36 protein-coding genes and 1 pseudogene are annotated in these 41,277 nt (G+C 70.6%); 22 read left to right on the forward strand and 15 right to left on the reverse strand.

The annotated features are described in order from the left end of the window. Positions 1-452: 452 nt before the first annotated feature. On the reverse strand, positions 453-1,688 hold the full coding sequence (locus AB0J69_RS52610; protein WP_364134694.1) for a glycosyltransferase: 1,236 nt from the start codon (positions 1,686-1,688) through the stop codon (positions 453-455). 96 nt (positions 1,689-1,784) lie between these two features. Between AB0J69_RS52610 and AB0J69_RS52615 the strand changes: the two genes are divergently transcribed. Further along, positions 1,785-2,375 carry a TetR/AcrR family transcriptional regulator gene (locus AB0J69_RS52615; protein ID WP_364134696.1) on the forward strand — a complete coding sequence of 197 codons (591 nt, stop codon included), beginning with the start codon at positions 1,785-1,787 and terminating at the stop codon, positions 2,373-2,375. 111 nt (positions 2,376-2,486) lie between these two features. Continuing rightward, entirely contained in the window at positions 2,487-3,320 is an 834-nt protein-coding gene (locus tag AB0J69_RS52620; protein ID WP_364134699.1) for an alpha/beta hydrolase, read from the forward strand. A 655-nt stretch (positions 3,321-3,975) separates the two neighbouring features. Here AB0J69_RS52620 and AB0J69_RS52625 read toward each other — a convergent pair. From AB0J69_RS52625 to AB0J69_RS52635, 3 genes are all read right to left on the reverse strand, one after another. Continuing rightward, on the reverse strand, positions 3,976-4,557 hold the full coding sequence (locus AB0J69_RS52625) for a dihydrofolate reductase family protein (RefSeq protein ID WP_364134701.1): 582 nt from the start codon (positions 4,555-4,557) through the stop codon (positions 3,976-3,978). A 66-nt stretch (positions 4,558-4,623) separates the two neighbouring features. Then, positions 4,624-5,463 (reverse strand): helix-turn-helix domain-containing protein, encoded by an 840-nt coding sequence (locus AB0J69_RS52630; RefSeq protein ID WP_364134704.1) that lies wholly within the window; start codon positions 5,461-5,463, stop codon positions 4,624-4,626. A gap of 615 nt (positions 5,464-6,078) precedes the next feature. Continuing rightward, positions 6,079-6,924: a helix-turn-helix transcriptional regulator gene (locus tag AB0J69_RS52635; RefSeq protein WP_364134707.1), complete on the reverse strand. Its 846-nt coding sequence runs from the start codon at positions 6,922-6,924 to the stop codon at positions 6,079-6,081. Positions 6,925-7,027: 103 nt separating this feature from the next. Here AB0J69_RS52635 and AB0J69_RS52640 point away from each other — a divergent pair, with 103 nt between their 5' ends. Continuing rightward, positions 7,028-7,966, forward strand: coding sequence for an SDR family NAD(P)-dependent oxidoreductase (locus AB0J69_RS52640; protein WP_364134709.1), 939 nt, complete (start codon positions 7,028-7,030; stop codon positions 7,964-7,966). Between the two features lie 517 nt (positions 7,967-8,483). Then, positions 8,484-9,005: a peptide-methionine (S)-S-oxide reductase MsrA gene (gene msrA / locus AB0J69_RS52645; RefSeq protein WP_364134711.1), complete on the forward strand. Its 522-nt coding sequence runs from the start codon at positions 8,484-8,486 to the stop codon at positions 9,003-9,005. A 76-nt stretch (positions 9,006-9,081) separates the two neighbouring features. Here the strand turns inward: msrA and AB0J69_RS52650 are convergent, their stop codons facing one another. Then, positions 9,082-9,225, reverse strand: a complete 144-nt coding sequence (locus AB0J69_RS52650; RefSeq protein WP_364134713.1) for a hypothetical protein — start codon at positions 9,223-9,225, stop codon at positions 9,082-9,084. 375 nt (positions 9,226-9,600) lie between these two features. Then, the gene (locus AB0J69_RS52655) at positions 9,601-10,002 is read right to left on the reverse strand and encodes a helix-turn-helix domain-containing protein (protein ID WP_364134715.1); all 402 of its coding nucleotides are present in this window, start codon (positions 10,000-10,002) and stop codon (positions 9,601-9,603) included. A 105-nt stretch (positions 10,003-10,107) separates the two neighbouring features. On the opposite strand from AB0J69_RS52655, the gene AB0J69_RS52660 reads away from it, so the two are divergent. Beyond that, entirely contained in the window at positions 10,108-10,632 is a 525-nt protein-coding gene (locus AB0J69_RS52660; RefSeq protein WP_364134717.1) for a DsbA family protein, read from the forward strand. A 99-nt stretch (positions 10,633-10,731) separates the two neighbouring features. Beyond that, positions 10,732-11,406, forward strand: coding sequence for an SDR family oxidoreductase (locus AB0J69_RS52665; RefSeq protein ID WP_364134719.1), 675 nt, complete (start codon positions 10,732-10,734; stop codon positions 11,404-11,406). A 216-nt stretch (positions 11,407-11,622) separates the two neighbouring features. On the opposite strand, the gene AB0J69_RS52670 is transcribed toward AB0J69_RS52665, so the two are convergent. Continuing rightward, positions 11,623-15,411 carry a helix-turn-helix domain-containing protein gene (locus tag AB0J69_RS52670; protein WP_364134722.1) on the reverse strand — a complete coding sequence of 1,263 codons (3,789 nt, stop codon included), beginning with the start codon at positions 15,409-15,411 and terminating at the stop codon, positions 11,623-11,625. 124 nt (positions 15,412-15,535) lie between these two features. Between AB0J69_RS52670 and AB0J69_RS52675 the strand changes: the two genes are divergently transcribed. The 7 genes from AB0J69_RS52675 to AB0J69_RS52705 all read left to right on the forward strand — a co-directional run bounded on the left by AB0J69_RS52675 (position 15,536) and on the right by AB0J69_RS52705 (position 20,248). After that, positions 15,536-15,874: a peptidase inhibitor family I36 protein gene (locus AB0J69_RS52675; RefSeq protein ID WP_364134725.1), complete on the forward strand. Its 339-nt coding sequence runs from the start codon at positions 15,536-15,538 to the stop codon at positions 15,872-15,874. 55 nt (positions 15,875-15,929) lie between these two features. Then, complete coding sequence (locus AB0J69_RS52680) at positions 15,930-16,898, forward strand: hypothetical protein (RefSeq protein ID WP_364134728.1); 969 nt, start codon at positions 15,930-15,932, stop codon at positions 16,896-16,898. A 46-nt stretch (positions 16,899-16,944) separates the two neighbouring features. Continuing rightward, positions 16,945-17,511 (forward strand): hypothetical protein, encoded by a 567-nt coding sequence (locus AB0J69_RS52685; RefSeq protein ID WP_364134731.1) that lies wholly within the window; start codon positions 16,945-16,947, stop codon positions 17,509-17,511. 217 nt (positions 17,512-17,728) lie between these two features. Further along, positions 17,729-19,081 (forward strand): leucine-rich repeat domain-containing protein, encoded by a 1,353-nt coding sequence (locus tag AB0J69_RS52690; protein ID WP_364134734.1) that lies wholly within the window; start codon positions 17,729-17,731, stop codon positions 19,079-19,081. A 159-nt stretch (positions 19,082-19,240) separates the two neighbouring features. Continuing rightward, positions 19,241-19,567 (forward strand): PadR family transcriptional regulator, encoded by a 327-nt coding sequence (locus AB0J69_RS52695; RefSeq protein WP_364134737.1) that lies wholly within the window; start codon positions 19,241-19,243, stop codon positions 19,565-19,567. Further along, positions 19,564-19,920: a DUF1048 domain-containing protein gene (locus AB0J69_RS52700; RefSeq protein WP_364134740.1), complete on the forward strand. Its 357-nt coding sequence runs from the start codon at positions 19,564-19,566 to the stop codon at positions 19,918-19,920. The genes AB0J69_RS52695 and AB0J69_RS52700 overlap by 4 nt, the downstream gene beginning before the upstream one ends. A 1-nt stretch (position 19,921) precedes the next feature. Next, positions 19,922-20,248, forward strand: a complete 327-nt coding sequence (locus AB0J69_RS52705; protein WP_364134743.1) for a DUF1048 domain-containing protein — start codon at positions 19,922-19,924, stop codon at positions 20,246-20,248. Between the two features lie 308 nt (positions 20,249-20,556). Here the strand turns inward: AB0J69_RS52705 and AB0J69_RS52710 are convergent, their stop codons facing one another. From AB0J69_RS52710 to AB0J69_RS52725, 4 genes are all read right to left on the reverse strand, one after another. Then, the gene (locus AB0J69_RS52710; protein WP_364134745.1) at positions 20,557-21,075 is read right to left on the reverse strand and encodes a hypothetical protein; all 519 of its coding nucleotides are present in this window, start codon (positions 21,073-21,075) and stop codon (positions 20,557-20,559) included. Positions 21,076-21,394: 319 nt separating this feature from the next. Continuing rightward, on the reverse strand, positions 21,395-21,610 hold the full coding sequence (locus AB0J69_RS52715) for a hypothetical protein (RefSeq protein ID WP_364134747.1): 216 nt from the start codon (positions 21,608-21,610) through the stop codon (positions 21,395-21,397). A gap of 82 nt (positions 21,611-21,692) precedes the next feature. Next, a complete protein-coding gene (locus tag AB0J69_RS52720) occupies positions 21,693-22,175 on the reverse strand; it encodes a hypothetical protein (protein ID WP_364134750.1) in 483 nt (160 codons plus the stop codon). A 401-nt stretch (positions 22,176-22,576) separates the two neighbouring features. Further along, positions 22,577-23,050, reverse strand: a complete 474-nt coding sequence (locus AB0J69_RS52725; RefSeq protein WP_364134753.1) for a MarR family transcriptional regulator — start codon at positions 23,048-23,050, stop codon at positions 22,577-22,579. 91 nt (positions 23,051-23,141) lie between these two features. Between AB0J69_RS52725 and AB0J69_RS52730 the strand changes: the two genes are divergently transcribed. The 3 genes from AB0J69_RS52730 (at position 23,142) to AB0J69_RS52740 (ending at position 25,482) form a co-directional block, all read left to right on the forward strand. After that, positions 23,142-24,110 carry an NmrA/HSCARG family protein gene (locus AB0J69_RS52730; protein WP_364134756.1) on the forward strand — a complete coding sequence of 323 codons (969 nt, stop codon included), beginning with the start codon at positions 23,142-23,144 and terminating at the stop codon, positions 24,108-24,110. Between the two features lie 364 nt (positions 24,111-24,474). After that, positions 24,475-24,897, forward strand: a complete 423-nt coding sequence (locus AB0J69_RS52735; RefSeq protein ID WP_364134758.1) for a hypothetical protein — start codon at positions 24,475-24,477, stop codon at positions 24,895-24,897. Positions 24,898-25,164: 267 nt separating this feature from the next. Next, entirely contained in the window at positions 25,165-25,482 is a 318-nt protein-coding gene (locus AB0J69_RS52740) for a hypothetical protein (RefSeq protein ID WP_364134761.1), read from the forward strand. Positions 25,483-25,619: 137 nt separating this feature from the next. Here AB0J69_RS52740 and AB0J69_RS52745 read toward each other — a convergent pair whose 3' ends face one another. Next, entirely contained in the window at positions 25,620-26,492 is an 873-nt protein-coding gene (locus tag AB0J69_RS52745; protein WP_364134764.1) for a patatin-like phospholipase family protein, read from the reverse strand. A 386-nt stretch (positions 26,493-26,878) separates the two neighbouring features. On the opposite strand from AB0J69_RS52745, the gene AB0J69_RS52750 reads away from it, so the two are divergent. Together AB0J69_RS52750 and AB0J69_RS52755 are read left to right on the forward strand one after the other, a co-directional pair. Then, complete coding sequence (locus tag AB0J69_RS52750; protein WP_364134767.1) at positions 26,879-29,533, forward strand: hypothetical protein; 2,655 nt, start codon at positions 26,879-26,881, stop codon at positions 29,531-29,533. A gap of 1,033 nt (positions 29,534-30,566) precedes the next feature. Continuing rightward, positions 30,567-31,889, forward strand: a complete 1,323-nt coding sequence (locus AB0J69_RS52755) for a tetratricopeptide repeat protein (protein WP_364134770.1) — start codon at positions 30,567-30,569, stop codon at positions 31,887-31,889. A 485-nt stretch (positions 31,890-32,374) separates the two neighbouring features. Here the strand turns inward: AB0J69_RS52755 and AB0J69_RS52760 are convergent, their stop codons facing one another. Continuing rightward, on the reverse strand, positions 32,375-32,839 hold the full coding sequence (locus tag AB0J69_RS52760; protein ID WP_364134773.1) for a MarR family transcriptional regulator: 465 nt from the start codon (positions 32,837-32,839) through the stop codon (positions 32,375-32,377). A 59-nt stretch (positions 32,840-32,898) separates the two neighbouring features. Between AB0J69_RS52760 and AB0J69_RS52765 the strand changes: the two genes are divergently transcribed. Beyond that, positions 32,899-33,465 (forward strand): GNAT family N-acetyltransferase, encoded by a 567-nt coding sequence (locus tag AB0J69_RS52765; RefSeq protein WP_364134776.1) that lies wholly within the window; start codon positions 32,899-32,901, stop codon positions 33,463-33,465. Positions 33,466-33,800: 335 nt separating this feature from the next. Here AB0J69_RS52765 and AB0J69_RS52770 read toward each other — a convergent pair whose 3' ends face one another. Then, a complete protein-coding gene (locus AB0J69_RS52770) occupies positions 33,801-36,929 on the reverse strand; it encodes a BTAD domain-containing putative transcriptional regulator (protein WP_364134778.1) in 3,129 nt (1,042 codons plus the stop codon). Between the two features lie 123 nt (positions 36,930-37,052). Here AB0J69_RS52770 and AB0J69_RS52775 point away from each other — a divergent pair, with 123 nt between their 5' ends. From AB0J69_RS52775 to AB0J69_RS52785, 3 genes are all read left to right on the forward strand, one after another. Further along, positions 37,053-38,201 (forward strand): serine hydrolase domain-containing protein, encoded by a 1,149-nt coding sequence (locus AB0J69_RS52775; RefSeq protein ID WP_364134781.1) that lies wholly within the window; start codon positions 37,053-37,055, stop codon positions 38,199-38,201. Between the two features lie 258 nt (positions 38,202-38,459). Beyond that, a complete protein-coding gene (locus AB0J69_RS52780; protein ID WP_364134783.1) occupies positions 38,460-40,106 on the forward strand; it encodes a serine hydrolase domain-containing protein in 1,647 nt (548 codons plus the stop codon). A gap of 130 nt (positions 40,107-40,236) precedes the next feature. Then, positions 40,237-41,019: a MerR family transcriptional regulator gene (locus AB0J69_RS52785; protein ID WP_364134786.1), complete on the forward strand. Its 783-nt coding sequence runs from the start codon at positions 40,237-40,239 to the stop codon at positions 41,017-41,019. 192 nt (positions 41,020-41,211) lie between these two features. Here the strand turns inward: AB0J69_RS52785 and AB0J69_RS52790 are convergent. After that, a pseudogene (locus tag AB0J69_RS52790) lies at positions 41,212-41,277 on the reverse strand (TetR/AcrR family transcriptional regulator); the annotation flags it as partial.

The following is a 41,277-nucleotide window of genomic DNA, read 5'->3' on the forward strand; positions in this document are numbered from 1 at the left end:
CAGGCCGTCACCGCGGCCCCGACCGCGACGGCCACGGCCGCCATCACTCCGGCACGACGGCGGCCGGTGGATCCTTGGGGGAACGGGGAGCCAGGGGAGGGGTTCGTCGGTTGCATGGTCCGTAGGCAATCAGGCGAATCCGGCGGTCAGCCGCGTTGTCATCGTTCCATCACACAATGAGGGATCAGCCGTCACAGAGCTTCGCTGCCCCCGAACGGGCGCGGGCATCACGCCGATCGTGCACAACACCGAGAAGACCTGCACGGGCCGGATCGCCTTGCGTACTGCCTGGGGTACGGCGTGGACCGGTCGAGCCCGGCGCGGGCCGCCGACGGTGGTCACGCGCAGTCCATCCGCACGTTCCGCCTGCGGGGTTCGATGCGGGTGCGGAGAGCCGGCACCGGACGGTGATGGTCCGGAAGGACGGCAAGACGCGCCTCCCGTCCGACCTGTCACCTTGGCCGGCGGCCGGGCCCTCGGGCTGCCTGGAGCTGGTTCACCGCCTCGACGACGGGTGCCGCGCCGTCCTCTACCATGACCTGGACCGACAGGGCCTGGGCCCGCTGCCGGTAGGCCGGGTCGGTGACCGCTGTGGTGAGCGCGGCGGCCAGCCGTGCGGGCGTCAGGCGGCGGAACGGGATCGCGGCCGGAGCCACGCCGAGTGCCACCAGCCTGGACGCCCAGAACGGCTGGTCGTTCATCACCGGCACGGCCACGGCAGGCACCCCCGCCCGCACCCCGCCCCCAGTGGTGCCGCCGCCGCAGTGGTGGGCGACGGCGGCCATCCGGGGGAACAGCCAGTCGTGCGGCACGTCGCCGACCGCCAGCACATCGTCCGAGAGGCGTCCCCGCAGACCGGTCTGCAACACGCCGCGCAACCCGGCCCGCCGCAGCGCGTGCACGGCCAGCTCCGTGTACTGCTCGGCCCGCGGGCCCGCCAGGCTGCCGAAGCCGACGAAGACCGGTGCGGGCCCGGACGTGAGGAAGTCGCACAGCACCGGATCCGGCTGCCAGCCCCGCGGCCGGAGCGGCCACCAGTAGCCCGTGATCTCCAGCCCCGGCCGCCAGTCGGACGGACGCGGCAGCACCACCGGGCTGACCCCGTGGAAGACCGGCCAGCGCGTGCTCTCCCGGTGCCGGTACAGGGCGCGCGGGGTCATCGGGGGCAGCCCCAGCCGGGCCCGCATCTTGGTGCTCAACCCGGCGAGCAGCGGGCCGGCGGCGGGCGACTCGAACGCGAGCCGGGCCGCCTTGCGGTTCCCCCACCGCCCGAGCGACCGGTGGAACAGGCTCATGACCGGCGGAAAGTCCCCCGTGGGGTCGACCGGCTGCAGGTGCACCCCCATGCTCGGCACGCCCATCGCCTCGGCGACGTGATAGCCCGACGCGCCCGCCAAGCCGAGCAGGAGCAGGTCCGCCTTCTGCTCGGCGATCGCGGCCATGCCTTCCATGAGTTGCTCGCTGTATTCCTTGAAAGCGCTGATGCGTACGGACAAACGGCCGGTCAGCGCAGGGAGCGGGTCTCCGGGAAGCGGTAGATGGTCCAGGCCGGCGTCGGTCACCAGCGCCGCGTACGGCTCGTGCGCGGCGATCGCCACCTCGTGCCCGGCCTCCCGTAACCGCACCCCCAGCCCCGTGTACGGCGCCACGTCCCCGCGCGTGCCGACTCCGATGATCAGAATCCGCATGCAGATTCACCCCCATCACTCCCGTTTGTCATACAGTCGCATGATAAACGGGGGCGATGGTTTTTACCATGCACTCGCATGATAAAGTGGCGGGATATGCCGAAGATCGTCGACCACGAGGCCCGGCGGCGGCACATCGCCGAGGCCGTGCACCGCGTCATCCACGACAAGGGCATGGAGAGCGTCAGCCTGAGGGTGGTCGCTGCCGAGGCCGGGATGTCCATGGGGGCGGTGCAGTACTACGTCACGACGAAGGACCAGATGCTGCTGCTGGCGCTGGAGCGCATCGGGATCTGGATCGGGGAACGGGTGGCCGCCGTGGCCGCGCACCAGTCCACGCCGCTCGACGTGCTGCGGGCGACCGTGCTGGAGCTGTTGCCACTGGACGACGAGCGCAGCTACCTGAACCGCATCGGGCTGGCGTTCCAGGCGAGCTCGGTGGTGTCCGAGCACCAGGCGGTCGCGATGCGGCTCGGGTTGCCGCTCCTGCTGTCCTTCTTCGCCGAGCAGATCAGGGCCGCCCAGGCCGCCGGGCAACTCGCCGCCCACCTGGATGCCGGCAAGGAGGCGAGCATCCTGTACGCCTTCGCACAGGGCGTCGTGAACGCCACCCTGGTCGGACACTACACACCCGAGGACGTCGCGGCGCTGCTCGACTACCACTTGGCGCGGCTCTGCACGGGGTGATGGTCGTAACGGCCTGAACCGGCTCGGGGCCGAACGGCGTACATCTGGGGCCTCCGCCGCTCAGAGGCATGCACGCGGCCGCCTCTGATGACAACGGACACTACATCGCGTATGAAAAAGATCGGGAGCAACACGGTCAGAGATGGTTGTGCCAGCATGACGGGTATGGCGATCTTTGTCCAAGAAGTGGGTGCCGTAGAGGCGCCGGCGGTGGTGCTCCTGCACGGCGTGGGTACCAGCGGCTGGATGTGGACCAAGCAGGTCTCTGCGCTGGCCGGCGACATGCACGTCCTGGTTCCCGATCTGCCCGGGCACGGGCAGAGCAACATGCACCCGTGGATCTCGATCGCCGATACCGCCCAGCTGGTAGCCGAGGTGATCAGCGCACGGGCGCCGGGGGGCAGGGCGCATGTCGTCGGCCTGTCCCTGGGCGGCTATGTGGCGGCGCACCTGGCCGCGACCGCTCCCGAGGTGGTGATCGGCGCGATCGTGAGTGGGGTGAACGTGCTGCCGTTCCCCAACCCGGGCAGGCTGCGGCTCCTGGGCACGCTCATGGCCCCGGTCATGAAATGGGGACCGGTGCTGCGGGCCAATGCCCGCGCGCTCAACGTCCCGGCAGCCGACATCGACGGTTACCAGAGCGCCGCGCGGGCTACCAGCCGGCAGGCGTTCCGCAGGGTCAGCGACGAAGCCCTCGGCTTTCGGCTGGCGGCCCAGGCCGCGGACTCCCCATGCCCGGTTCTGGCAGTAGCTGGTGAGAACGAGCACGATCTCACCAGGCGCTCCTTGGCCGACATCGCCGCTGCCTTCCCCCACGGCGAGGCGTGCCTGGCACCCGGAGTGGGCCACGCATGGAACGGCGAGAAGCCCGGACTGTTCACAGACATGATCCGTGCCAGGGTCACGGGCGACCGGCTGCCCCAGGAACTCGTCTCCGTGAGATGACCCCGAACCGCACGTCTCGCCCGGCCGGCCGGGAATCGGGGTGTCGGCAAGCCTCGTGCGGCCAGGTACGCGCGATTGAGTTCGCCCAGTTCAGCGGTGGCCCTACTGGTCGGTGGGGAGGTGGCTGACGGCGTCTTCGAGGTCGGCGTGGGTGGGCAGGGTGTGGCGGCGGGTGGTGTCGAGGATGCGGCGTCGGTGGCGAGTCCGTTCATGAGCTGGTCGACCGCCCGGGTCGGCAGACGCCCGCCGCGCGGTGATTGAGGAACAGCGCCGGGGTGTGGGCGCCGGGCCCGGAGCGCGGTCGGTGCGCCACTCGGTGATGGAGGTCCGCGTGGTGCCGTCCAGGAGCGGGATCTCGCGGGAGGTCTCGCCCTTGCCGGAGCGGACGATGACCTTGTGATGGGGAGGGCGGCGTCGGCGCGTTGATCGGGCTCAAAGTCCCGAGGCCACGCTCAGGCCAAGTCCGTTCGGGGGTCGGCCAAGATGCGACGGAAACCGGCAACCAGTGATCTTGAGTTGAGCTTGCCGCAGGTGAGGCGCTGGGGCGGATCGGCGTCGGCTGCCCGACCAGGGACAGCGATGCGCAAACGCAGCCGGAGGCCCGATCTTGTGTCACCGTTCGCAGTGGACTTCTTCGCGTACCCGCTCATATCGGTCAACGGCGCACCCGATAGCGGAGGTGAAGCACCCGGTTGCCCTGAATCACCACGTCAGGATCCTCCAACAGGTGCTGCGCGTGGACCGACCCGAAGTAGCGCTTGCCGGACCCGAACACGACGGGTACGACGTCCATGCGCACCTCGTCGACCAGGCCCGCGGCAAGCACCTGGCCGCCGACGTCGCCAGCGGCGACCTCGACCAAGCGGTCACCCGCAAGCTCCTGCGCCTTGGCCACGGCTGCCTCGACACCGTCGACGAAGTGAAACGGCGCCTCGGGGTCCCAGCCCTCGGGCTCCGGCCGGTGCGTCACGACGACCACGTGGTCGACCCCGCTCGGAGGCTTCCCGTCCCAGCCGTCCGTCAGGTCGAAGACGTGGCGGCCGGCGATTGTCACCCCGATCTGGTCCCAGTACGCCCGGGTGTAGTCGTAGGAGGTCTGCGACACCTTCAGCTCGCCGCTCTCGTCCAACGGGACGTCACCGCTGGTCAACCAGTCGAACAGCGGTCCGGGCTGGTCATTCTCGTCCGCGACGAAGCCGTCCACCGACACCGAGCTGTACATGACCACCTTGCCCACGGGGCTCTCCTCTGCTTTGGGGTGCCCCCAAATTAGCGTGTCGTGAGCTGTCGCTCTTGTAAGAAATCAATCGGCCGGCAGCGGCCAGCCGTCTATCGCGTGGCCGGGATGTTCGCGCAGGAACCGGCGCCGGACTTCGACGTACCGGGTCGGCGTGAGCCCGGTGAACGCCCGGAACTCGTGGCCGAAGTGGGCCTGGTCGAAGTAGCCTGCGCCACCGGCGAGGTCGCCCCAGTCGATCGGTCCGGCGGGGTTGATCGCGAACACGGTGGCGGTGAAGCGGTAGGTGCGGGCCAGCCGCTTCGGCGTGACGCCGATGAGCTCCTTGAACCGTTGCGCCAGATGAGTGCTGCTGACACCGGCTGCCACGCTCAGGTCGCCGATCGCCACCGCCCCGCTGGTCGCCGCGAGGACGCTGCTCGTATGGCGGACCAGCCCCAGACCGGCGGTCTCGCACAGCCGTCGCATCAGCTCCTCCTCGAGCAGCGTCAGCATCTCGTACGGCCCGGCCGCCGTGGCCAGCCGGTCCCGCAGCTCAGCAACGGCGGGCCGGCCCCAAACCTGCTCTACCGTCACCGGCCGGTCACACAGCTCGGCCGCGGGCATCGGCAGGAACGGCGCCAGCCCCCACGGCTTGACGTGCACGCCGACTGACCGGGTCTCCGGCGGATAGCCGAACTCGTAGGCGCGGGTGGGCATGGTGACCACGCAGCCGTCGGCGTACTCGGCCGTCTCGATGTCGGTGCCGGCGCGGATGCGGAACGGCGCCCCGAGGTTGACGATGAGCAACGCCGACGGACTCGGCGGGAGCGTCAGCCGGGCGTACGGCGGCGCACCCTCCAGGTAGTAAAGGTCGTCGATCAGCCCGTCCAGCGGCGGTCGCGGCACTCTGGACACGTACTCCACGCCCACAGTATCGCCGACGCCCAGCCTGGCATCGCGCGCCGGGATGGTCCAGCCGCGCTGCCGCCGGCATCGAGCCGGCGCCGATTCCGGACGAGCGCCCGGCCGCCCGGGAGCGAGTACATCTGGGCCGGCTATCTGGCCTCGCCGGCATGATCGCTTCCACCCACGGTGCGCGTCCTCGGCGCCACGGTCTCTGGCGGCGATCTTCACCCGGTGGTGGGGGAGTGGCGTGGCGGGATTGCGACCGTCGCGGGGGAGATCTGGATGGGCTCCTGCGCAACCCAGAAGTCGCTGGACGGGCTTTCGCAACCTTATACGGCTTATGGGCTGGCCCAACTGCCGCTGCTCTCCCCTTAAGAAATCTACAATGTAAAGGCGCTCGCTTTAGGGTTTTCAATTTTTCCAAACCACAGAGGCACGGGCTTCGCCCGTACGCCACCAGGAAACGCCCAGCTCGGAGTGGCCGACCTCCAGGTGGATGAGCATGAGCCGGTGAGGGCGGCGACGGCCCCGCCGTCCGGACTGGCCACGGCGCACTGGGCTGCGCTCTCGCAGGCCGATCAGGTACAGGTATCGACGTGCTGCTCGCGGACCGACACGCCGAAACGTTCGTGGTCAACGCTCCAGCGACTGGGTGCCCAGGACGATGGCGAGGGCCAGGCGGTCGGCGTCCTCGGTGCCGGGGTCGGCGGTGTAGACGGTGATGCGCAGGTCGTCCAGGGCGACGAGCAGCGTGTCGCAGTCGAGGGTGATCGGGCCTACCGCCGGGTGGTTGATGGTCTTGTGTCTGGACGGATCGGTCAGGGGTGGTGGGGTGTCGGCGTCCCAGAGTTCGGCGAAGCGGGGGCTGCCGGAGGTCAGGTCGGTGATCAGGCGTCGCAGGGTGCGGTCGGCGGGGTAGCGCGAGGCCGTCAGGCGTAGGTCGGTCACGAGCCGGGCTTCGTGCTGGGACTGCTCCTGCGGGGTGTGCGCGACCCGGGAGGGCAGGCGGGTGACGTTGCGCCAGACGGCGTTGCGTTCCAGGCCGTGCCAGGTGGTCGTGTCGCCCATGAGCGCGTCGTAGGGCGGGTTGGCCAGCACGAGTGTCCAGCTGGCGTCGTACACGATCACGGGGGTGTGGGACAGCCGGTCGAGCAGGCGTTGCACGCTCGGGGGGATCCGCGACGGTACGACGTCCGGGCCGGGCGCGGCGTGTCCGGCCAGGCGGTGGAGCAGGTCGCGTTCGGTGTCGGGCAGGCGCAGCGCTCGGGCCAGTGACTCCACCACCTGCGCTGATGGCGCGGTCGCGCGTCCCTGTTCGAGGCGGGTCAGGTAGTCGGCCGAGATGCCGGCGAGCGCGGCCAGTTCTTCGCGGCGCAAGCCGCTGGCCCGGCGTCGGCGGCCTACCGGTACGCCGGCGGTCTCGGGTGCCACCCGGTCGCGCCAGCGGCGTACCGTCCGGCCGAACTCCCATGTTTCCACGCGTTCCAGTCTGCGGGAGCCCGCACCGGGTTGTCCTGGCCCTGGCAGTCCTACGAAAACCGGACGACTGCCTGTGGCCCGGCCGATCTCGCAGGCTGGGGCTATGACCGAACCCGGAACTGTTCTGATCACCGGCCCGACCCGCAACCTGGGCCGCCATGCTGTGCTGGCCATGGCCGACCGCCGGGACGGGCAGCGCCCCGATCTGCTGCTGGTGGGCCGCGCCGGGCGGGATCTGACCGCGGTCGCCGACGAGGCCCGCGCGCGCGGCGCGCGGGTTTGTGAGGTCGGCTGCGATCTGTCGCGCCTGGCCGACGTGCGTGCGGCCGCGGTCGCGGTGCGCGATCTGCTCGCTGCCGGTACGGTAGGGCCGCTGCGGGCGTTGATCGCCAACGCCGGTGTCATCTCGACCGACACCCGGCTGGCCTCGTCCGATGGCTACGAGTTGACTTTCGCCGTCAACTACCTTGCCCACGCTCAGCTCGTCGGTGACCTGCTTGGCTCGTTCACCGCCCCGGCGCGGGTCGTGCTGCTGGGCTCGAACACGTATCACGCGAATTTCTGGCGCAGGCTGCTGGGGGTGGCCGAGGCCAAGTGGGCCGATCCTGTTGAGCTGGCCCGCCCGGCCGCCGGTGGGCAGGCTCCGGGTATGACTGTCTCCGGTGTCGCGTATTCCAACGCCAAGCTGGCGATCCTGTACTACGCCCATGAGCTGCAGCGTCGTGTCGGCGCCGGGATCAACGTGTCGGTGTTCGAGCCGGGCTGGATGCCCGGCACCGCGCTGGGTCGTGGCGCTCCCGCGGCGTTTCGGGTGATGAGTCGCGCCTTGGGTCGGGTTCCTGGCGTGTCGACGCCGCAGCGTTCGGGGCCGCTGCTGGCTGCGATGGCTCTTGACGACAAGTGGGCGCGTTTGCGCGGGGGTGCGTTCGTGGTGAAGTCCAAGCTGACCGAGGTGCAGCCGGTCGCTCATGACCGGGATCGGGAGCGGCGTTTGTGGGAGGCGACTGCGGAGCTGTTGGAACGTGCAGGTGCGTCGCGTTAGTGCGTACCGCCCGGGCCGTGCCGCGGCTGCCCCGGGTGGTCGCCGGTTCGTGCGACCTGGCCCGGGAAGTCTTCCGGGGCCTTGCTTCGTCTCCTCTGTGTGCGCCGCAAGAGCCGAACGGCGCGTTTGAGGCTCGCCGTGGCCAGCCCAGGGGGTCAGCGGCAATTCGCTTGACGCATCGGGAGGTCGCGAGTGGGTATGTCGCCGTGGCCTCTCCTTCGTCGATCTTCGTCGCCGGCACCGGTCGGGGACATCGCAGCTCGCGAACATTCTCGGCGAACACCCGCAGATCCACAGGATTCCGATCGAGGTAAAGAGTCGGTGACCTGCGTATCCGCGGAAATTCATCCGGATACGCAGGTCAGAGGCTCCCTTATGAGTCTTCGAGCGCGAGCTGGGAGGTGGATCGCCGGCGTGTGTACCAGTTGTTTCCTGCGCCGTTACTACCGGGACCGCAAGCTGGAAGAGTGAAGGGGTGGCGCAACGCTGTTCGAGTACTGGGGTGGAGGGCGAAGCGATGAGCGAATCGAGCGAGAGAGCGGTCCTTGCGGGAGGCTGCTTCTGGGGGATGCAAGACCTCATCCGCAAACGCGACGGGGTACATGCCACGAGGGTCGGGTACACGGGCGGGGACATACCGAACGCGACCTACCGGAACCACGGATCTCATGCTGAGGCGATCGAGATCATCTTCGATCCGGAGAAGATCTCGTACCGGGACCTTCTCGAGTTCTTCTTCCAGATCCACGACCCGAGCACAAAGAACCGCCAAGGTAACGACGTCGGAGTCAGCTACCGGTCGGCCCTCTTCTACACCAGTGATGAGCAGCGGCGGGTCGCGGAGGACACGATTGCCGATGTGGATGCCTCCGGCCTCTGGCCGGACAAGGTGGTCACCGAGGTCGAGCCGGCCGGGCCGTTCTGGGAAGCGGAACCCGAGCACCAGGACTACCTGGAACGTTATCCGAGTGGTTACACCTGTCATTACGTTCGGCCGGACTGGCGGCTTCCGCGCCGCGACGACAAGGCCGGTCGATGAGCAACGCCGTAGCAGAACGGAAGGGAGCAGGGTGCCGGCGCATGCCTGTCGGCTCCTGAATCGCCATTGAACGAGTTCACCTGCATCGACGCTGGCAGGGCCAGGGCCTGAACGCGACCACGGCCGCGAAGGTCGACCAGTACGTGACGGCGGTGGAGGCGTTCGCGGCGAGCGACACGGTCATCCTGGCGCTGGCCCATGAGCTGGCCGCGGGCGCCATCGAGGCGATGTTGGCCAAGTCGGATCTGGAGCTGGGTGTGGCGGGGCGCTGGCCCGGCAGGCGAACCCGTTCCCGGACGCGTCGCCGGTGCGGGTCCGCCACCCGCTCACGGCCGACGACACCGATGAGACGTCGTGGCCGTGGCTGACGGGGCTGGTGGTGGCATGGTCCCCCCGGGCGAGTGGGGGATCTTGGTGACGGATGACCGCCTGGTGGAGGGGCTGGACGCCGGCGGGAATCCGGTCTATTCGGTTTGCCGCCGTGTGCGGCCGAGGCGATCCGCGGCGGCGCCGCCGATGGCCTTGCTGCGGGCGCGGGCGGATTCGTGGCCTTCCAGGGTGCGGTCGCGGATGTAACAGCGGCCATTCGCGGCTGTCAGGACCCGGCTGCGGCGCGGTCGCGGTGGGCGCGGATCTCGTCGTGGTGGTCGGAGGCCCAGCCGATCAGCTGTTTGACGATGTCGAGCAGGCCGCGGCTGAGGGGGGTGAGGGTGTATTCGACGCGCGGCGGGACCTCCGCGTAGGCCGTGCGGGTGATCAGCCCGTCCTGCTGAAGCTGGCGCAGGGTGTGACTGAGCATGCGCTGGGAGATGCCGGGGACATCGCGTTGCAGGTCGGTGTAGCGCAGGGCGCCGTCCTCCAGGATCGCGATGATCAGCATGCTCCACTTGTCGCCGACCCGGTCCAGGATCTGGCGGATGAAGGCCATCTGGTCGGCCGGGATCGCCGCGCAGGGTCCCCGGCTCGCGGCGGCCGCCGATCCTCCTGCGTGCTCCATGACGCACATTCCCCTCCGTGACGCACAGTGATGTGCCTTTTGTAAGCCTCTCCATGCTGTCCTATCTTGACGTTACGCACAAATAGTAGGAATCGAGGGGATGCTGTGACGGTCGAGATCTGGTCCGAGATGACCTGCCCTTGGTGCGGGCTGGGCAGTCATCGCCTGGAGCGAGCCGTCGAGCGGTTCGAGCACGGCGCGCATGTAGAGGTGGTTCACCGGTCCTTCCCGCCCGGCAGCGGCTTCCCCGAGGGCACCGTCCGTGACGCTCTGCAGGGTCGGTACGGCATGGGCAGCGGTCAGGCCGAGACCTCGACCCGGCGGGTCGAAGCGCCGGCCGAGAGCGAGGGCCTGAGCCCGTACCGAGTACTGGACAACACGGTCGGCAACACCGACCTGGCGCACGAGTTCCTCGCGCACGCCTCCGCCGAGGGGAAGAACCGGGCGGCGTGGGAGGCGATCTTTCGCGCCTACTTCGGCCGGGCCGAGCCCGTCTTCTCGCTGGAGGACCTGCTGACGCTCGCCGGTGAGCTCGTCCTGGACCGTGAGCGGACTCGCCGGCCGGTACGTGGTCGCCGGCGCGCAGGACTGCGACAGCCTGCGGCAGCTCCTGCGCAAAGCCTGGGATGAGACCCACCCGGTCACCTTCGCCCCGGCCTGCGGCTCCGACGGCTGCGCCGTCCCCTCCGCAACCTCCTGACCCCATACCTAATGGAAAGTGAGCTGATCATGCCTACTCTCGCCATCGTCGGCGCCGGCCCCGGCATGGGCCTCGCCATCGCCCGCACCTTCGGCTCCCAGGGCTACGATGTCGCTCTCATCGCCCGTAACCGAGCCAAGCTCGACGACCTCGTCGGCCAGCTCACCGCAGAGGGCATCACCGCCGCCGCGTTCCCGGCGGATGTGCTCGACCACGACGCGCTGGCCCAGGCTCTCAAGGACGCCGCCACTCTCTTCGGCGGCATCGATGTCCTGGAGCACTCCCCGGCCCCGAGCATCGGCTCCTTGGCCCTCGCCTCCCCGTCCCAGACCAACCCGTCCGATGTGCAGGGGCTGATCGACTTGCTGCTCTACAGCGCCATCACCGCCACCCAGGCGGTCCTCCCCGCGATGCGTGAGGCCGGCGCGGGCACCCTGCTCTACACCAACGGAGGCGGCTCGGTCGACCCTCACCCGATGCTCGGCAACGTCAACGCCGCCCAGGCAGCGCTGCGCAACTGGGTGCTCAACCTGCACAAGGAGCTGGCCGGCACCGGTATCCAGGCCGCGCACGTCGCGATCGGCGTGTGGATCGGCGCGGGCGGCCCTCCCGGAGCCCCGACCGCGGAGGCCGAGGAGATCGCCCCTCTCTACTGGGACCTGCACACCCAACGCGACGAAGTCGAGCGCGTCTTCACCGTCTGACAGCTCCCGGCTCTCCCCATTGAATCCTGATCCGCACAATCCCCATCCGCCGCGGCGTCCGTGAGGTGCGACCGGCTCGGCTGGACCGTCGAACTCGTGCTCCACACCGGCCGCGGCAACGGTGACCGTCTTCCCTCCACAGACGATGCCTGATCGTGGACGAGGCCGACCGGCCCGTCAATCCTCGCCGAGTTCCTGGCTCTCTGGGTGCGCTGGTCATGGGCACGGTGGTCGGTAGGGCAGGCCGGGGAAGTGCCGGGTCCACTCCTGCCGGCCGATGCGCGGGTGGGCCAGCCGGCACAGCCGGGTGGCGACTCGTTCGGCGTCGGTCTCCCACAGCAGTGCCGCGCGGTCGTAGCCGCCGGTCGCCACGGTGTGCCGGTCGGGGCTGAAGGCGACCGAGGAGACGCGGTCGGTGTGGGCCTCGAGGGAGGTCTGCTGCTGGGGACGTTGCGGGTCGGTGAGGTCCCATAGCCGGGCGGCGCCGTCGTTGCCCGCGGTGGCGAGCAGGCGTCCGTCCGGGCTGAAGGCCACCATGTTGACGCTGTCGGTGTGGCTGATCGGGGCGGCCAGGGCCGTGGGCCGCCGGGGGTCGGCGAAGTTCCACAGCCGGGCGGTGTCGTCGTAGCTGGCGGTGGCCAAGGTGCGGCCGTCGGGGCTGAAGGCGAGTGCGTTGATCCCGTCGGCGTGCCCGGAGAGTTCCGACACCGGGACCGGGTTGCGCCGGTCGGTCACCTGCCATAGCCGGGCCGTGCGGTTCCAGCCGGCGGTGGCGAGGAGGTGTCCGTCGGGGCTGAAGGCGACCGCGTTCACGCCTTCCTCGTCGGCCTCGAAGCGAGCCGCTTGCACCGGCCGCCGAGGGTCGGTGACGTCCAGGAGACGCACGGTGTGATCGAGGCTCGCGGTGGCGAGCGTGCGGCCGTCGGGGCTGAAGGCGACTGCGTTGACGTTGTCGGTGTGGCCGCGGATGGTGGCCAGGGGGCGGGCGCTGCCGGGGGCGGAGACGTCCCACAGCCTGGCGGTGCGATCGTTGCCCGCGGTGGCGAGCGTGCGGCCGTCGGGGCTGAAGGCCACGCTCCAGACCGCGTCGGTGTGACCGGTGAGCGTGGCCAGCAGGCGGGGGCGCTGAGGGTCCGCGGTGTCCCAGAGTCGTACGGCCCGGTCCTCGCCGACGGTGGCCAGCGTGTGTCCGTCCGGGCTGAAGGCCAGCCAGCAGATGCTGGAGGCGTGCCCGGTGAGCGCCGGGCCGGGAAGGTCCCACAGGCGGGCGGTGTAGTCGTCGCTGCCGGTGGCCAGTGTCCGGCCGTCGGGTGTGAACACGACCGAGACGACGTTGCCGGTGTGGCCCGTGAACGTGGCGAGCGGCAGGGGACGGCGGGGGTCGGCGATGTCGGCCAGGCGGACGGTGTCGTCCAGGCCGGCGGTGGCGATCCGGCGTCCGTCCGGGCTGAAGGCGACTGAGCGCACGATGTCCTGGTGGCCGTCGATCGTGGCCAGGCGGCGGACCCGGCCGGAGCCGGAGACGTCCCACAGCCCGGCGGTGTGGTCGTTGCTCGCGGTGGCCAGCGTGCGCCCGTCCGGGCTGAACGCCAGCCAGGCCACCGGGGCGGTGTGGCCGGTCAGCTTGCGGGGCTCGCCGGGACGGCCGGGGTCGGTGACGTCCCAGAGTGCCGCGGTGTTGTCGAAGCTGGCCGTGGCCAGGGTGCGGCCGTCCGGGCTGAACGCGACCGACACCAGCCCGTCGCCGTGGCCGGTCAGCGTCGCGCGGAGCCGGTGGTCGCCTACGTTCCACAGCCGGGCCGTCTTGTCGGAGCTGGCGGTGGCCAGGGTGTGGCCGTCCGGGCTGAACGCGACCGCGTTGACGCCCATGGAATGGGGGAGTACGGCCAGCGGGCGGGGCCGGGCGGGAGTGGTGATGTCCCACAGCCGGGCGGTGTTGTCCCAGGCTGCGGTGGCGACGGTGTGGCCGTCCGGGCTGAAGGCGGCCGCGTTGACGTTGTCGCCGTGACCGGTGAGGGTGAGCAGGTGGCGCGGGCGGTGGGGGTCGCCGACGTCCCAGATCCTGGCGGTCCGGTCGCGGCTGGCGGTGACCAGCAGACGTCCGTCGGCGCTCACGGCGACGGCGTTGACCCGGCTGATGTGTCCGGTGAGCCGGGTGGCGTAGGGGACGGCGAAGGTCCGCAGCAGGCTGTCGCGGGCGTCGACGGTGGGGGACAGGCGGTAGGCGGCCAGGCTGAGCTGCGCGGACAGGGCCGGGTTGGCCTCGCGCAGGTCGGCGGCCTCGGCGGCGGCCTTCTGCGACAGGGCGATGTCGCGTTGCTGCGTGGCGGTCTGTTGGGCGCGGAAGGCGTGCACGGTCGTGGTGGCGGTCAGGACGAGCAGGACGGCGAGCAGCGCCGCGAGCTGCCGCAACCGGCGGGTACGTCGGCGGGTGGCCTCCTGCTGCCGGGCTTCGGCCGCGAGGCCGGTCTCGAGGAAGCGCCGTTCGCCCGGTGACAGGAGGGACGGGTTCCCGGCGGCCCAGTCGTTCGCGACGGTGAGCCGTGTGCCGCGGTAGAGTGCGCCCTCGTCGCGGTCCTCCGCCTCCCATGCCTGCGCCGCTTCGGTGAGCCGGCGGTGGATGCGCAGCCCTTCGCGGTCTTCGGTGAGCCAGTCGCGCAGGCGCGGCCAGGACCGGATCACCGCCTCGTGCGCGATCTCCACGATGTCGCCGTCGAGGGTGACGAGCCGGGCTGCGGCCAGCGCGTCCAGGACGGCGGCGGTCTCGGGGTGGTCGATCTCGCCGCGGGTGATGCGGCGTTTGGTGTCCTCGGTGCCTTCGCCGAGGGCGGTGAGCCGCAGGAAGATCTGCCGGGCCAGGGCCTGCCGCTCGGGGCCGAGCGCGGTGTAGACCTCCTCGCTGGTGCGGGCGACGGCGCGTTCGATGCCGCCGGTGGCCTCGTACCCGGCCAGGGTGATGGTGTTCCCGCGGCGGCGTCCCCACGCCTCCAGCAGCGCGTGCGACACCAGCGGCAGCACGCCCGGCCGGCCGGCGGCGTCGGCGATGAGGCGGGACACCAGGGCGGACTCGACGCGGTAGCCCATGTCGACGGCGGGCTGGGTGATGGCCCGGCGCAGTTCCTCGGTGGTCATGGGGCCGACGAGCACCTGCGAGTCCTGCAGGACCTCGGCGAGGTCGGGGTGCCGCGCGCAGTGGGTGTAGAAGTCGGTCCGTACGCCGAGAACCACCCGGGTCCGACTGTCGGGGTCGCGGGCCGCTGCGACCAGCGCGGCGATGAAGGCGGTGCGTTCCGTGGTGTCGGCGCAGAGGGTGAAGGTCTCCTCGAACTGGTCCACGACGAAGACCACGTCGCCGGCCGAGGCGTGCTTGGCCAGGAGCTGGCGGGTGGCCAGGCCCAGGGTGCGGGGATCGTCGGTGAGCTCGGCGAGCAGGCCGCCGGGGGTGACGCCGAGCCTCGCCGCCAGGTGCACCGCGCACTCGTGCAGCGGGTGCGTGCCTGGAGTGATCAGCAGTACCGGGTGGGAGCCGAGCGTGGGGAGCAGGCCGGCGCGCAGCAGTGAGGACTTCCCGGATCCCGATGCGCCGAGTACGGCGATGAGGCGGTGCCGGCGCATCGTGGCAGCGACTTTGTCCGTCAGCCGCTCGCGGCCGAAGAACCGGCTCGCGTCCTGCGGCCCGAAGCTTCTCAGGCCGACGTACGGCGCTGCCTCGCCCGGTGCGGCGGCGGTGTCGGGCCGGTTGAACTCCTCGGCCAACGCCCGCCAGCGGGCCTCCCACTCGGCCGGGTCGCCTCCGCAGGCCTTCGCGTAGGCCATGGTGACGGCCATGCTGGGAAGCTTGCGCCCCCCGGCCGCCTCGGAAAGGGTGCCGGCGGAGTAGTGGGCCCGCGTGGCGAGTTCCCGGTAGGACGGGCTGCCCGCCCGCTCGCGTAATCGGCGCAGGTCGGCCGCGAACCGGAGCAACCGGTCGTCACCGTCGTCAAGTGGCCGTTCCTGACGCGGCATGTCCGTCCCCCGATCTGCGGGCCCCATTGTTCAAGCGTTGTTGTTCGGCGTGCGGCGCGTGACACCGAACAACCCTCCTCCCCTATACCGGACACCGGCGGATCAATCGAGAGAGAGGACGAGAATGCTCAAGCGAAGGATCGCGGTCGCGGCGGCCGGGGTGGCGCTGGCCCTGAGCGTCCCGTTGTCCGCACCGGCCCAGTCCGCGTCATGGGACTGCCAGCCGGCGTCGGGGTTCTGCTGGTGGAACGCGCTCAACTTCCCGGGCCACCCGTGGTATTCGGCTCCGGTCCCGTCGGGGCAGTGCGTGAGGATCGCCGGCGTCGCCTGGTCGGTCTACAACCGCTCACCCCAGGAGCAGCGGGTGTGGGAATTCGACAACTGCACCGGAAGGAACGTCCTGGTGGGGATCGGGCAGGCGTTCAACCTGCCGTTCGGCGCCCACGGGCGGGGCGGCTACTGAGATGGGACGTCGTTCCACCGCGCTCCCATCGCCGTCGACCGGCACGCGGCGTCTGATGGCCGCCGCCGTCGGTCTCCTGATGGTCACGGGCTGCTCGGCCGGGGGAGGGGGCACCGCGGGCGCCGCCCCCCGGGCCGGGCCCGCAGACCTGCCGCCGCAGGTGACCGCAGGCGAGGCCCGCGTGCTGTGGGACGCCGAACAGTTGCTCGTACGCGACTGCATGGCGCGGCACGGGTTCCAGTACTGGGTCGTACCGCGGGACTCGATCCCCGAGAACCGCGACTTCCCCTACGTGGTGGACGACCTCGGCTGGGCCCGCCGGCATGGCTACGGCGGTGACATCCTCGAACGGATCGACCGGCTGAGGGATCAGAATCCGAATCGCCGGTATCTCGAAGGCCTGCCCGCGCAGCGCCGGAGAGCCGCCTTCGCCGCCCTGTACGGCGAGGGGCCGCAGTCCTGGGCGGCGACCCGCCGCCCCGATCAGCTGGAGGCCCGGCTGCCCACGGGGGGCGTCGTCCGTAGGAACGCGGCGAGCTGCACCTCGGAGGCGCCAGGGCGGTTGTACGGCGACCTGGCGACGTGGTTCCGGGCCACCCGGGTGGTGCAGAACCTGGCCGATCTCCGCAGGGCCCGAGTCGTGCAGGACCCGCGCTTCACCGCCGCGGTGGGGGCGTGGTCGAGGTGCATGCGAGGGCGCGGCCATCCGTACGCTCACCCGCGCCTGACGCGCGCGGAGTCCGTCGCGGGTGGGCCGGCGGGACCGGCCGCACGGAAGGCGCGTGAGAAGCAGATCGCCACCGCGGTCGCGGAGGCGATCTGCGCCGGCGAAAGCGGCCTGTCGGCCGTGGCTCGCGAGCTGGACGAGAAGTACGCACGGGAGCTCGTGGCCCGCTACCGGCCGGACGTGATCGCCGAGCGGCGCATGCGACGGGACGCGCTCCCGATGGCCCTCAGGATCACCGCCGCCGGTCGAGGTCACGCACCGTCCTCCACGCCCGGCATCGTCCGAGCCACCCCTTGAGCCACCTTCCGTAGTCAATTCGGCGACCAACACGAAGGGGAAAGTCATGAAGAGAACCACCGGAGCCTTGGCGGGCCTGGCCGGCGCGATCCTGATCCTGGCGGCTACGCCGGGGGCGGCCTCCGCGGTGCCGCCCGGCCCCGATTCGTCCGGCACGGCGACGCCCGTCCCGAGCGATGCCGCGCGCAAGCCCGTGCCCCCTGGCACGACCGACACGGCCGAGAAGGCCGGGGTGCTGGCCGACGGTTACATCAACGTCTGGGAACACGCCATGTGGGACACCGAAGGCGGTCTGTGGTGCAAGTGGCTGGGCAATCACCGGTTCTGGGAGGACGCATCGGGAGATACCTGGGAAGGCTCGACACCAGGCATCTGCAAGTCCGATAGCCACTCGTTCGACAACGTGGCCACGTCGATGTACAACACCGGTTTCCCGGGCGAGTTCGACGACGTGCGGTTCTTCAAGCACGCTCATTACGCTCAGCCGTCGATGTGCCTGGGCAACGGCGACCACTGGGGCAATCTCGCGCTCGGCTGGGAGATCTTCAACGACGGGTCCTACGCCAACGACGAGATCTCCTCCCATCGATGGGTGGACAGCTGCTCGTTCTGACGGCCCCGCGGGGCGTGCCCGCCGGCGCAGGTGCGCAAGTCCGCGATGCCCATCGGTGTCCGGATCGTCGCCCCGCCCGGCGGGCCGCACCTGCTGGGGTCTCGCCGCCCGGCTCCAGGAGGCCCGCCCGCCGCTCGGACTGCCGGGCTGCTCCTGAAACGTCCTTCATGGTCGCTTCCCCGGAAATCGTCGCCTCCACCCTCTAGGGTCTCGTGGCATGATCCAGCCCACAGACCTGACCGACCTGCGCGCCAAGCTGGCGACCGTGTCCTCGGCGAACGCGTGGAAGGCCGTCCGGCGGCTCGCGCTGGGCAGCCGGGATGGTGACGCGCTCGCCCTGGCCGCCGACTATGCCGAGGTCGCCAAGCCGTCCACGGACAATCTGCTCAGGCTCTGGCCGCAGGCGCTCGACCCCGACGGCTTCGCCGGGCACGTGCTGGCCCCGGCCTTCGACGCCGAGGGGCGTACCGAGCTGGTGCTGCGCCGGCAGGGCTCGCTCGCGGGGCTGCGTCACCTGACGATGCTGGAGAGCCTGACCCTCGACCACTGCAAGACACTGACGGACCTGTCCGAGGTGGCCCCGCTGACCGGGCTGCGCGCGCTGGAGCTGGACGGCTGCGCGGCCGTCAGCGATCTCCGGCCGCTGTCCGGGCTCACCGGCCTGACGAGCCTGCTGCTCCGCAACTGCCGCCAGGTGGCCGACCTGTCCCCGCTGCTCGGCCTGCGCCACCTACGCCGGCTCGACCTGCGGGGCACCGCGGTGGCGAGTGTCGCGGGGGTCGGTGACGCGTTCCCCGATCTCGAAGTGCTCGATCTGAGCGGCTGCCGGTTCGTCGACGACGTACGCGGCCTGTCGGGGCTGAGCCGCCTGAGAGAGCTGGACCTGAGCCGCACCAAGATCACCTCCCTGGAGGGGTTGCGCGACCTCGGCTCGGTCACCGAGCTGAGCCTGCACAGCACCCGCCTGACCGGCCTCGACGGCATCGGCGTCATGACGGAGCTGGAGACGCTCTGGCTCGGCGGCAGCACGAAGGTGAAGAGCCTCGACGGCCTCGGCCACCACCCCCGGCTCACGGCCCTTGGCCTGCCGCCCGCCCCGCTCCCCGACCTGCGCCCGCTGTCGCGGCTGCCCGCGCTGGAGCGGCTGACCATCGACCGGGACCAGCGGCTCACCTCGCTCGACGGGCTCGAAGGGCACCCGTCGATCGAGGAGCTGCACCTGGCCTACGCGGAGGACCTGCGCGACTTCTCGGCACTGGCCCGCATGCCCGCCCTGCGGACGCTGACGCTGCAGGGCCTCGAACAGCTCGCCGACCTCACCCCGTTCTCGGGGCTGCTCCACCTGGAGGAGCTCCACGTGGCCTACACCGACGAGCTGCGCACCTTCGGCGACGTCGAGCGCCTGCCCTGTCTGCGCAGGCTCGACCTCGACTCCTGCTCCAGGCTGAGCGACCTTGGTGCGATCACCGGCTTCCCGTCGCTCAAGGAGGTAAGGGTGTCCGGCTGCCGGGCGCTGCCGTCCGACCTCATCGACGACCTGAGAGCCCGCGGCCTGCTCCTGGCGGATTGACGCCCCCGCCGGCCGGCACCCTCCAGGCGCGGCGCCCATGATTGCCATCGCTTCCGTGGTCGGTGCTCGCCGCTTGCCGGGCATGGAACAGCTACTTTGTGATACCGTATAGCGGTACTCGTTGGTGCAGAGTACCAGGAGGATCGAAGAGGACCCACGATGGACGACCTGACGGAGATGCTGAAGGGCACGCTTGAGGGCTGCGTGCTGGAAATCATCGGCAGCGAGGAGACCTACGGGTACGCCATCACGCGTCGGCTGAACGAGCTCGGCTTCGCCGACGTCGTCGAGGGGACGGTTTACACCATCCTGCTGCGACTGGAGAAGAACGGGCTCGTCCAGGTGACGAAACGACCGTCCGAGCTGGGCCCGCCGCGCAAGTTCTATGCGCTCAACGACGCGGGGCGCGAACGACTCGCGACGTTCTGGGCGAAATGGGAGTACATCACATCACGGATCGACAAGCTGAAGGAGGGTGGGGGATGAACTTCTGGGAGGCCATGACCGGCAGCGATCTCACCAGGGATTGGAAGGCGTTCGAAGTCCGGGCCGAGGCATTGCCGGCCGACTACCGGGCGGCGTGGGAACAGATCAAGGGTCATCTTTTTCTCTACGGGGACTTCACCGGCCGCAACCTGATGCCGATCTTCGACGGTGCTCTGGGGCTGCTCGAGGAGACAGCGGCGGACGGGCAGAGCATTCACGAGGTGCTGGGTGACGACATCGGAGGCTTCTGCGCGGCGCTGGCCGGCGGAGAAGGGGCCCGGACCTTTCGCGACCGGTGGCGCGAGCAGCTGAACAGGAACGTCGCCAGGAAATTGGGCCGGCTAGGAGGCTGACGTGGGCATCCAGGACATCATCGAGGGCAAGAAGCAGTGGCGGGCGCACATGGCGCGGGTCAAGGCGCTCCCGCCGGACTACCAGATCGTCTACAAGGAGATGCAGAGGTACCTCTTCAAGGTCGGGCCGGTCGAGCTGACCGACGGGTCCCTGCTCTCGGGGATCGTCGATTTCTTCGAGGAGGGCGTCGCGGCCGGCAAGGGAGTCCTGGAACTCATCGGCAACGACGTCGCCGCCTTCGCCGACGACCTCATCAAGGACTCGCGCACCTACGCGGAGATCTATCAGGAGTCCCTCAGCGGGAAACCCGGCACGGCCGAGAAGTAACACCCGGTGGGCGCTGGGCCGTGCAGGACAAATGATGTGCCGAAGCTCCCCGCTCGCGTAAGTGGCTGCGTCACCTTTCGCCGATGAACATGAGCGGCTGCGTTGGTGAGGGAAGCCGCGACGAGAATGCTCACAAGCCATCACCTTGAGATGGCCGCCGGATCGGTCACACCCTCATGGCGGTCGCTTGCTCGCGATCGGAGTCGGAGCGGGACGCCGGAACTCGGGCGTCCCGCTCCGGACGGATTCACCCCCCGGCGGCGTCCACTATCGGTGAAGCCGCTGCACCGGAACGCACTCGAGCGGCCTCACGGGGTCTGCTCGTCGATCTCGCACCTGGTGAAGACCCATGTGTGGCCGCCGCTGTTCTTCAGCGACCAGTACGTCCACGCCGTGGCGGTCAGGTCGACGCTGACGGTGAAGTCGAGCGTGATCGCGCCTCCGGCGACGTTCGCGGTCTGCGTGCCGCCGCCGTTCGGGGTGATGAGCTGGTACTGCGTGCTGGCGGCGTTGGTGGTGTTGAGGTGGAAGCGCAGCCGGTAGGTGTGCGGGTTGCCGTCGGGCACCCGTACGTACGGCACCACCAGCTGGCCCACCGAGGCCGGGATCACGTCCGGGTTGAAGGCGACGTTGTTCGGGGTGAAGACGTGCACCCCGTACAGCAGGAGCTGGGTGTCGGCCGAGGTGACGTGCTGGGGGTCCACGGTGCCGACCGGCGTCCAGCCGAATGCCGTGCCGCTGTGCGCGCCTGCGCCGGGCGCCAGCGCCGCCCAGAGCAGCACGGCCGCCAGGCTCGCCAGCACTGATCTCCTTGCGGTGGTAGCCATCGAGCGCTCCCTTGCGGTCGTCGTCGTGTCGCGGGGATGTGCCTCACCGATGCTGAGCGCGAAGCGGCCGGAGGAAAACTGCCCGCTGGGGAACAGCTGACGTCCCAAACGGCCGCAATCTCGTCCTACGTGGGGCACTCGCGGCTCGGCCGGCGGCAACAGCTGCGATGGTCAGGTGAACCGCGCGTTGACGTGACCGTGCTGGCGCACTTCGCTCGCTCGTCTGCAGGCTGGACGGGCGCGGTCGCTCAACGGTGAGCTCCCACAGGCTGGCGTCCTCACCGTCGGAGCCGGCGCGGGGGAGTGGGGGGGCGAGCCGTCACGCGCTGGCCGCTGCTCTCCAGCGGCGCAAGATGGCGTCGTCGTCGGGGCCGCCATGCCAGGATTCCGCCTCGTCGACGGCGTGGGGCAGCCAGTCCTGGTAGTCGGGTTCGTCGGGGGTGATGTCACGGGTGCCGTCGACGTGGGTCCCATCAGCCAGCACGGTGCAGGTGGGGACACGAAGGACGCCGCCGGCCAGCTTGATCGCGGTCATGTGCTTCGTCCCTTGCGTCTCATCTGCCACCGTCTCGTCCCCAGCATAGCCTCCGGCGCGCCGGGGCAGAGGGTGATGGTGTTCAGCCGATCCCATACTGTCCGGTGAACCAGGTGTAGGCCTGCTGGGCGGCGTGTTCGTCGGCGAACAGGTGGATGAGGCGTCGGGCCCGCCGCACCAGCACGCAGGCGAACGCCTCGGCGTACAGTTCGGTGACCATGGCCCGGTACGGAGGATCCAGCCGCTCGGCGCATGAGGCGTGCAGTGCTGTCCAGAACGGGCCTTGAGATGGCATGCCGTCCATGTCGTCGGTCGCGTGCCCGAGTTCATGTCCGGCCACGCTGGCCGATGGTGACGGCACGCTGCCCACCCCGATCGCGCGCCGCGTCGGGTCGTACACGCCCGCGCTGCGTTCCCACCCGCCTTGCTGGGCGGGCAGCGGTATGCCACGCAACTGCTCAAAGCCCGGTAAGTCCGGGACGGCACCAGGGCCCACGACGATGCCGCCGTCCAGATGCGCGGCCAGCCGGGTGCCGAGAGCGCGCGGCACCGCGGACAACGTCATGATCGCCAACAGGGTCTCGGCAGGAGGGAACGTTCCTGAGCCCCACGCCCGACGAACGCGAGCTTCGAGCGCACCTACATGCAGCCAACCTGGCCGTCCTCTGCTCTGGCTGGCCACACACGTCCTCGGGTGATCACGCTGACATCGGCCGACGCGCTCGACGCCTGAGCCTGGGGAGACACGGGCGTGAAGACACATCGTTGATCGGGAACTCTAATGGTCTGCCGGAGGAGGCGCATCCTCGCGGGCCGGCCGACCCGGCCGGCCCGCCGATGGGACGGACCAGCTGGGGCGCCGGTCGCAGGCTCGGCCGGCACAGGGGCGCAGGTGACGGGTCAACACGCCCGGCGCGCTCGCCCGCTTGCCGTCCGCCCCTTGCGGCCCCTTCGGTCAGTCGCTCGTCACAACGAGCAGTCCTGCTCCCGGTGGAGGTCGAGGGCGCGGAGCACGTCGGCGCAGGCTTCGGCGAAGCTTGCCAGCCGCTCGGGGCCAAGCACGTCGATGAACAGGGCGTGGACCATCTCGGTGTGCGCCGGAACGGCCTTGTTGATCGCCGCGTGTCCCTTGTCGGTCAGCAGGACATCGGGGTAACGGCGGTGGTCGGAATCGACCCGCTCGACCAGTCCGCGTTGTGCCATTCGGGTGAGCTGGTGGGACAGGCGGCTCTTCTCCCACTGGGTGGCGGCGGCCAGTTGCGCGACGGGCATCCGCCGGTCCGCCGATTCCGCGAGCCTGACCAGGACCTCGAAGTCGGCCGCGGACAGCTCGTAGTCGCGCTGCACGTGCTGCTGCAGGTGTGAGCCGAGGTGCTTGGACATCTCGATGTAGGTGCGCCACATCCGGTCGGCCTCGCCGAGGTCCTGCTCCCATCCCATGACGACCATGGTACCCGCTGGTTGACGTATCAACCCAGCGCGGTATGGTGCCTAGGTTGATACATCAACCTGAATCGAGGGAGTTGTTCCGGTGAGCGAACAGCAGATCATCGCGGTGGTAGGCGCGACCGGCGCTCAAGGGGGAGGCCTGGTCCGCGCGATCCTGGCCGATCAGAGCGGGCAGTTCGCCGCGCGGGCCCTTACCCGGCACCCGGATTCGGCGCGGGCCGAGGAACTGGCCGCACTCGGGGCCGAGGTCGTCAAGGCCGACCTCGACGACGCGGCCGGCCTGCGCAAGGCGTTCGACGGCGCGCACGGCGTGTTCGTGGTGACCAACTTCTGGGAGCCGCGTACGGCCGAGGAGGAGCAGGCACGTCCCGCGACCACCAAGGAGCTGGAGCAGGCCGGTAACGCGGCGCGGGCTGGCCGGGACGCCGGCGTGCGTCATTTCATCTGGTCCACGCTGTCCGACACCCGGGGGTACTTCCGGCCGGGCGACGGCACGCCGACCTTCGACGGAACGTACAAAGTGCCGCACGCCGACGGCAAGGCCGAGGCTGACCGGCTCTTCCTGGACTCGGGGGTGCCCACCACATTCCTGCAGGCAAACGTGTACTACGAGGCGTTCCAGGACATGTTCGCGCCCCGGCGCGACGAGCAGGGCGCGCTGGTGCTGCAACTCGGATTCGGCGACGCGCGGGTGCCCGCGCAGGCCGCGGAGGATATCGGCAGGACCGCGCTCGGCATCTTCCGCCGCGGTGCGGCACTGGCCGGCAGGAGGGTGAGCGTCGCCGGCTCCGTGCTCACCGGGGCGCAGTACGCCGCCGCGCTGGGCCAGGCGCTCGGTGAGCCGGTGACCTATCAGGCGGTCAGTCCCGACCAGATCCGGGCCGCGGATTTCCCGGGCGCCGGGGAGGTCGGCAACATGCTCCAGTACCTGATCACGGCCGAGCAGGACATCGTCGACCTCATCGACGGCGAGCTACTGCGCGAGCTCAACCCGCAGTTGCAGTCCTTCGACACGTGGCTGGCCACCCACCGGGACGCCATCCCGCGCTGACCACGTCCAGCAGGGCGAAGGTAACCGCCCCCCCAACCGCCGCCGGCCGCGGTCTTGTACCGGTGAGATCGGAATTGGACGACGAGCATCCGCCGCAGGTCACAGGGGGTGACGGCGGCGGTGCCCGCCTCTGTACGTCCTGAGCGGACCGACCTTCGGCAAGCAGATCATGAGCATCCGCGTCGTCTCCGAGACGTACCGGGCACTGGCCGGGGCGGCGCGGGGCCGCCGTCCGCGCGCTCGTCTTCCCCGTGCGCGTCTGTGTGCCGGAGTTCGGGCTGGTCGTGCTACTGGTGGACGGCCTGTGGGCGGTGCCGGACCCGGCCGCCCACAGCTACGCGACCGCCTGGCCGGCGACACACTCGTGATCGGCGAGACCGGCATGCACCATGCCGACCTGCTGGTCTACGACGCGGGCACGGCTCTTGGCATCTACGCCGCCGTGGTCCTTCTCATCCCCATGCTGACGTTCAGCCTCGCCCTGCTGCCGATCCTCCTGCTGTATACACCGTTCGCGTTCCTGCTCATCGGCATGGTCGGAGTCGTCGTCGAACTGACAACGGAGCGGTCGCCGGCGACTCTCTCGTTCTGGTCCGGCTGGACGCTCTGCCCAGCCGTATACCTCGCGGTCTTTTTCTCACAGGTTGACGCCGCACCAGGACAGCACTCACGATCGCCCCATCATGGTCGGCCACCCTACGGGTCGTCGTCGCGGTGGCGACGGACCACGTCACCATCGCGCACGCTACCGCCGTCGGGTTCCTCCAGGGCATGGCGAGCGGGCTGACCAACAGGGGCGGGGATCGCCGCGTTCAGGGTCACGGCCGATCAGGCGCGGCCGTGGGTGCCCACCTCCACCACCTCGGCGTAGCCGGGACTGACGGCCGTCAGGGCGAGTCCCCCTCGCATCCGGCCTTGATCGGTGCCGCCTGGACGACTAGCCTGATCGCCGTGCTGCCGGACGGCGGGCCGAGGCGATCGCGTCACGCGGGAGGAGCCCCGACCACGACGAGCTGCTCGACCACGCCGCCATGGAGATCGGGACCGACTGACGATGAGCGCGGAAGAGGATTTCAAGCAGGTCGGCGCCGAGCTGGCCGACCTGGGTGTACGGATCTCCAGGATGATGGGGAGTCCCGCGCTCAAAGATCAGGCGGGGAAGGTGTTCGCGAGCCTGCAGGGCGACGGCGCGATGGTGTTCCGGCTGGTCAGGGACACCCCCGAACACACAGCCGCGCTCCAGCTGGCCGGGGCGTCCCTGTTCGATCCCTCGGGCCAGGGCAGGGCGATGAAGGACTGGGTGGTCGTGCCCCACTCCTCGGCCGAGCGATGGACGGATCTGGCCGAGGCCGCCCTCAGCCGCCCACGCTGATCAGTGGAATGACATGGGTGTCTCCTGGTCGTGGAGGTTCATGGTCTGCCATGGACGACAGGGACCGGCCGGAACCGCGCTGGCCGCCGGCGTCGGCGCTGCGGTGACGCGGCTGCTCTCCCTACCAGCGGGTACCGCTAGTGGCGGTCCTGCTGTTCCCCGACCCCGTTCCAAACGGCGGCCACTCGTTCCGCCGCCCGTACCGACCGGCCGTTCCTGGCGGCGGGGGCGCGGCGGGCCGGGTCGAGGGCGCCGGCCGGCGAGCGGCCCATGACCTTGCGCCAGCTCGCCGGGTCGGGCGTGATCAGCGCGACCCGTGCCCGGTCCCCCAGCTCGGCGATCTGCCGCTCCACACCCGGCATGACCCCGCCGCCCCGCGTCATCGGTGCGATGACCACGATGCGGTCGTATCCGGCGGCCACGTCCAGATTGGCCGGTGAGCGCATCCCGCCGTCGATGTAGCGGCGCCCGCCGATCGTGGCAGGCGGGCGGACGCCAGGACCGGCCGTGCTGGCGCAGACGGCGTCCACGAGGTCGACCCCGCTGGCCGCGTCGAAGTCGGCGGGCTTGCCGCTCTCCGCGTCGACGGCGGTGATGACCAGCCGCTTGTTCGGCCATTCCCGTACGTCGTCGCCGAGCAACCCCGCCACCTCCACCCGGCGTTCCTGCTCGGTGGAGGTCTTGGCGGCCAGCGCGATCCTGCCCATCCGGGCGCCGTACTCCTCGATCGTCTTCGACCTGGTCAACTGCCACACGATCCGGAACAGCCCGAACGGCGACGACTTCGGCGCCTGCTCGCCGGCCTGCGGGCGGAGCTGGCGGGCGTACAGGTCCTGGGGGTCGAGCCCCGTGGCGAGCTGCGCGCCGACCACCGCGCCCGCCGATGTGCCGACGATCAGGTCGGCCTCGCGCAGGTCGAGACCGTCCGCCGCGAGCGCGGCCAGCACCCCCGTCTCCCAGGCGATCCCGATCATCCCGCCGCCGCCCAGCACCACTGCCCTGCCTGCCATCTACGCGCTCCCTCGAAGCCCAGAACGTCACCGATCTCCCGCTCGGGCGCCTCGCGCCCGGCTCCCAGAGGCGACCTCCGCCCGCTCCGGCAGCAACACCCGGGCCCAACGCCATCCAGCGGTAACCGCCCGGGAGCACCTGTAACGTACGATCCGCCCGGTACTGCGGTGTAGGGACATATGTCATGAATTCCCGCCCCGTGCGGTGCCGCTGGGCGCTCGATCGTCTCCGCCTGCCATCCCCGGCCAGACGGTGCATCGTCGATGGACGGCTTGGGCCGCCAGTCGCCGCCATCGGCGGCCGCCGGTCATGTACAGGTTGCCGGTGGGCCGGTCCTCCGCCGCCAGCGGCGAGTTTGTCGGTGGGGTTCCCTACGGTTGTCGGCATGATCAACGCCTGGGACGCGGTCCGCGCGGCCATCGACGCCGAGGACCTCGCCGCCATCGCCGCGCTGCTGACCGGATTCGACGACGACCAGCGGCGCGAGGTGGCGCGCGAGTTGCCCCGCTACCTGCCGGTGGCGCAGCGGGCCGGCGAGCGCCGGGACATCGAGCGCCATCAGGAACACCAGGCCCGGTGGCGGGAGCTGGCCGTCCAGGCGGAGCAGGCGGGCAGGAGCGTATGGGAACTGCCCGAGGCGCTCGGGATGATCAACAACAGTCTTGTGGGCGCCCGCTGGATCGAGCCCCTGCGGGTGGCGGGGGCCGGCGCGATGGCCGGTGCCGCGGCCGTCGCCGGCTGGCTCAACAGGCGCGAGCTGGTCCGTGGCGGGACTGTTGACGGCTTCGACGACGTCCCGCCGATCCTCGACCTCGTCGCGTCCAGGCCGGCCGCCTGGCAGGAGGACCTCGCCGCACGGCTGGCGCTGCGCCTGCGCCAGGCCCGTCCGCGGTCGGACGACGGGCGCGTCCGGCTGGCACTCGCGCTGCTGCGCGCGACCGGGGTCGAACCTCCCCGGCACGACCCGCTCACCCTGGCCTGGATCATCGCCACGCCGGTTGCCGAGCTGGGCGCGGACCCGCTGCTCGACGCCATGGTGCCGAGGCTGTTCGAGGCCGAGGGTGCGGGCCGGTTGCTGCGCGGCGAGCGGGAGCTGGGTCCCGCTCTGGCCGCTCTGGCCGCCGCCGGCCGGATCAAGCGCGGGGCGCTGCTCGACGGCTGCCGCTCGCGCTTCCTGCGCGGTGGCCAGGCAGCCGACCTGCGCTTCTTCGTGGGCCTGCACGACCTGCTCGACCCGGCGGCCGAGGAGGTGCTGCCGCACGCGCGCGACTACGCGGCGATGCTCTCGCTCCCCGCGGCGAACGTCGCCGACCTGGCGTTACGTCAGCTCCGCCAGGTCGGGGGCACTCCGCCGGCGGAGGCCGTCGTGAGCCTGCTGTTCCGGCCGGAAGGCAGGCTCGTACGCGCCGGGCTGGCCCTGCTCGACCGGGTGCTCAAGGAGCCGTCCGAGGGCATCGACGCATACGCCCGCGCGCTGGCCGCCGCGCTGACCTGCGAGTCGGCCGAGGCCCGGGGACGGGCGGTGCACCTGGCCGTCAGGCACGCGGCGCGTTTCGGCGCCGAGGCGGCCGGGACGATCAGGGACACCGTGGCGATGCTGCCGTCCGGCCCGGGTGCCGTGCTGGCCGCTGTCTTCGGCGGTGAAGCGGTGCCCGAGCCGCCACGGCCCCGTTTCCAGCCCCCGCCGCTGCCGTCCGTGCCCGAGCCCGCGCGGATGCCCCTGATCACGGATGCCAGGATCCTGGCCCGGGTCGAGCTGCGCGAGTTCGACTGGGAGCAGCCGGAGCGGTGGCTCGACGGCTTCGTCCGGCTGGCGTCATGTGAGCAGCGGGGCACGCTGATCGCCGAGCTGGCCCCGCTGGCCGCGCGCTGCCGCGACCAGGAGTACCAGTGGACGCCGTGGTGGGACACCTTCACGTGGGCCGCCGCCATGGCGCGCGAGCTGATCGAACCGGGAGCCGAGCGCAGAGCCATGCCGGACGGGCGGGCCGACCCGGCACGACGCGTCCCGGAGCCGCAGCACACCGCCGTGTGGCGGTTCATGCCACTCGCCCGATTCGCCGAGGTCTACCAGGCGCTGCTGGACGGCCGGATGCCGCCGTACCTGCTGGCCACGCCCACACGCGCCAACGGGCTGCTGGAGGCGCAGGCGCTGGTCGAGCGGCTGGAGGGCTACGAGCGCGACGGCGTGCAGGCGCTGCCGCAGGACCTGCGGCAGGCGCTGCTGCGGCTGGGACGCAGCAGCGTGACCGGCGAAGCGGTGCGCAGGGCGGCGCGACTCACCGGACCGGACGGGAGCCTGGTGCACCGTTGGCTCACCGACCGGCCGGCCGACCCCCGGGCGGTGCTGCGCTGGACGACGCATCAGGATGATCCGCGCATCAACGCCGAGTTCGGGTTCGGACCGGAGTACGCGCAGCTGTTCGGGGACCTGCTCGTGCCGCGCCTGCACGATGAGCCCTGCGCGCTGCTGCTGCCCGTGCTCGCCGGCCATCGGGAGCTGGCGGCCGCGCGGTCGGTCTACGCCTTGATGTCCTCCTGGCCGATGAGCAAGCCCACCGCACGCGACCTCGACCGCCTGGTGCTCGCCGACGGACCCGGCGGGCCGGGACTTGCCCTGCTGCTGGCCCGCCACCTGCTGGAGGGGCCCGACGGCGACGGGGTGCGGCCGCTGCTGCTCCTGGCCGCCTCCGGCGGCCTGCCAGGCGCCGAGCTGGGCAGACAGCTGGCCGTCCTGCTGGAACGCGGGCATGGCCGCCCGGCCGACGCCATCGCCGCGCTCGCCGAGGCCGCCAGGCTGGGCGCGCACCGGGAGGTGTGGCAGGTGATGACCGGGCTGCTGCCCACGTACCTGCCGGGGCCTGGGGAACGGGCGACCGGCGTGCACACCCGGCTGCTGCGGCTGGCGGCCGAGGTCGCCGGATGGGCGGACGCGCGGGGCGAGCTGCCCGTGGTGGCCGAGCTGGCCGGCCGGACCCGTGCCAGCGAGCTGGTCCGCCAGGCCCGCGACCTGCACGCCCTGCTCACCGGCCCCGCCTGATCCGCCGGCGCTGCGGGCGGAGCGGGCGCGCACCCGTCGCCACCACGACCCCGGACAGGCATTCGGGACCGGCACGATCGCCGCCGACGAGGACCTGCGCGCCGCCTGCGCCGACGCCCTGCGCCGGATCGGGGGAGACGGTCCCGTGAACGGCACGGCGAGTCTTGTGCGGCGCCCTCGCCGGACCTTCGAGAGGGTCCCGTGAGCGGGCCATCTGCACACTGCCCCCGTTCGCCCCGCCGTCGTTCCCGAGCAGGGCGGCAGCCGCCACGGCGCCACGTACATCGCGGCCGTGGCCCAGGAGCACACGCCCTTCCCGACGCTGTGCTGGGACGCCGACGTGGCCGCGTGACCGGACATGCATGACGCGCGCCAAGCCGCCCACGCGCTGAATCCCCATGGCAAGGCGGCCTTGCGTGGATGCTGGAAGCCGCCGTAGCCCGCCGACGGTGAGGGCGAGGGGTGTCAATAGCGGCGGCCGACCTGGCATCCCTGAGCTCGGGTGCGCTGATCAGGCAGAGCGTTCGACGCCGCGGAGGCCTTGGCGGTGTGCTCCGCTCGGCCGGGCAAGATCGTCCAGGTCGAATGCCCACACACGGACCGGGGCCCTCGACGATGACGATCCTGCCCTCATCGCCGCCCAGGTCGTCGCCGACCTCGTCCGATGACGGCTACATCCCCTCGGCTCATCACGAACCACGGTTAGTGCCGAACGTGCGCGCGTTGTCTGCCGCACGTCTCGGTTTGCCGACGGCTGCCACCGTCCGTTGCGGCCGTGACACGACCATGACACGGCGCGGTCGAGGCGGGGATACGCCTGGCCGACAGTGGACGGGGTCGGACGGCGGGCCAGTTACGGAGCGCGCTGCGAAGCGATCCGGCCACCCGCATCGGGACGGCGCTGTACGGCCCGGGTGGCCCCGGCACCACGGTGTCGTCCTCATCAAGCAGGGCGAGACGAACCGGCCGGAGGTGTTGTGTCCGTCCGTCGGACAGAAAGTCACGGCGAAGATGATCAGGAAGAGGAGAAGGCGTGGCTGATGACAGGCAATGGGACCGGCGTTCGCTGCTGCGAGGCGCCGCCGTGCTGGCCGGCGCCGCCGCGGCCCCGCCGCTGCTGGGCGGCACGGCCACGGCGCTGGCCGGCGGCGGTGACGCGGACGCGCTGTTCAAGGCCGGCAAGTTCGAGGCGGCCGGCCGCGCGTACGAGGAGATCCTCGAGAAGGACCCCAAGAACCTGCACGCGGCCCGCCGGCGCGGCTATGTAGCACTGCTGGCCAATCGGTTCGCCGATGCCGAGAAATACCTCAAGACGGCCCTCGCCCTGGCGCCCGACGACAAGGACGCCAGCTACTTCCTGGCCGACTGCTACATCCGGCAGGACAAATTCGGCCTGTCCGCACCCCACTGGAAAGCGGCCGGCGAGGACGGCTACGCCACGTGGTTCGCGGCAGTCCGCGGCGAGGCGTATCAGGTCCACGGCGAGACCGCGCGGGTGCCATGGAAGCAGACGGATCCGATGCCGCTGGTGGAGGCCTCGGTCAACGGCGGACCGACGAAGCGCTTCACGTTCTACACCGGCGCCCCGAATCTGAGCATGCGCGCTTCGGTGGCCAAGGAGGCCGGGCTGAGCCCCGTGGCCAGTCAGCAGATCGATTTCGAGGGCGGCACCATATGGGCGTACTACGGGATACTGGACTCCTTCAAGCTGGGCGGCATCGAACTGCGCAACGTCCCGGTGGGCTGGTCGGCGACGGAGTCGGGCGACGATGTCGACACCGACAGCGACGGCCTGATCGGCACGTGGGTCTTCTACCACTTGCTGACCACCTTCGACTACGCGGGCCGGCAACTGATCCTGCGCCGCCGCACCCCCGAAACGGCCAGGAAGGCCCGCGCCGCCGCCACACGGGCGGGCGCCGAACCCCTGCCGCTGTGGCTGGCCCGTGAGCAGTACCTGCACAGCACGGGCAGCTTCGCCGGCGTCGCCGGCTCCCGCACAGGGGTGGTGGGCGTGAACTTCGGCGGAGGCAGCGAGATCGCGGCGGGCATGCGCGGGGAAACGGCCGAGCGGTTGGGGATCCGCACCGACTACGACCGCCAGGTCGGGACTTTTGCCCAAAGCCACCCGGCCGTCGCCTACCCCTGCTACCCGAAGGAGATCCGCCTCGGCAACGCCGTCGCCAGGGAGGTCTACTCCTACACGAACCCGAACCAGCCGGTCAACGTGCCCTCGCCCTATGGGACAGGGTTCGACACGATGGGCTGGTTCTCCCACTGCTTCTGGAAGCCCTACAACATCACCGTCGACTTCACGGACATGAACCTCTACATCGCCCGTGGCGAGGCCGCCTGATCACTGCGACTGCACGGGCGTCATGGGAGCTACCTGGAGCTGCCGGCTCCTACGGCCGAGGGGGAGAGGGCGGACCAGGTGCCCTCACCCCCGGCGCCCGGTGCCGCACCCGGGAGTGTCCCGGCCGCCGCCGCAGCAGCAGCCACGCGCGGTCGGAGCCCGGCGAGTTGCTGATCGAGCGGGGCCGTCAGCCGGCGTGCAGCGCCCTCCGGCTGGCGGCCCCGGCCGTCTCAGGGCAGGCGGCGATGAGGACGCACCTGCCGTCCCAGACGGTGAACGCGGCCTCGCGAATGACGACGCGGGCCGCCGTCGAGGACCTTCTCCAGGCACTCGAGCGTGTGGTCCGGGGCGAAGGTGTGGTCCACCCACAGCTAGGCCGCCCCCGATGCTGACAGCAATCAAGTGGCGGTATGTCGGCAATGCACCGTGGAGAGGTGCGTAGCCGCGCTGAGGTCACGGCCTGCGCAGTTCGCTGGCCGGCGGCTTCACAGCGGCGTCTCGGCTCGGAGGCGGCCGGCGTGGCGCTGCTGGTGCTCCAGGGCCACGGACAGGAACCTCTCGATCAGGGTCAGCTCAGCCGGCGTGAACCGGTCCAGCTCGGTGCGGGCGTCGGCCAGGACGGGGCCCCAAATCTCCTCGCTGAGTCGTTCGGCCCGTTCGGTCAGGTGTACGAGCACGCGGCGGCGGTCGGCCTCGTCCCGATGGCGTCGCGCCAGCCCGGCCCGCTCCAGCCTGTCGATGACGGTGGTCATGGCGCCTCCGGTGAGCCCGGCGGCGGCGGCCAGTTCGGTGGCGGTCAACGGCCCTCGGGCGCTCAGGCGGCTCAGGCAGCGCAGGTCGGTGCGGTTGATGCCGAGACGGCGTGCCGCCAGTTCGTCGATGACGTCGGTGGCGTCTTGAAGCTCCTGCACGGCCCGGGTGAGCGCGTCGATCAAATTTTGCTTTGACAATCTAATCCTTAGAAAATTAAAGTGTCTGCTCGTCGCACCTTACTCTCCCGGAGGCGAGCATGTCGAACCAGCAGATTGCCCTGCGCCCCGCCACCAGCGAGGACGTTCCCGCGCTCCTCGCGCTCATGGACTCCGTCCTCGACTGGCTCGTCGCCCGCGGCCGTACGCAGCAGTGGGGCAGCACGCCCTTCTCCCGCATCCCGGGCTTTCCCGGGAGGGTCGCCGACTGGACCGCCCAGGGAGCGATCACCCTCGCCCAACGAGGTGACGCCTGCGTGGGACTGCTCGCCCTGGGCCCCACCGCGCCGCCCCGTGTGCCGGCCGGGCTGGTGCCCGACGAGGCCATCTTCATCCACACCGTCATGTCCGACCGCGGACCCGAGGGCCGAGGAGTGGGCGCGACGCTCCTGGAGGAAGCCGAGCACCGCGCCAGAGCGTACGGATCTCCGGCCCTGGCCCTGGACCACTGGGCGGGCAGTCCCGAACTGGACCGCTTCTACGAGGAGCGCGGATACGTCAAGGTGGGCGCGTACGAAGACGAGCAGGAGGGACGGACCGTCCGGACCACCGTACGGGTCCGTCGGCTCTCTCCGTCCATGGAAAGGCCTGAGGGCTACGAAGAGTGAAAGATCTTGCCGGCATCGGTGTCGCGCCGACGGTCATTCGATATCCCGTCCCGCCCGACAATGATCCTTGGGCTTGCCGGCCACGACCGATCCTCGCACCGCGTCGCTCGATCTCGGCGTTCACTGTGGGCAGGCGTACCTGGTCGACGACACCGACGACCCCACGGGCCCGGAGGGCATACCCGCCGGCCATCGTGTGCCTCCCGTCGGGATCATACGGGTGGATGACGGCGGCGCCTTCCTGGTCAGAGGCCTGCACAGCGGAGCGGGTACGAGGACATCGTGGAGATCAGCTTGTAGTCCGAGGCCGGACAGCTGTCCTGTCAGCCAGTCGATCAGCTCGGTGACTCCATACAGGTGTTGATCAGGTTGTCGATCGCTTCATGCCAGGGCATGCCGGCGCCCCGCTGATAGGCCCTGGCATAGCCGGTGCGGCCGAGCCGGTCCACGAGGGTGGCCACGAGCGCGCTCAGCTCCAAATCACCGCAGTCGAAGGCGCCGCGGATGACCTCGCTCATGCCGAGCGCGGTGGCCGCACCCACCGGATCGCCCTCCAGCAGCAGCAGCCGGGCCAGGAGCTGGGCGGCCAGCGGAAGGTCCATGTTCACCTGTGCCGCCTGGACGGCGCCGGGCATCATCTCGCGCGCCCGTGTGGCGTCACCGGCAGTGAGGAGGTTCGCCGTCCTGGCAGGCAGCAGCAGGCTCTGACTCGTCTGTGCGGGAAGGCCTAACTCGCGGGCGGTCCTCTCCAGCCGGTCGAGTTCTCGATCGGCCCGGTCGATCTCACCGCAGCGGCGGTACAGCTCTGCCGAGCAGGCATGGACCTGGATCTCCAGCATGGGCAGACCGCGCTCCCACGCCCCCCGTTCCGCGGCTTCGAGGTCGTGCCCGGCGCCCTTCAGATCACCGGCGCGCATGCGCTCCGTGGCGAGCCCGAGCCGGGATGAGATCTCCTCCTGCCAGGCGAGGCCGGTGCTGATCGAGATGCTGCGCTCGTAGTCGGCGACCGCTTCGTCGTGCCGGCCCTCGATGGCATGAATCTGCGCCATGCCGTTCAGCGTCATCGCGGTCCACCACCGGTCGCCCGCCTCCTCGAACGCGCGCAACGCCCTCGCCGCCGCGCTCGCGCCGCCCGTCCAGTCTCCGCGGATACGGCTGCGCAGCGCCTCGACCAGGTGGATGTGCGCGATGGCCCAACCGTCAGAGCCGTCCCGGACCCGGGTGATCTCCCGATCGACCAGGTCGTCCAGGCCGGCCATGAAGGCCGCCGTCAGCGTCATGGTCAGCAGCATCGGATAGCGCAGCAGCGCGCCCGTCCGCGCACAGTCCTCCACCGCCGCCCGCAACTGCTCGGCGTCTCCTCCACCGGCCAGCAGGTGGATCGTGGTGAACGCGGCCCTGGCCGCCGGGGGCAGCACGTCGCCGTACTCCAGCACCCTGGCCACGTAGACATCGGCCCGGCCGTCATAACGCAGCGTGTCCCAGTACCAGTACAGCGGGCCGAGGATCCGGGCCGCCGCCTCGGCGTCGCCATCGTCGATGGCCGTCTGGAGGGCGTACACGAGGTTGTCATACTCGAAGTCGAACACCCGCAGCGACTCCACCTGCTGGTGCGAGCGCAGCAGCGGCTCGTGTCGCTCGGCCAGGCCGGCGTAGTGGCGCCTGAGCTTGTGCCGTACGGCTTCGCCCTCCTCGGCGCGGCGGAGTTCGCCGGCCGCGTAGGCCCGGATGGTCTCCAGCATCCGGTAGCCGTCACCGGCCCGCTCCACGATGGACTTGTCGACCAGGCAATCCAGCAGATAGGCGACATCTTCTACGGAGTCATCCGCACACACCGCCTCGATCGGGCCGAGACCGGCCTTGGCCGGAAACATCGACATCCGGCGGGTGAGTGTCCGCTCCTGGTCGGTGAGGAGGTCCCAGCTCCAGTCGATGACCGCTCGGAGCGTCTGCTGCCGCGGCTGGGCCGTCCTGTTGCCGGTGCCGAGCAGCCGGAAACGATCATCCAGCCGCCGGGAGAGCTCGTCGGCGTTCATCGTGCGCAGCCGAGCCGCGGCCAGTTCGAGGGCGAGCGGCAGGCCGTCCAGCCGGCGCACGATGTCCACCACCGGGCCCGCCGTCGATTCGTCCAGCGCGAAGCCGGGCCGTACGGCGATTGCCCGATCGAGGAACAGCCGTACCGCGCTCGCCTGCGCGGCGCGAACGGGATCGGCGTGTGCCGAGGGCAGGGCGAGCGGAGCCAGCCGGCACAGCGCTTCACCCATGACCTCCAGCGGCTCCCTGCTGGTGGTCAGGATGGTCAGGGTCGGCAGGCGCTCGAGCAGCTGCCAGGCGAACTCGGCCACGGCTTCGGAGATCTGTTCGCAGTTGTCCAGCAGGAGCACGCCCTCGCCACCGGCCAGCAGGGTGACCGATCGCTCGAGCGGCGTCCCCGGCGGCAGGGCCTCCGTCGTGGCGATCGTGCCCAGCACCGCCTCCGGCAACCCGTCCGGCGTGTCCACCCCGGCCAGGGGGACGAGCCAGACGCGGCCGCGCCGATGGGCCCGATGCCGGCTCGCCGCCTCCACGGCCAGGCGGGTCTTGCCCACTCCTCCGGGACCCACAACCGTGACCAGCCGCGAGCTCTCCAGCAGGCCGGCGAGCAGGTCCAGCTCCTCCTGCCGGCCGACAAGGCCGGTCAGCGGGGCCGGCAGCCGGCCCGGTGCCGCCCGGGGACGCTCCGACAGCTCGCTCTGGCCGCGCAACACCGCCAGGTGCGTCCTGCGCAGTTCCTCGGAGGGGTCGACGCCCAAGTCCTCGGCGAGCGTGCGGCGCACCTTCTCGAACAGGGCCAGCGCCTCGAACTGACGGCCGGCCGCGTGCAACGCCCGCATCGTCAGTACGGCCAGCCGTTCGCGCAGCGGATGCGCCGCGGTCGCCGCCTCCAGCTCGGCCAGGATCTCCACGTGGCCGCCCAGCAGCAGCTTCGCCCCGAACCAGTCCTCGGTGGCCGCGGCACGCAGCTCCTGCAGGCGGGCGGCAGCCGTACCGGCGAAAGGAACCTCGAGCACATCGGCCAGTGCGTCGCCCCGCCACAGCGCCAGCGCCTCGCCCAGCAGCGCGGCAGCCTTCCGGACGGCACCGGCGGCCAGTTCGCCGCGGCCCTGCTCGGCCAGCTTCTCGAAGCGGTAGGCGTCGACGTCCTCGGCGTGTACGTGCAGCCGGTATCCACCGGAGGCCAGCTCGACGACCTCGCTCTCGCCCAGCGCCCGCCGCAGCCGATACACCAGCGCGTGCAGCGCTCTGACGCTCTCCCGAGGCGGGCGATCGCCCCACAGCCCGTCGATGAGCGAACCGGCCGGCACCACCTCGCCGCCCGCCAGCGTCAGCCTGGCCAGCAGCGCACGAACCCTGATCCCGCCGACGTCGATCGGCGCCCCGTCATCGCCGTAGGCCCGCACCGGCCCCAGCACCTCAACCCGCATGGCCACCAGGCTATGAGGACCCGCTTACAGCGACCGCGCCGCCTGTCGTAGCGCTGTAAGAGCGCTGTCATCGCCGATCGGCATCGTCGAGACCGTCAACAACGGCTCTGCGGAAGGCACGACATGACAGGCAACGGGCACGACAAGACGCAGCGACTGCTCGAATGGGCGGTGGCCGAGCTCGGGATCCCCGGCATCGTCGCCGAGGTCAAGGACGCGGACGGCACCTGGTTCGGCACCGCCGGAGTGGCCGACCTCACCACCGGGGCCAGGCGCGAGCCGGGCGAGTGCCTGCCCATCGGCAGCGGCGGCAAGGCCTTCATCGCCGCCGCGATCCTCACCCTGGAGGCCGAGGGCCGGTTGGCCATCGAGGACCCGGTGAACAAGTGGCTGCCCGGCGTGCTGAACGCCGGTGGCTACGACGGCGACAGGATCACCATCAGGCACCTGCTCAGCAACACCGGCGGCCTGTTCGCCACCGGCCTCGCGCCGGAACTGATATCCGGCTACGCCAGCCGATCCCGATTCGCCGAGCACCGTTTCGACGTCTGGACCCTCGAGGACCTGCTGAAGCTGACGGTGTCCCAGCCGCCGGTCGCCCGGCCCGGCGAGCGCTTCGTCTACGCCAACGGCGGCTTCTACCTCGCCCGCGCGATCATCGAGAAAGTCACCGGCAACTCCTACGCCGACGAGGTCGAGCGCACCGTCATCCGGCCGCTCGGACTGACCGCCACCTACGTGCGCCCCGAAAGGGACACGGGATACCGCGGCCCGCACCCGCGCGCGTACTCCACCCAGTTCTACAAGGACGGCGTCGACCCGGCAGCCGTCACCCCGGACAACTGGGAGTCGATGATGGAGGAACCCGGACTCCAGCCACTCGACGTCACCGAGTTCAACACCTCCTGGGACCCCGGCAACCTCGTCTCGACCACCAGCGACATGATCCGCTTCATCAACGCCGTGGCCGGCGGCGGCCTGCTGCCACCCGCACAGCACCGCAAGATGTGGACCACGGTCTCCACCGAAGGCGCCGGCTGGCTGCCGCACACCCGCTACGGCCTCGGCCTGTTCGAACTCGACAAGGCGGCGACCGGCGGCCGGACGGCATGCGGCGTGGCCGGCAGCTACTGGGGCCACATGTTCTGCGCACTGGGCACCCCCGACGGCGAGCACACCATCGCCTTCCACACCAACACCGAGGCCGAGAGCAGCTTTGACCTCCTCTTCAAGCTCGCTGAAGCGGAGCTCGGCATCGCGATCGGCGCGTAAAACCAGGCTCGGGCAGCAGGGCATGTTCGCCCGGCTGCCCCTGCCAACTCAACCTCCGGCATATCAGGTGTCACTGCCTTGGTTCTGCCGCCCTGAGTGTCAATAGCGAAACGGCGTAGCTGTTGGTCGTCGCCGAGCCACTGAGCTGCGGCAGCGGATGCCACCGCGGCGGCCTCGTCGGCACCGGGCTCGGCGGCGTGGTGCTGGCGTTGAACTGTCGTGACGCCAAGGCGGCTGTGAGCTAGATCACAGTTGAGGTTGACCTCGGGTCAGGGTGCAAGCTCGGCGCAGCGGCGCGACGCCGACCCGGACATAACAACTTCGAAGGGCAAAACCACCATGACGATCACCCTTTCCGATCAGGACAAGAGCACCCTGCGGATTGCCGCGTACGGCGCCGTGACGCTGATGGCCGCCGCCGGTGCCGCCGGCAAGCCTCACAAGATCGCCACCACCGGCAGCATCGCGCTGGGCTCGGCCACCGGCCTGATCGGGCATGTGCTCGCCGACCACCCTGAGGGCAAGGATCTGACCGGCACGTCCGTGGCCGAGATCGCCGACCGCGTGCTGCCGGCCCTGACCGCGGCCATGAACCTCCTGAAGCAGCAGGATCCGGCCGAGGCCGGCAACTTCCGCAGCACCGTCCTCGTCGCTGTCGAGACCGCCCAGATGCACCAGGGCCGGCCGAGCCCCGCCACGGCCGAGATGGTCCGCAAGATCACCGAAGCTCTCGACGCCGCCAGGGTGGCCGTTGCGGACAGCGGGGCCGTGCCGGAAGCCGCGGCCGGTCAGGATCGCCCGGAGCTGCAGCAGGCGATCGAGGAGATCGTCGATACCGGTTTCCTCGGGGTGTCGCTGCGCGTGCACGATGAGCGGGGCGCGTGGGCCGGCAGCGCCGGGGCGGCCGAGCTGGGCGGGACCGCCAAGCCACCCATCAACGGGCATGCCCGGATCGGCAGCAACACCAAGACCTTCACCGCGACCCTGGTGCTGCAGCTGGTGGCCGAGGGCAAGATCGGGCTGGACATCCCGGCGGCCGACTATCTGCCCGAGTTCGGGCTGGACGAGCGCATCACGGTGCGGATGCTGCTGCAGCACACCAGCGGGCTGTTCAACTTCACCGGCGAGGTCTACGACGACGGGTCGATCGTGCACGGGATCCCCGTGCCCTACGGCACCACGGGCAGGGAGTGGGTGGACAACCGGTTCCACACCTACCGGCCCGAGGAGCTGGTACGTCTGGCGCTGTCCAAGCCGGCCCGGTTCGAGCCGGGCACGGGCTGGAGCTATTCCAACACCAACTACGTGCTGGCCCGGCTGCTGATCGAGAAGGTCACCGGCCGCTCGCTGGCCGAGGAGATGCAGCGGCGGATCCTGGGGCCGCTCGGGCTGTCGGGCACGGTGGTGCCGGACTCCTCGCCGGAGATCCCCGAGCCGCACACCCACATCTACTATCGCTACGAGGATGCCGGCCGGCAGAAGACGATCGACATCACCCGCCACAACCCCTCCTGGGTCTCCACCGGCGGTGACATGATCTCGACCAGCCAGGACCTCCACACGTTCATCACCGCGCTGATAGGCGGCAAGCTCCTGCCGACCCCACTGCTGGCCGAGATGTGCACCCCGCGCGCCACGGGCATCCCGAACTTCGAGTACGGCCTGGGAGTGATCGTCCAGAAAACGGACTGCGGCGGCACCGTCATCACCCACAGCGGCGGCACGGTCGGCTCCACGACGCTGATGTACATCACACCCGACGGCGGCAAAACCATGACCGCCGTACTGAACTGGGTGGCCGACGCCGACATGTCCATAGCGACAGCGCTCCGGAACGCCCAGCAAAGGCTCGTCAACGAGGTGTTCTGCGGTGGGCAGGCCGATCCGGCTCGGCCGGCGGACTGAACCCCCGTGACCCGTACGCCTCGAGAGGCGCCCCTTCCGGTCGTGCATCAGGTAGAACGCTAACTGGGAGCACATGCTCGGCTGTGGTCCGCCTGGTCGCCGAGCTCGAGCACAAGGCAGGATTTCGCCGATGAATGGAGTAACGATCGGGCAGGCGGCGGCATTCGTCGGCGTCACGGTGAAGACGGTCCGGCACTACCACAAGCTCGGCCTGGTGAAGGAGCCGGAACGCGACAGCTCCGGCTACCGCAGGTACGGCTCGGCCGATCTGTTGCGGCTGGTGCAGGTCCGGACGCTGGCCGCCGCCGGGGTGCCGCTGGCCGACATCGGGCCGATGCTCGACGCCGACGCCGCGCTGTTCACCGCCGCGCTCGCCGACGTCGAGCGGCAGCTCACCGAGCGGATCGAGGAGCTGATCGCGCGCCGTGACACGCTGCACCGGCTCGCCGACGGCGACCGGGCCCTGCTGGGCGACCGCGCCGTGGCGCTGCTGGAGCGGATGTCCGGCCTCGGCTTCCCCGCGGGGGAGGTGGCGGCCACCAGGGAGGGCTGGGTGCTGGCCAGGGCCCTGGTCCCGGAGGGCTTCGACGACTTCCTCACCCATGTCGAGCACGCCTTCGACGACCCCCGCTTCGTCGCGTTGAGCAAGCGCGCAATCGAAGCCACGGCATGGGAGCCGGACGACCCGCGCCTGACCGAACTCGCCACTGCCATTGCCGACCACTTCCTCGCCAACCCCGCACACCTGAAGATCGTGACCGGCCTGCAAGCCCGCACCGACGCCGCGGCCCGGTACGACCTGATCGCCCACCACGGCGAAGAGCAGGGATCGGCCGCGGCCCGGGGGGTCGCGCTCGTCGAGGCCAAACTCCGCGCCGCGGGCATCCATATCCCCAGGCCAGACACCCACTGACCGCGCCGGTCCCCGGGCCGAAGGACCGGGGGCCGGCCGGGATCTGCCGGCAGACACCGCTGGAGCGGCTCGTCCCGTGGTCAGTCGAAGTCGTCGTCGAAGGCGGCGCCGAGAGCGGCGGCGATCAGGCCGGGCAGGTCCGGGCGCCCGTCCTCCTGGGCCCAGGGGGTCGTACTGGTCGTAGAGCACCAGGTCTTCCTTGGTCGGGAAGTGCCGGTAGACGGTCATCGTCGAGACCCCGGATGCCCTGGCGACGTC

Origin of the sequence: Nonomuraea sp. NPDC049709, assembly GCF_040674815.1 — a bacterium.
Lineage (GTDB): Bacteria > Actinomycetota > Actinomycetes > Streptosporangiales > Streptosporangiaceae > Nonomuraea.

Bases quoted from the DNA above. Each gene is read 5' to 3' on its own strand.
- AB0J69_RS52610 (WP_364134694.1), bottom strand. From the start codon at position 1,688: ATGCGGATTCTGATCATCGGAGTCGGCACGCGCGGGGACGTGGCGCCG.
- AB0J69_RS52615 (WP_364134696.1), top strand. From the start codon at position 1,785: ATGCCGAAGATCGTCGACCACGAGGCCCGGCGGCGGCACATCGCCGAG.
- AB0J69_RS52620 (WP_364134699.1), top strand. From the start codon at position 2,487: ATGAAAAAGATCGGGAGCAACACGGTCAGAGATGGTTGTGCCAGCATG.
- AB0J69_RS52640 (WP_364134709.1), top strand. From the start codon at position 7,028: ATGACCGAACCCGGAACTGTTCTGATCACCGGCCCGACCCGCAACCTG.
- msrA (WP_364134711.1), top strand. From the start codon at position 8,484: ATGAGCGAATCGAGCGAGAGAGCGGTCCTTGCGGGAGGCTGCTTCTGG.
- AB0J69_RS52650 (WP_364134713.1), bottom strand. From the start codon at position 9,225: ATGGCGCCCGCGGCCAGCTCATGGGCCAGCGCCAGGATGACCGTGTCG.
- AB0J69_RS52655 (WP_364134715.1), bottom strand. From the start codon at position 10,002: ATGGAGCACGCAGGAGGATCGGCGGCCGCCGCGAGCCGGGGACCCTGC.
- AB0J69_RS52665 (WP_364134719.1), top strand. From the start codon at position 10,732: ATGCCTACTCTCGCCATCGTCGGCGCCGGCCCCGGCATGGGCCTCGCC.
- AB0J69_RS52670 (WP_364134722.1), bottom strand. From the start codon at position 15,411: ATGCCGCGTCAGGAACGGCCACTTGACGACGGTGACGACCGGTTGCTC.
- AB0J69_RS52675 (WP_364134725.1), top strand. From the start codon at position 15,536: ATGCTCAAGCGAAGGATCGCGGTCGCGGCGGCCGGGGTGGCGCTGGCC.
- AB0J69_RS52680 (WP_364134728.1), top strand. From the start codon at position 15,930: ATGGCCGCCGCCGTCGGTCTCCTGATGGTCACGGGCTGCTCGGCCGGG.
- AB0J69_RS52685 (WP_364134731.1), top strand. From the start codon at position 16,945: ATGAAGAGAACCACCGGAGCCTTGGCGGGCCTGGCCGGCGCGATCCTG.
- AB0J69_RS52690 (WP_364134734.1), top strand. From the start codon at position 17,729: ATGATCCAGCCCACAGACCTGACCGACCTGCGCGCCAAGCTGGCGACC.
- AB0J69_RS52695 (WP_364134737.1), top strand. From the start codon at position 19,241: ATGGACGACCTGACGGAGATGCTGAAGGGCACGCTTGAGGGCTGCGTG.
- AB0J69_RS52700 (WP_364134740.1), top strand. From the start codon at position 19,564: ATGAACTTCTGGGAGGCCATGACCGGCAGCGATCTCACCAGGGATTGG.
- AB0J69_RS52710 (WP_364134745.1), bottom strand. From the start codon at position 21,075: ATGGCTACCACCGCAAGGAGATCAGTGCTGGCGAGCCTGGCGGCCGTG.
- AB0J69_RS52715 (WP_364134747.1), bottom strand. From the start codon at position 21,610: ATGACCGCGATCAAGCTGGCCGGCGGCGTCCTTCGTGTCCCCACCTGC.
- AB0J69_RS52720 (WP_364134750.1), bottom strand. From the start codon at position 22,175: ATGACGTTGTCCGCGGTGCCGCGCGCTCTCGGCACCCGGCTGGCCGCG.
- AB0J69_RS52725 (WP_364134753.1), bottom strand. From the start codon at position 23,050: ATGGGATGGGAGCAGGACCTCGGCGAGGCCGACCGGATGTGGCGCACC.
- AB0J69_RS52740 (WP_364134761.1), top strand. From the start codon at position 25,165: ATGAGCGCGGAAGAGGATTTCAAGCAGGTCGGCGCCGAGCTGGCCGAC.
- AB0J69_RS52745 (WP_364134764.1), bottom strand. From the start codon at position 26,492: ATGGCAGGCAGGGCAGTGGTGCTGGGCGGCGGCGGGATGATCGGGATC.
- AB0J69_RS52750 (WP_364134767.1), top strand. From the start codon at position 26,879: ATGATCAACGCCTGGGACGCGGTCCGCGCGGCCATCGACGCCGAGGAC.
- AB0J69_RS52765 (WP_364134776.1), top strand. From the start codon at position 32,899: ATGTCGAACCAGCAGATTGCCCTGCGCCCCGCCACCAGCGAGGACGTT.
- AB0J69_RS52770 (WP_364134778.1), bottom strand. From the start codon at position 36,929: ATGCGGGTTGAGGTGCTGGGGCCGGTGCGGGCCTACGGCGATGACGGG.
- AB0J69_RS52775 (WP_364134781.1), top strand. From the start codon at position 37,053: ATGACAGGCAACGGGCACGACAAGACGCAGCGACTGCTCGAATGGGCG.
- AB0J69_RS52785 (WP_364134786.1), top strand. From the start codon at position 40,237: ATGAATGGAGTAACGATCGGGCAGGCGGCGGCATTCGTCGGCGTCACG.